Here is a 57,671-nt window from a genome sequence, read left to right on the forward strand (position 1 = left end):
CCGATGCGAAATGCAGCACGCGGTCATTTGCACCGATCGGCAACGAGTCGGCCAGCGCTTCGCCGTGCGCGGCGAGCGGTCCGTGTTCGACAGCCACAGCTTTCGGCGTACCCGTCGAACCCGATGTATAGATCATGTAGGCCGCCGCGCGCGGATGCACCGGCGCTTCTTCTTCATCGCCGTCGAAACGCGGTGCTGCCGCATCTGTCGCAGCAGCGCTTGCGACGTCGAAGCATTGCGCGAAGCGCGCGCGCATCGCCGCATCGGCGGAACCGTCGACGATACCGTGCGTGAGCCCCGCGTCCCGCGCGACCCAATCGAGGCGTGCCGCCGGATGACGCGGATCGAGCGCGACGAATACGCCGCCCGCCTTCAATACAGCGAGCAACGCGACGAACAGATCGCACGACCGCGCGACGCAAACACCCACGCGCACTTCGGTCGTCACACCCGCCGCGCGCAGTTGCGCGGCAAGGCGCGCCGCGCGGCTATCCAGTTCGCCGCGCGTCAGCCGCACGGTGTGCGGCGTAAAGGACGCCAGCGCGCGCGCATCGGGATCGATGCGCGCCAGCGCGCGGATCTGGTGGTGCAACGCAATCGGGAAGCTCGTCATGGGCATGAAATCCGTTAGAACTGACCGTAAAGGCCAAGTCGCAGGCCGCAATGGGCCGCTTCATTGGTGTGACGATCCGCAATCGCAAATCTTTACCGCCTGCGCTGTTTTTATTTGGACTGCATCTTTTTGATGTGGCAGATGAGCGCGCGCGGTAAATGTTTGCTTCGCCCATTCGTCTATCAGGCGAGGGGCGTGTCTTTGCGCCCCGCTGGATGGCCGCATGCCCGCATGCGCCGCCCTTCACCGATCCATTGCGACCCACTGCGACACATTGCCGATGACCGCTGCCAACGAGCGCTACGACGCGCCACCCTCGTCTGCTTCACCTCCCTCCCACTCCGCGGGCAAGCCCGCCATGCGCCTGATCGTGGCGCTGCTCAAACGCTCTCGCGGTGCCTTCGCGATCGCGCTGACCGCCTGCGTGCTGAATGGCATCGCGAGCGTGCTGCTCGTGGCGACCTTGAGCCGCGCACTGTCGCAAACAGGCGCCGCCGATATGTCGCTCGCCATGCGTTTCGCGGTGTGCGCGGTCGTCGCGCTCGTCACGCGCGTGATCACCGGCGTGCTGTTCGCGCGCCTCTCACAAGACACGATGGCGCAGTTGCGTGAGCACGTCGCGCGGCGCGTCGCGGAGGCCGAGCTGCGCGATGTCGAACGGATCGGCGCGGCGCCCGTGCAGTCCGTGCTGACCGACGACGCCACCAACGTGTCGATGCTGTTCTTCGCATTGCCGAATCTGGTGATGCACGGCTCGATCGTGTTCGGCTGCCTCGGTTATCTGGCGTGGCTGTCGTGGCCGGTTTGTCTGCTCGCGGTCGCCGCGATCCTGGTCGGCTCCTTCGGCTATCACGCCGGCGACAAGCGCGCGATCGCTTCGCTCGAAGCCGCGGGCCGCTCGCAGGACAAACTGTTCGGCTATCTCGGCGCGCTCTTCACCGGCGCGAAGGAACTGAAGCTGCATCAGGCGCGTTCGCGTCAATTCGTGGACGGCCAGCTCGGCTCGGCCATCGACGAAGTGCGAGATCACCGGCGTCGCGCGTTCAGCGCGTATGCGGTCGGCGTCGGCTGGATCGTGTTCCTGTTCTATGTGTTCCTGGGTGTCGCGGCATTCTGGCCGGCACTCGGCGTGCACGCCGATGCGCCGTCGGCATCTGGCTACGTGGTGGTGTTCCTGTTCATGCTGCTGCCGCTGGACGGCCTGCTCAACAACGTGCCGACACTGAATGCCGCGCGCGTCTCGCTCGATCGTATCGAGAAGGTGATGGGCGAATTCGGCGCGCTGCGCACCTCGCCACCGCCCGACGAAAATGCTTCGCACGCACCGTATCGCACGCTCACGCTCAGCAACGTCACGCACTCGTACTTTCATGAGCGCGACGAGCGGATGTTCCGGGTCGGGCCGGTCAATCTGACCTTCAGGCCGGGTGAGCTGGTGTTCATCGTCGGCGGCAACGGCAGTGGCAAGACGACGCTCGCGAAAGTGCTGACCGGTCTCTATGAACCAGAAGACGGCACGATCGAACTGGACGGCAAGCGGGTCGGCTTTGCTGAGCGCGCCGCGTATCGTCAGCGCTTTACCGCTGTGTTCAACGATTTCCATCTGTTCGACGCGCTGCTTGGCATCGTCGAACCGAACGATGCCTCACGCGCGCAGGCGGATGCCCGCGCCAATGCGCTGGTCGCGAAGCTCGCGCTCGATCACAAGGTGCAGGTCGTGAACGGCGCGTTCTCCACGCGTGCGCTCTCTACCGGTCAGCGCAAACGCCTCGCGCTGGTGGTCGCGTATCTGGAAGACCGGCCCTTCTATCTGTTCGACGAATGGGCGGCCGATCAGGACCCGCAGTTCAAAGCGGTGTTCTACGAGCAACTGCTGCCGGAGTTGCGCTCGCGCGGCAAGACCGTGCTGGTGATCAGCCACGATGACCGCTACTTCCATCTCGCGGACCGTGTGTTGAAGCTGGAGAACGGCAGTATCGTCAGCGAGACGCATGGTTCGGCACAAGCGGTGCAAAACCCGGCGGTGGCCAACGGTACGATGGGGTGATGATCTGAAGGATGGCTCGTTGGGCGCTGGTGGTCCGGCGCCCAGCGGGCTTACGCATCTCGCGTAACGAATAGGGACGCATCGCCCGCCTTCGCGGCTTGCTCCACGCATTTTTTATATCTTCATTGCATTGGCCTGTCGAATCCTTGCGCATTCGATCGTCGTAGTGTTGAAGTCACCGAATGCATGTCTTCCGACGAAACAGGTGGCCGACCTTTCTGACAGGAGAAACAAAATGCGCGTGATGGTCATGGTCAAGGCAACCCCCGAATCCGAAACGGGTCAACTGCCCAGAAAGGAAGATTTCGCGGCGATGGGCCGATTCAACGATGAACTGGTCAAGGCCGGCATCCTCGTCGATTGCGACGGTCTGAAGCCCAGTTCGAAGGGCGTGCGGGTGAAGTTTTCCGGCAAGGATCGAAGCGTCGTCGACGGTCCGTTCGCCGAAACCAAGGAGTTGGTTGCCGGCTTCTGGATCTGGCAAGTGCGGTCCATGGAAGAAGCAATCGAATGGGTGCGCCGGTGCCCGAACCCGATGCCGAGCGACTCGGAAATCGAAATTCGTCCCTTCTACGAGGCCGCCGACTTTGGAGAAGCGTTCAAGCCCGAACTCCAGGAAAGCGAGGCGCGGCTGCGACAGCAGATCGAATCCAATCAAGGTACACAACGCCGTTGATGATTCGTGTCCGAGCCGATTGGATTGCGGACCGACTACCGGACGGAGTGACAGGATCGTGTTGGAGGCTGGCTGGATTCCCACGCCTGGCCTCTGCACGAACCGGCTCGTCGTCGAATTAGCGCTCCTGCTTCCTGACACCCGGCGCCGGCAACGACAGCAACGTATCTGTCATCGTATCGGCGAGCCGCAGCGCCGACATCGGTCCGCCAAAACCCCAGATATTCCGCTCGACAAGCCCGACGCGTCCCGCGCTGCGAGCCGGCACGAAACGCCAGATCGGCGAATCGAGTTTGGTGGCGAGCGGGACATCCGTTTCAGTCGCACTGACGAACAGCACGGTCAGCTTCGGCTTCTTCAACAGATCTTCCGAACTCACGTACGCGGTGCCTTCGCGCGTCGCCTCAGCGGGCCACAAATTGAGCCCGAGCGCATGCGCGACACCCGCTGCCGTGCTGTTGCCGGTGAACGCCCAGTAGCGGTCCGGCAAGCCCAGCTCCTGCAACCACGCTACCTGTTCGCCGCGACGGCCCGCTTCGGCGAGGCGCTGCGCGTCGCGGGCGAATCCTGCGTCGACCCTGGCTTCGACGGCGCGCGCCGCCTCCTCGCGTCCTGTCAGACAGCCGATGGTGCGCAGAATCTTGCGGCCCCAATCGAGTTGCGTGACGCGGGAGCCGTCTTCGGTAAAGTTCGGACCGTATTTGAACAGCACGGTCGGCGCAATGCGCTCTAACGCAACAAAAATCGGCGCATGACGCAATCCGACGCCGAGGATCAGATCGGGCTTGACCGCCGCAATCGCCTCGAGACTCGGCTCCTGACGCGTGCCGATATCGGGCACCGACGCAAGACGCGCATTGTCGTAACCGATCCACACCGGGTAATACTCGGGATCGGCCATACCGACCGGCGTGATGCCGACGGCTGCGAGGTCTTCGGCGAACATGAATTCGAGGACGACGATGCGCTTCGGCCGTGTGGGCAACGACGGGCTCGCTTGCGAGACGATCGGGTTGTCGGCGAGCGGCTTGCAGGTTTGCTGCTGCGCTTGTGCGGTGTTTGGGTGAGTCGGGCTGCTTGTGCCTGCAGCGGCCGCTGCGCCGCTGCTACCTTGTGCAAATGCATACGCGTTGGAAAACAGCGTGGCCGCCATCACCGCATGCGTGCAAAGCTGCCTGAAACGCCGAGCTTTCTTTTCGCGGCGCGACCGTGGCATTGAGGGCGTCGTTAGCTTAATCACTGTCAATGCGAAGCGGCCTGCAATGCGATTTCCGCATCGCTCATCGTCAATAGCAAGGGGCAGCGTCCACACAATTGCGTCTCTCCAGGAATTTCATAACGTACGCAGCACACGCGCCGTGCGCTGAACGGATTCGGCAAACTCGCGGCGCGCGGTTTTGCCGGGCGCACAGGCAGACGCAGCGGATTGGTCGCGCCATCGGCAGCGATCGGACCGAAGAGCCACGCGATGTCGCCCGTCAGATCGAATTGCGGCGCGCATTGTTCGAACAGGTAGTCCAGCAGATTGCCGGCGTTGCTCCACAACACGCGCGGCGCAATTTTTGTCATTGCGCACAGCGTCTCGATCACCGAATCCAGATGATCGACCAGCGGCGCAAAACGGCGCGCCGGATCGCACTCAACCGGCTGCAATGCGTCGGGCGCGAAAAACGCGGCGATGGGTAGACCGTCGCGCAGCACGACATGCGTTTTGTCAGGCGACATCGCAAGCGGCCGGCGCAGCAACGCTGCCGCAACGAATCCTGCCGTCGCCGTAAAACCGAAGTAGTACTTGGTCCATTGCGACAACAACGCACGAGCATGCGTTTCGCGCTCGCCGCCGTAGAGCGTGACCATTGCATCGAGCAATTCGGCGCGATACCCGGCCAACTCGCTGACGCGAATCACGCTCAGCGACGCGGTTGCGTCGCCGGCGAGTGCGGCTTCCTCGATCGCGTTCGGCGTGCCGAGCCACACATGCTCGAGATAATGCGCGATCGACTCCGGCGCAAACTGCGCGAAGCACTGCGCGCGCTCATCGTCGTCGCGTTGCCGCATCACCGTTTGCCCCGCTTCTCGCGCCTAGCCTCCACAATCAGCAGCGCAAGCAGATAAGGCGCGCCGATCAACGCGGTCAGCAAGCCGGCGGGAATTTCGCGCGGCGCCAGCAGCGTGCGCGCCGCGATATCGGCCACGACCAGCACCAGCGCCCCGCACGCCGCCGCGAGCCACAAGCGCGTGCGATGAGCCCGCGCGCCGAGCATGGACGCCAGATGCGGCGCCATCAAGCCGATAAAGCCCACCGGTCCCACCGCGGCCACGGCGGCGCACGTGGCAAGCATCGCCACGGTCAGCACCAGCGGACGCAGCACGTCGATCGGCAAGCCCAGCGAGGCGGCCTGGTCGTCGCCCAAGGCAAGCAGATCGAGCGGCCGCGCGAGCAGCGCGAACACCGGCACGGCCAGCACGCACCATGGCAGCAACGTCGTCACTTCGCCCCAACTGCGCCCGTACGTGCCGCCCACCAGCCACACGACGAAGCGCGCGGGCTGCACGCTTTGCTGCGTGATGAGCCATTGCGACAGCGTCGTCCACAGCGTGCCGATGACGATGCCCGTCAGCGCGACCGCGAGCGGCGCATAGCGATGCCGGCGATTCAGCAGCAGCGTCAGGGCCAGCGTGACGCCGCCACCCGCGAGCGAAGCGGCGGCCAGCGTCGAATGGGCGGCAAGCGGCCACATCACGAGCGCGGCGAGCGTCGCGAGGCCCGCGCCCTGTGTCACGCCGAGAACCTCCGGTCCGGCAAGCGGATTGCGCACAATGCTTTGCATCAGCACCCCGCTCGCGGCGAGCAGCGCGCCCGCGAGCAATGCGCAGATGAGGCGCGGCAAGCGCAGGTCGAGCAACATCCACGCGAGTTCGTCGCGGTGATCGAACGCTGCGAGCCAGCGCTGCACACCGATCGTCGTGGGACCGAACGATGCGCCCGCACAGACGAGCACGACGCCGAGCAGCACCAACAGGCATGCTGTCAGCGGCCACGGCCACGCATCGATCGCGCGCACGAAGCGTGTGCCCGCTCGCGCGACCGCGCGCTCCTGACCAGCGTGCAACGCGCCCGACCACGCGGCGCCGCTGCGGATCATCGCGAGCATCAACGGTGTGCCGACGAAGGCAATCGCCACACCGGTCGAAAGCGTCGCGTCGAGATCGAGCGCCTGCACGGCGCTATCGGTGACGAGCACCAGCGCGCCGCCGACCAGCGCCGACAAGGGCACGAGCGCGGCCAGCCGCGACGCTTTCGCGCCACGCATTTGACGCAGCAGGTTCGGCGCGATCAGGCCGACATACGACAGCGGTCCGGCAACGCTGACCGCGACGCTCGCGAAGCCCACCGCGACCACCATCGCCGCGAGCCGGGTGGCATCCACGCGAACGCCGGCTGCCGCTGCGGCGTCGTCACCCAGGGCGAGCGGATCGAGTGGACGAATCACGAAGGGCAACGCGATCAGCGGCAGCACGAGCCAGGACGCGGCGATCTTGAGCCCCGCCGCGCCGGGTTGATAAAGACTGCCGCTCGCCCACAACGACACGCCGACGATGCTCTGCTCGAAGAACGCGAGAATCAGCGTAGTCAGTGCGGAGAACAGCAGCATGCAGACGCTGCCGGCGAGCACGAGCCGCAACGGCGTGGCGCGCCAGCCGCCGGCCGCCGCGGCCACGCACGCGGCCGCGCCGAGACCACACACGAACAGCAGCGGCACGGACGCCACGCCCGCGAGCGACGGCACCAGCATCGCGGCAAGCAAGCCGAGTTGCGCGCCGCCGGTGATGCCGAGCAGATCCGGCGAAGCCAAGGGATTGCGCGTGAGCGATTGAAACAAGGTGCCGGCCACCGCGAGGCAGCCGCCCGCCACGAGGGCCGCCAGAATGCGCGGCACGCTCAGGTCGAACAGCAGAATGCCGGCAAGTTGCGCGGCATCGCTGCCCGCGGGCGCGGCCAGCCATGTGCGGAAACCGGGCACAAGCCGCATCACCGCCACGATGACGATCAACGCGACGAGTGCTGCGCCGATTGTCGTGACGCGGCTTTTGACAGGCGCGCGATAGCTGTCCATCGCTGGCGTGCTATGGCGCAGGCGTTTGCGTGCGGCAAGCGTCGTCATGCGGCGACGTCCTTGCTCATCGTTTCCTCGCGGACGGAGGCGGCGTCGGCGTGGTTGTCCATGAAGTCGCCTTCATACGCCGGTACGCACATCGGCGCGCCCGTTTGCGGGTGGGCGATCTTGAGCATCGGCACGCCAAAGGTCTCGTTCAGATGACGCGGGTCGAGCATCGCATCAGGTGAGCCTTGTGCGACGATGCGGCCGGCGCGCATCAACACGATTTCGTCGCTGTAGGCCGCCGCCTGATTCAGGTCGTGCAGCACCCACACGATCGTCAGGCCGCGCTCGCGATTCAGGCGCCGCAGTTCACGCAGAATATCCAGTTGATGATGGATGTCGAGATACGTGGTCGGTTCGTCGAGCAGCACGATCGGCGCCTGTTGCGCGAGCGCCATTGCGATCCACGCGCGTTGCCGTTCGCCGCCCGAGAGCGCGGCGACATCGCGCGCGGCGTCGTCGGCGAGACCGCTGGTCACGAGCGCTTCGTCGATCGCCGCGTGGTCGGTGCGCGAGAATCCGCGCAGCCAGCCGCCGTGCGCGTAACGGCCATACGCGACCAACTCGCGCACGGTGAGGCCGGAGGGGATCTGGTTGAACTGCGCGAGCATGGTGAGCGTGCGCGCCAGCGCGCGGCGCCGGTGCGAAGCGAGCGGCACACCGTTCACTTCGACGCTGCCGGACAGCGCCGGTTGCAAGCCGGCAAGCGTGCGCAGCAGCGTGCTTTTGCCGCAGCCGTTCGGTCCGCACAACGCCGTGACGCGGCCGGCCGCGATGTTCAGATTCAGACCGTGGAGCACGACGTGATCGCGGTAGCCGACCGTCAGCGAATGCGCTGCAAGCGCCGCGCCCTGCGATTTTGTCATTGCGCGGCCGTCCGCTTTTCGCCTTCGGCTTCGCTGTAGCTTCGAGCCATCGCGACCACGACTTTGCGCGGGCCTTCGAACGGATCGCGTGCGTGCGCCGTCAGCATGTTGTCGAGCATCAACACGTCGCCGGTTAGCCACGGGAACACGATCCGTTGCTGATCGAGCACGCCGCGAATTTCCGCGAGCGCCTCGGCTTCGAGCGGTTCGCCGTCGCCGTAATAGACGTTGCGCGGTATGTTTTCGAGGCCGACGGAATCGATCAGCGCCTCCTGCATGTCTTCGTCAAGCGACGAAAGATGGAACAGATTCGCCTGATTGAACCAGACACGCTCGCCGGTGTGCGGATGGCGCGCTACTGCCTGGCAACGCTCGCGCGTTCGCAGCAGCAGTTCGCCGTCTTCGCTGTCGCGCCATTCGCATTCGATGCCGCGCGCGCGGCAAATCTGCTCGACGGTGCGCGGGTCGTCCGAACCGAACGCCTGCTCCCACGGCAGATCGAGCCCTTGCCCGAAGTTGCGCACGTAGAGCAGTTCACGCTTCGCAAAGCGCTCGACCAGCGCCGGGTCGAGTGCACGATAGATCGCGCGGCTATCGGCGATCGGCGTCGCGCCACCGCTGCGCGCGGCGAGCGCGCAATGGAACCAGATACGCAGCGGCCATTCGCGCGTGTACGACTGCTCGTTATGCAAAGGAATCGAGCGATGCGGCGGATACTCCGTCGAGGTATATACCGCGCCTTCCACCTGGCTGCGCGGCGTCGAAGCGAACTCATAACCGATCAGCGGATGCCCGAACGAGCCCGCGAAACTTTGAAACGCGTCGATCGAGGCCACGCGAAAACCCGTGAACAGCACGCCGCCCGCGCGCTCGAGCGTGTCGTCGACGATCGAACGCAGAAGCGGCGCCGCTTCCTCCAAAGACATCTCGGTGCCGGCGCGCGGCGAGACGACAGTCGGCAAGCCCGGCTCGATCGATAAATCGGCGAGCGTGGGCAGCGGCATGGAAAGCATGGTCATACTCTGAATCCTTTTGCTGAAGCGGCGCGGTTGGCACACAGCCGATCCGCTCGATGGCACTGCGCGTGCTTTAGGCCGTCACGTTCTTCAGGCCGTTGCGTCCATGTGTCTGCGCAAGCTGGCTGGACGCATGTCGGTCCACACAGTCTCGATGTGCGCGAGGCATTCGGCTTTCTGGCCACGCACGCCCACTTCGCGCCAGCCGGCCGGCACGTCGCGGAAAGTCGGCCAGATCGAGTACTGCTCTTCGTCGTTGATGACGACGGTGTAGACGAGGTCGTCCGCCTCGCCGGCTGTGGCGCTGGAAGTCTGCTGTGCTTGCGTCATGATGAAAGGCTCAGTCGATGAAAGGTCAGGAAGCGCCCGGACCGCCCACTGGCATGTCCCGGCACCGCGGCGCGGGCATTCGCTCACGCACTGCTTCTAATCAGTTGACGTTTGATGCGCGCGCTTTTTTACCGGCGGCGCGCGCGGCCGCTGCAGAACGCGGGGCCGGCCACGCCGCGATTGCAGGCGTCGAGGCAATCGGCGCAATGCTTCTCGGCGTCCCGCACCATGAAATGCACCAGCGTCTGCGAGACGTCGAGAGCGCGCGCGGTGTTTTGCAGCGTTTCCTCGCGCAGGCGCACCATTTCGAAGGCGGCGCGGCTGCGCGGCGGCAGTTGCTCCAGCGCGTTGTAGACGTGCCGCAGCGTGTCGCGCACGAGCAGCGCCGCCTCCGGCGAAGGTTCCGGCGATGGCACGTGCAGGCCGTCGTCTTCGTCGGCGTGATAGGTGTTTTCGAGGCTCTGGCGGCGGAAGGCGTCGATCGACGCATTGCGCACCATGCGCGTGACGTAGGCGACTGGCTGACGCACGGCGTCCTGGTCGGGAAAGTCGACCAGTTTGATGAAGACGTCGTGCACCACATCTTCCGCGAGACTCGCGCAACCCACGAAGCCGCGCGCCAGATTGACGAGCATCGGCCGGTTGTCGATCAGCACGTCGAGCAGCGTGCCCTTCTTCCAATCGACCGCGCGCGCGTGATTGCGCGGGCGCCGCGAAACCGGTGGACAGGCGCCTGCGGCGTTGAGAACCGATATCGGCATCGCTGTTGAAGGCTCTCGCCGAACGAGCACCTCAGCCATAGATTCGCTCCGCTGTCTCAAGGATGGAGCGCCAATCTAACGTAAACGCGAATCATTCTCAATCAAGATTTAGAATAACCTTACAATTTTCAATAGCTTTGTCTGATGCATTCCAGATGCATAACGGTCATCGGCCGTTTTCTGGCTCGGCTAGCAGGCGTGAAATTATGTAGGCATCCGTATCATTGGCGACGAAGCGCGTGGATCGAGATAGCCGCGCAATAGCGGAAACACGTGGGCTGGTCCCCAGCCATCGCGTGGGGCTCTCTTGCCCTCCCACGCGTGGGACGCCCGGCATGCATCGAAGTCTTCGCGACGGAACGCCCCACATTTGCCCGCAGCGTCGACACACTGGAGCAAGCCGCTCCGAATCTGGTACAACTGATGTCTGCGCCCATGAAGGACGGCGCTGTCGCGGTCTCGACCCCGCGACAGCGAGTAGTGAAATCCGGATCCTGAACGTTGAAAACGTTCATGTACTCAGCCCGTTGGAGTGACTGATGGCCCATGCTTACCTGCAGGTGATCGCGCATTTTTTCGCCAAGCCTGGCAACGGCGACGCGATCGTGAAGCCGCTTGCGGAACTCGCCGCCGCAACCCGGAAAGAGCCCAAGAACCTTTACTACGAATTCTTCCGCTCGCCGCTGGAGCCGGACCACTTCGTGATTCTCGAGAAGTACAGCGACGCCGACGGGCTCGCCGATCATCGCGAAACCGAGCATTTCCAGCGGCTCGGTTTCGGCACCATCATTCCCCTGCTCGACCGGCGCGAAGTCGAGAGCCATTTAGTGTCTGGAGACGCGCCATGATGAACCCGTTCCGGTTTCAAACGGTGCCGACGCTCGTCGTCGAGTTCGGTGCCGCGCGCCGCCTCGGCGCTTTGTTGCGCGCGCAATTTCCGGCGCTGTCGCGTGTGTGCGTCGTCACCGATGGCTTTCTGCACAGGAGCGGGTTGTTGAATCCGGCGCTCGCCGATCTCGCGGCGCACGGCTGGGACGCCACCGTGATCGACGACGTGATCGCCGATCCGCCCGAACACATCGTGCTCGAAGCGACATCGCGGGCCCGGACCGCCGGTGCGGAAATCGTGCTGGGGCTCGGCGGTGGTTCGTCGATGGATGTGGCGAAGCTGATCGCCGTGCTCGCACCGCAGCAACAGCAGGCGCTCAGCGAGATGTACGGCGTCAACAAGATCACGGTCGCGCGTCTGCCGCTTGTGCAGATGCCGACAACCGCAGGCACCGGTTCCGAAGTCACGGCCGTGTCGATCGTGACGGTGGGCGAAGCGAAGAAGATGGGCGTGGTCGCGCCGCAACTGATCGCGGATCTGGCGATTCTCGACGCCGAGCTCACGCTTGGCCTGCCCGTTGCGGCGACTGCGGCGACCGGCGTCGATGCGATGGTGCATGCCATCGAGGCGTACACGTCCGCGCATCTGAAGAATCCGGTTTCCGACCTGCTTGCGGTGAAGGCGCTCGATCTGTTGTCGCGCAACCTGCTGCCAGCTTGCGAGAACGGCGGCAACCGCGACGCGCGTGAGGCGATGCTGCTCGGCGCCACCTTCGCGGGCCAGGCGTTTGCGAATTCGCCGGTCGCCGCGGTCCATGCGCTCGCGTATCCGATCGGCGGCATTTATCACGTGCCGCATGGTCTTTCGAACGCGCTCGTGTTGCCGCATGTGTTGCGGTTCAATGCGCAAGCGGCGGCGCCGTTGTACGCGGAACTCGCAGCGGTAGTCGTGCCCGGCGTCACGGGCAGTGATGAGAGCAAAACGCAGGCGCTGATTGAACGGCTCGAACAGATGATTGCGGCGACGGCGATTCCCGCGCGTCTGCGCGACGTCGGCATTGAGCAAGGCGGGCTGGAGCGGATGGCGAGCGATGCGATGTTGCAGACGCGGTTGCTGGTGAATAATCCGCGACCGGTGACGGAGGCCGATGCGCTGGCGATTTATACGGCCGCGTTTTGATGCGGGTTTGCGGCGTGGGCCGGCCGTCCCGATGCGAAGGTGCTGCTTTGATGGATTGCGGCGTGCTTCGCATCGTTACGGCGGGCGCTCTCGCGTTACGTAGCACGCTCGCGGAACACGGATTTGCGTCGAAACGCAAAATCGTGATTCTGTCGGGATAAATTCTTATTTTGTTTGATTTGTTGGATATACCTTTGCTTTGATCGGATGATCGAGCAATAACCAGCATTTGGCGTGTAACTTGCAGCAGTGTCCCCGTCAATAGTCGTTCAACGGGGACATCATGAAGAAATTTGCTGGTCGGACAGCCATCGCGGTGGCGATGTCTACATTACTCGCGCTGTATGGATGCGGATCGACGCTTAACACGCCAAGTCCCGGGCTTGGCGGGGGCGGTTTGGGCGGCACGTCGGGGGCGGGGACTTCTGGGACTTCGGGGACTTCGGGTACTTCGGGCACTTCGGGCACTTCGGGCACTTCGGGTACTTCGGGGACTTCGGGGACTTCGGGGACTTCGGGGACTTCGGGTACTTCGGGTACTTCGGGTACTTCGGGTACTTCGGGTACTTCGGGTACTTCGGGCACTTCGGGCACTTCGGGCACTTCGGGTACTTCGGGTACTTCGGGTACTTCGGGTACTTCGGGTACTTCGGGTACTTCGGGTACTTCGGGTACTTCGGGTACTTCGGGTACTTCGGGCACTTCGGGCACTTCGGGCACTTCGGGCACTTCGGGCACTTCGGGCACTTCGGGCACTTCGGGCACTTCGGGCACTTCGGGCACTTCGGGCACTTCGGGCACTTCGGGTACTTCGGGTACTTCGGGTACTTCGGGTACTTCGGGTACTTCGGGTACTTCGGGTACTTCGGGTACTTCGGGTACTTCGGGTACTTCGGGTACTTCGGGCACCTCCGGGACTTCGGGCACCTCTTCCACCCCGGTCGGCAACATCATCACTCAGGCCAGCAATCTCATCACCGCCGTCGGCACGACAGCCGCCGATACCGGCACCAAGATCACCGGCACCTCGGTGCCCGGCGTCAACGGCGCAACGACCTCGAACCTCGGCAACGCGATCACCGATGTCGGCAACGGCGTGAAGGTGCTGGGCAACGGCACCGCCGCGGGCCTCGGCACGGTCGGCAGCACCGCCAATCCGCTCGGCCCGACGCTGACTTCGACTTCCGGTGTCGTCGCCGATACCGGTGCCGCCGTGACCGCGCTCGGCGGCGTGGTGAACAGTCTCGGCAGCGGCCCGTTGAAACCGCTTTCCCCGGTGACGTCGACGCTGGGCAGCGTCGTCGGCGGCGTGGGCAGCGGCGTCAACACAGTGGGCTCGGGATTGAATACCGCGCTCACCAGTGCGCCAGTCCAGCAGATCGAAACGCAGTTCAGTTCGGCGATCAACCCGATTACCACCACCGTCTCCAACACGACGCAGACGCTCGGCAACACGACAGGTCTCGGCGCGCCGCTCAACAATCTGCTCGGCACGCTCGGCAACGGACTTAACGTGGCCGGCATCAAAGTGTCGGGCGCCACCGGCGATCAGGTCGGCAAGGACGTCGGCGGCGTCGTGAGCCAGTTGGGCAAAACCGTGATGAGCACGGGCGGACTGTTCACCGGCACGACCACCAATCCGCTCGCGCCGATCACGGGCCTGCTCGGGCCGCTCGGCGGAATTGGCGGCCTGGGCGGCGCAGGTGGCTCGGGCGGCACCTCCATCCCGCCGTTGACCGGACTGATCGGCAACCTTGGATCGCTGGGCGGTGCAGCGGGTGGCACGGGTGGCACGGGTGGCGCCGGCGGCGCGGCCGGCCTGCTGGCGCCGCTTACCGGCCTTCTCGGCAAGCTCGGTTCGCCTGGCGGGACGTCGGGCACGGGTAGTCCGCTGGCGCCTGTCGTCAACGTGGTCGGGTCGTTGACGGCGGGCGTCACAGGCGGTGTCGGCGCCGGGGGTTCGTCGGGCGGCACGGCCGGCAATCCGGTGACGGGCCTTATCAGCGGTTTGACTGGCGGCTCGGCCGGCGCCTCGGGCAGCAACAGCTCCGGTAGCAAGAATCCGCTCGCGCCGGTGACGAACCTGGTCGGCGGACTGCTCGGCGGCGTCGCAGCGGCCGGCAAATAAGCGTTACGCAGGCACGCGGCCGGGCACCAAAAAATCAATAACCCGGCCGCCTTCAATGTCATGACGACGAGGGATGACATGAACTCCACTTTCCATACCGTCGCGCGCGTGCACGACCCGCGGCCGCGCTCGGCGACACCTTTTTCGATCGGCCTGCTCGGGATCGCCGTCGGACTGCTCACGCTCTGGTTGCTGCGCGACAGCAGTTCGCTCGATGGCGCGACGCGAAGCACCGTTGCCTGTCTGGCAATCATCGCGACCATTGCCGCTCACGAGCTATTCGTCGCGCGCGTCTATTTGCGCCCGAGCGCCGGCCTCGCGAGACATGCGTTGCGGCCGCTGAGCATCGTGCGCGTGGAATTGCGCCTCGCGGCGCTCGCCTCGGTGTACGCGGGCATCGGCGCACTCTACTGGCTGCTGCCCGAGTATCACGGCGCCTTCTATAACCCGTACTGGTCGCTGCTCGGTACGCTCGCGCCATATGTCCTTATCGCGGCGCCTTTCTACTTCGCGTGGATGGACCGGCATCAGCGCGAAGCCGACGACGCGTACCTGCTATGGGCACGCTTCCTAATTCGCGGCGAGCGTCCGGCGAACTGGCGCCCAGTGCGCGAAATGCTGGCGGGATGGATGGTGAAGGCATTCTTCCTTCCCCTGATGATCGTCTACCTGTCCACCAATGCGGATCACCTCAACGCGTCGTTGACGGCCGCGCTGAATGCGCCGTTTTCGCTCGCGACATTCCGGTTTATGTATGACCTGTCGTTCGCGATGGACCTGATGTTCGGCACTGTGGGTTACCTGTGCACATTGCGCACACTCGACAGTCACGTGCGCAGCGCAGAGCCGACGACGTTGGGTTGGCTCGTCGCGCTGGTCTGCTATCAGCCGTTCTGGTCGCTCATCTCGAACCAGTACATTCGCTACGAAGGTTCGGTGTTCTGGGACAACTGGCTTATTTCGATGCCGGTTGTGCGAGTCGTGTGGGGTACGGTCATCGTTGCATTGCTGCTGTGCTATGCGCTGGCGACCATCTCGTTCGGTTTGCGGTTTTCGAATCTGACCAATCGCGGGATCATTACTTCGGGACCTTATCGGTTCACCAGGCATCCCGCTTATATCGCGAAGAATCTGTCTTACTGGATGGTCACAGTGCCGTTTATCGAGCCGCTGGGATGGCGAGCAGCGGTGACGCATTGCGCGGCGCTATTGGTGGTGAACATGCTTTATTTCTTGCGGGCCAAGACGGAAGAAAAGCATTTGATGAATGATCCGGAGTACCGGGAATACGCGGAGTGGATTGCAAGGAATGGCGTCTTTGCCCGGTTATCGCGAGTGTTTGATTGAGCAGCGAAGTCTGAGAAAAGCCTGCGCTCCAATACCCACAACCAGCTCAATCAGGAGTTGCTCATGGCTAACGCCAATTGAGCAAGCAGCGTCATCGGACACATTGCAAGAAAACCGTAAGCGAGTCGCCTTTCCATGGATGCACATCACCGACACCATGCTCGAATTCGCCGGCTTTCAACCCGGCTAGCGTGTCTTTCTCAGCATTGGTCATCGTTGCAGCCGGATCACCATCGGCATCGATCGAGACTACACGATTGCCGGGGAACCGATGACGAAACAGCAGATCATGCAGCGCAGCAAGCCCATGTCGGATTGAACAGACCACGTGACGGCCCGTTTGGGTCGGGCCGTTCTTGCGTCATCGGGAATTGGAAACCTTGACCGGGGGATTCCGGCTTTGTAGGATGATGGCCGCCGCAATCGGACACGCACAACCTGATAGATTCAGTCCACCCGCAACATACGAATAGGGCCACTACTAAATGAACAGTGAGGTCATCGGGGTTATGGCATGACAATGGATGAAGACATCGCGCACGTGGCGCGTGTGATGGTGCCGTCGCTGAGCGCGTTTCGCGGTGAGCCCGTGTTGCAGCCGGCTTACTGGCGGAGGCGGCTTCAGCGGATACAGAGCGAATTCCGGTTGACTGAAATGCAAGCTTCGCAGATCCAGCATTTGCTGGGGGATCTGGATAGGTTTGAGGCGGAAAAGGGCGCGAAGAAAATGGGGGTTGGTGGTCAGATTCGAGCGCCATGGAGCCCGCGGTGACGCGGCACATCTACGTGTTTCTTTGAGTGGAGTGACAATGCGCGGCAGGCTGACAGGGGTCACGTCTTCCTCGCCCTCAGATGCGATAGCCACACAACCAACCATTCCCGTTGACTGCGAATCAGCGGCGTCCGCGGCATTGTCCATATCTGCAATACGCTCATCTAAGCGCGATGCAGTACATCAGTATCATACCGCAGTAACTGCGATACGCGCACGCACAACTCTGTGCATCTAGCGGTGAACCGTCCTCGCGAAAACGGACATGTCACCAAAATAGAGTTCCAGTGCATCGACGTCTGAAAGCTGCTTTAACCAACCGGGTTTGTATATTCCGAACTTCAGATATGCGCGTCGGTCGCCAAGATATGCATTCGCCATGCCGTTTCCGTCGAGCACAAGCTTCCCGCTTTTCCAGAGGCGCGTCACCGCCTCCCGCCCGCTGGCGTCTGGCGCATACTGTAACGTCCAATTAACCCACCTGCCGAGATCGCTGCGCGCACAACAAACGCGGCCACCTGACCCGTGCTCTGTATTTAACCCCCCGCGCACGGAAAACGTATAGTCCTCACCGAGCACCGTCAGCATGAACGGCGGCGGCCCGCTTGATTCACTCTGATGGATCTGCGTGATGATTTCCATTTGCTGCCGATCAAATGCGAAATCACGCGGGAGATATGTCTGCCAGCGGATCAGATATTCTTGGCCCGGGCTCATGTAAACATTTCGGGGCAACGTGAACTCACTGCGCGGTGCGCCGTTGGCCACCTTCAAAAAATCGTTGTTCTTGTGGATTTGTACGCGAATGACATGCCGGCCCGGGGAAGCGGGGTCGTTAGCCAACGCCACGTCGGTCGCTTGGCCTGCTTGAATTAGCAAACCTCCAAATCCAATTCCTGAAACAATTGAGTAAGCCGCAAGATAAGTACTGCTGCTTGGGACTGCCTGGCCTGACGGACCGGCTGCCTCTGCCGGCGAAAGCGTAAAGATTAGTCCAAGCATCGACACCAACGCTCTGAACAAGGACGGCTTCCTATTCATATATCTCTTTTTCGCTGAGACATAACCGCAACCAACGCGAGGTATGGAGCGACGACAGCCGACACGAAGACGTGACCTGCCGACGACGCCATTGCAACAACGATCCAGAAAAATATCCGGCCAAACCGACTAGCTTTGCGGTCTGAACCGCCGCAAGCAAAGGTCCGTGCCAACGCGACAAAATAGATTATAAAAATGGGAAAGCCAAAGGCGAGTATCAGATCTGGAATGTCGATCTCCACCATGTATCGAACGACGGGATGCCCGCCAGTTAATAACGCAATGAAGTTATCCTTCTGAACCTCGGCCCAAACGTTGGCGAACTTTAAGTTTCGTCCCGACAGCAGAAGCGTCACAATCTTATCGTCGCCGATTCGCCCACCCTGGTGCTGAAAATAACGCAAACTTAGATCAACAGCCGCATTGACCTTCGGTATGAAGAGGTAAGCAGACGCAGCCATTGTTGTCAGAGCCAGCAGAATCAGGCTCGTGTAAAACGTTGCCTTGATTGCGTTGTGGCGTGAGTAGAAATACGCGCACGTCCCAGCAAGCGCCCCGAGGATTGCACCCTTCGTGCCGGTCAGCGCGGCCGCGGCCAGGATGCATCCGATCAGCAGGACAGAGCGCCACGACCAACCGCGCAGCAGCGCGTGAAGGTAGCCGAACCCAATGGCCACAACGACGAGAGCCGCCGCTTCGTTTTGCGCGTAAATAATGCCTTTGTATCCGGATCGAATGTGAGTGTCTGCCTGGTAGCTGAGAAACATGTCAATTGACAGCGCAGCGCCCATCACTATCGAAACGCCGTAAACCATTAGCGATATGAATGCAACCGACTCAATTTGCTTCAGGCGTCGATCGCTTAGCATGCTCATCGCAGCAGGATAGACAAAAAAACTGAACACCTTCAGTACAAATATCACCTGTTCCTGAAGCTCGTGCCTTGTTAACACTCCGAACACATAGGAACCGAGCGTCGCACATAGCACAAATGCAAATGCGATCGCTCGCCACAGTCCAGTTTGAGTTAATCGAAACCCATACGTCAGCGAAGCAATAAGACCGACAATTGTCACGCCTCTCAACAATAGCGATACTCGCGCATCAGCGGCGTGAGACGGCACGCCCTTTGCTGCATAGACAGACAGAAAATCCCCAATCGGAGAAAGCCCTAAACCAATGACCAGGACTGTCCACGCGAGCGTCGTGGCGACCCGCGTGTTCGACTCCGGAAAACCTGCGGCCGGAGCCGCCCCGTATGGCAAATAGCGGCTATTCATGGTGCGGATACATCTTCTCGCGGGAAGCCGTTGCCATAAGCAACGCCACTACTAGCCATCGACCACCCGTACGTATGACTCTTAGAGGCTTAAGCGCCATCTCATAGGCGAAAGACCGGCGCTTTGATAGCACATCCCGACTTGATGAAATTGAGCTCGGCATCGTCTCGAATGCTTCCCAAACGACGTACGGCCGCAACTCGGCAATGCGCAAACCGCCATGGTCGCGATGCCATGGCCAGTCGTCGAGAAGTCTCCCAATTCGTCCGCATGCATGATCAAGCGCCTTGCGAGCACCACTGGCACTGATCCAGTAGCCGACCGAACCGCTCGTCCATTGTTTGAACGGTACGCCAATCCATAACCTGCCGACACGGCTCGCGCGCATCAGCGGCTCGTACACATAGGTTGTCTTCGCGTGCCGACGCGCGAGCTTGGAGCGTCCGAGCAGAACAACGTCGGCATTTGCCGATAAAGCACTCTCCGATGTGTGCAACACTGATTCAAAAAAAGCGTCGTCCAGCATCGCATCATCTTCCAATATGATTGCTGCACGCCCGGATCGCGCGATCTTCGGCCACAGCGATCGATGGCTGTAGAAACATCCCACTTCGCCGCGACTGAGTGGACGCCCGTAGCGCATCGTTGCTTCCATCGGATCGCAAAGCTCAGCAAACGCATCACCGTCAAGGCTCCGCGCATCGAACGCGTTTTCGAATTGACATTCCAACCCACGATCTGCCAGTACTTTCTCAATCGAAGCGCGGCGCGGTGATCCCGGAAGTGAAATTACGTAAATATCAAACATGGTCAGTCTCAGGATGTCTTTAGCTGCATAAAGTGAGCGCGCATTTCCGTGGAGCGGACAATCCACATCACATATACGCCAAGCAATGCGACCTCCGCCGTCAGATACGCCACCGCTGCGCCGTACGCGCCGAATCGTGGTGTAAGAAGGAACGCCAACAGAACATTGAACCCGCCTGCTCCGAGCATCGCGCGCGCGCGCCGTGCAGATCCATTGAATGGCACAAGCACTTGCAAACCAAGAAAATAGGCCAGATTGCCGAAGATCGTCGACAAGCAAAGCAAGTCGACGATCGGCGCCGCCCCCACGAAATTTTGGCCGAGTGCAATACGGGTGAGAACGTCTGACAGCGACAAGCACACGATCAAACCAATACACGTTGTCGCCGCGGTCGCGAGAAGGCCCACGGCCGTCAGCATTGCAGCCATCCTCACCCCTTCCACTGTTTGCTGGGAAAAAAACGCAGCGACACGGGGGTAGAGCACAGTATTGATCTGAGCCGGCACCATGTTTCCCACGGTCTTCAGCTTGTCAGCCGCCGCGTATAGACCGACCTGATACGGCCCAGAAATACCGCCAAGAATGACCGCATTGGTTGCGCTGAACAAGCTGACCGACGCCGCCGAAATAAACATATCCGTACTTTCAACCAGCTGCGTGCGAATGGTGCGCCAGGAAAATAGCGGAGCCGCGAGTAGGCCTTGCTGGTAAGCGACAGACATTGAACCCACTGCGACGATCAAGGATGCCGCCGACTGGACGGCTACGGCTGCGTTGACGTCACTCGGCGAAGTGACCACACAGAAGGTCAATGGAAGCGTCGCAAACCGCCCAACGAGCGCGATCGTTGCGAACAGCGAAAAGCGTTCGAGACCTTGAAGGAGCCAGTTAAGAGTAAATACGTTTGCCAGGACGCTCAGCCAGCCGATCCAGACCGCGGCTCCCAACCCCTGTATGTGGTGATCAAAACGAACAACCGCGAACAGAGCGGTGGACGAAATGACACACAGGCTCGCCTTAGCTCCGATGATCGACCAGACCAGTTCGTTCAGCCTGGCCCGGTCCTGACGGCACTGCGAGACCATGCGGGGCCCGCTTAGATTGAATCCCCACTCAGTGCACACCGTGCCATACACCGTTATCGCGATCACATAGCTCACAACGCCGAACTGCGACGGCCCGAGAATGCGTGTCAGATATGGAAACGTGGCAAGAGGCACGAGGTAATTTCCGACCTGCCACGCCAGCATCGCCGCAAAGTTCCGGCCGAGTCCGGCCGCTGCGCGTACCGATCCGCGACCGCGAGGGATGCGATCGTGCTCAGACTCCTGCGCCGGCGGTAATGTCGCCTTTTCCATTATCACCGTCACTCGTGCTTGAGGCGCTTTGCGGTATCCGCGCCTTCATATGCGTAAGCACCGTAATTGCCGTACTGAGCGGATCTCAATCCAGGACTGAAACAGTTGAAAACGACGCCCGAGACCTTTGCTCCGACCCGACCAATACGCTTGGCCGACTCTCGAATCTCCCCGAGACTCGTGACACCAGAACGCGCCACCAGCAAAATCGTCCCTGCAAATGTCGCAAACACTGTCGCATCGGTCACGGGCAAAAGAGGAGGCGCATCGATCAGCACCAGATCGTACTGGTGCGAAACATCCGACAGCAAGCTCGACAGGTTGTTCGATTGGAACAGTTCAACCGGCTGCCCGACCCGCGGACCAGCGGGAAGAAAATCGACGTGCGCAGAAACATCCCGAACGATGGCGTCTTTCACCTGAATCTCGCCACGAAGCACGTTCGCAAGGCCATTTTGCGAGCGAACGCCAAATTCTTTAGCCAGATGACCGCGCCGCAAGTCACCGTCGATCAACAGCACGCGCTTATTCAGTTGGCCGAGAAGTGTCGCAACGTTAGCCGAGGTGAAGGATTTCCCGATATCGCTAGACGGCCCAGTGATAAGTACGAGATTGTTCTTCGGCTTATCAAGTAGGAGGAACTGCATTGCGGTACACAGACTGCGCAGCGCCTCAACCGCAGGCTCGTGCGGGCGTGAAAGAGAAAGAATGGAGCGCGTCTGAGCGGCTCCCACGACCGCCAATTTCTTCTGGGCCGGACTCCTCGGGATCGTTGCAATCACCTCGAGATCGGTGTCCCGCTCGATCTCCGACGGATCCGTGACCGCACCGTGCAGCACGGCTCTGGCAATTGCCACGCATATCCCGACCAGCAACCCGATGATCGTTGCCAGCACCACGACCAAGGCAACCTTTGGCCGCACGGGCTCGTCCGGAACAACCGCGTGGTCGATCACGCGCACGTTGCCGATCTTACTGGCCGTTGCGAGACGCAGTTGCTGAATGCTGTTCAGCAGTCCAACATAGATCGCCGTTTGAACGGTGACGTCGCGTCGAAGTCTCACGACATTCTGTTGCGCATCCGGCAAGCGCGAGATCGCGCTCTCGAATGAAGAGATATTGAGTCTCGCGGCAGCGATTTGCTGATCCAGCGAAGCAAGTTGGGGATGCTCGGTGGTCAATACCGATCCAAGTGCTTTTCGCTTCTGTTCCAATTCGAAGAGTGCAGTCTGCGCGCCCACTGCCTGGCCAAGCATTGCATTTGCCTGTTCGCTCAAATCGACGATCTGGTGCTTGTTCTGATATCCATTCAGACGATCCTCCACAACCCTCAATTGCCCTTCGACTTGTGGCAATTGAGCGGTCAGAAATTGCAGAGATTTTTCTGCTGTGGCGGCTTTTCTATCGGCGTTCTGACGCACATAATTATCAGCTATTTCGTTGATCACCCCTGCGCCAAGAACGGGGTCGATACTCTCGTATTTCACGCCGATCACTCCCGACTGGTCTTTACCCTTCTCAGTAACCACCAGATCTTTCTGAAGCTGCGTGAGCATCTTTTGCGTGGAGAAACGCCTGACAATGAACTGTGCATTTGGACGCCCCTCGATGTGATCGACAACCAGATTTACGTTGCCTGACGCAGTTTGCACGCGCAACGGCACGCCGACTTGTCCGGTAGCATCGTTATCGATGTCATCTCCTGACAACCGATAGCGTCCATCTGCAAGGGTCGTGATAACGAACCGGTCTTCCCAGAAGTCTCGCGGCACGTCGAATGAGGATACTGTGATCCTTTCACGTCCCCAAACAAAACCACCGATGCCGAGCACTCCAGGGGTCGACAGCTTCTTGTTGTGACGAGCAATTACGCTCCCGATAAGCGGGAAATACCTAGGATGTGCATCAATAAAAAGACGCTTGTCTTTGACGACAGACTCTGTGACAAGGCGTGATTGAAGAATCTCCATTTCACCGTCATCGGTCGACTTCACGTCGAACAGAGTGCTCAGGCCGCCCACCAGACCTCCTTCTGCCCCTCCCATCATATCGGCGCCGCTGCTTTCAACCTGGACGACGACGTCTACGCCATAAACAGGTGCCGCAATGATCGCGTACAACGTGCCAAGCACGCAGAAGACGCCCGTCACCACGACGATGAGCCTGACGTTCTTGACGATCATGTCAACGATTCCGCGAACATCGATTTCATCCGATTCGCGAAAGTTTTGAGAATTCGATTTCGAAGAGTTCATGTCGACTTCAGATATCCTTTTGAAGCGAGACGCGCTCGCTTAGCGCTGGTTGCTCTCGGCTAATTGGCAGATGCGTTCGACCCAATCATTGACACCATGCTCAATCAGCGTCATTGCGTAGTCGTAATTGCGCTGCGAACGCAGGTACGGATCCTTGACATCAGACGGAAATACCTCCGCGACGCGATAGATACGTCCTCGTGCGACCGGATAAAAGCGTTCAATAGCCCTGCGCTGCTCAAGCTCCATGACAAGGATTAAGTCGGCCGAGCGACAAACACCTTCATCGAGCCGCACGGCGCGGTGTGACGACATGTCGATCCCACGTAACTCAAGCATGCGCCCGGCCACCGGATCGATCGTCATGCCTTGTCTGGCAGCTAAGCCCGCCGATGAAACCGAGATATCAGGCAATAGCCGCTGAAACAAACCCTGCGCCATCGGACTCCGGCATAAATTGCCCTGACAAACCACGAGAAGGCGCCGGATCATTTCGTCACGACCGCCGCGGTAAGGCTGGCATTGATCGCAGGTAGCAGAAGGTTCAATACGCGGCTGAAACGAACGAGGCCGTTACCGTCCACGTAGACGACATCCTTAGGCAACAATTCAAATTGATTGGCCAGTACCATCGACACTGGAGAACGTGCATCCATATGGAATACTCTGGGTTCGCTACTTTGCGCGCCACGGATCACGTAAAGCTGCGCGGCATCCGCACTGCCGCTATTGAGGCTACCGGCTTGTGAAAGCGCGTCGCTCAAACTCAATTTGCCGGTACGCAGCGGTAACGCCGTCATCGGCTTGTTGACCTCACCCATCACGTAGACGCCGCTCTCCTCACGCGACACAACGCGCAGCAGGTCACCGTCCTGGAGCAAGATGCTAGCGGGATTGACATTGCGCGCCAGCATGCCTGGAACATCAAGCGAATACGACACGCCTTTTCGTACAAGAACCAGATGACTCTGATCCGCGGTCGGCGCAAATCCGCCGGCGCGGTTAACTGCTTCGAACAGCGTCATCGGAATGTCATTGATGGGCACAGTGCCAGGGGCACGGACCTCGCCATCAACAAAAATCTCCTTGGCGCGAAATGACGTTACCCGTACGGAGACCTTCGGCTTGATAAAGAATCGAGACAATGCACTGGTTACAACCGAGCGCGCTTCATCCATAGTCAACCCGGCAACATGTGCGTCGCCCGCATACGGAATCTGGATGTTGCCGTTATGATCGATCACAAAGCCTTGCGGCGGATCGTAGGGGCGGCCATTTGACTGCTGCTGCGGACCTTGCGCCTCCGCAAGCTCAGGATGATCCCAAACAACAATCTGCAGTACGTCGCCTGTGCCGAACGTGTACGGCGACGGCTTGTCCGATAGCCTTTTGATCTCCTCTGAGTTAATCGCCGCAGAAGACATCTTTAGTTGTTGAATCAGCGTCGCATTGATCTCCGCAATCGGCACCTGCATCGACGTGTTATCCGATGTCGCGAGGGTTGCTGGCTCGCTCATTCGCATCCCCGGCGCGACTGTGCATCCGGACAGGACTACACCGATCCCAAGGACAAATGCAATTACTCGACTGCCGCGTAGGCCTGACGCGACGGAATCGGGAAGAAAGGTTTTTGAATTTCTCATTATTTTTGATTACATGTGAACATCAAGCAAATGTCCGCCACAGTGCCGCTTTTCTTCTTATAGCGATCTTCGATTTGGCGGACGCCACTCATCTACTTCGATCTGCATACGTGCACGCCAGGAATCCAACGCGTGCAAGTGAGCCAAGTTCGACAACTGGCCCCACTGGTTCAATAGGCATTCGGATGAACGAAACTTTTGACGACGGTCGCGGCAACGATCCGCATGTCGAGCCAGAACGACCAGTTTCGCAAGTAGAAGAGATCGTGCTGCACCCGTCCGATCATCTTGTCGATATGATCTGTTTCGCCACGAAAGCCATTGATTTGCGCCCAGCCAGTAATTCCTGGTTTGATGCGGTATCGGTGGATATACCCGTCGACAAGCGGCTTATAGTGATTGTCGTGCTCGATTGCGTGCGGTCGAGGGCCGACGACGGACATGTCGCCTCTCAGGACATTAAAGAACTGCGGCAACTCGTCGAGGCTCATGCGTCGCAGGAACAGACCCACCCGTGTGATGCGAGCGTCACCGCGCGTAGCCTGGCGTAGCGCACCTGCCTGCTCGTCGTGTAGCCGCATAGTCCTGAATTTGTAGATGCGGAAGACGCGCCCGTCCGCGCCTTTTCGGAGCTGGGTGAAGATTACGGGGCCTGGCGATGATAGTTTCACCATGATGGCAATGACGAGTAGTACCGGCGCAAGCACGGTGAGGACGAACGCAGAAAATAGCCGATCGAATAGCGCCTTCTTCAGCATTGCTGCATTCGACAAAGGCGACGCCATCAGATTGATGGTCGGCATGCCGATAAGATCTGTTACGGCGCCGCCGATGAGCCCGATACTTCCCATGTCCGGCATCAAGCGGATATTGACGAGATCGTCACCAAACGTTTTGAGGACAGCCTGAATCGTGAGCGCTTCCGCTAACGGCAACGCTAGCCAAAGCTCGGAGATGTCTTCGGCTCGAACAAACGTAGCGAATGCATCAACGTCCGCGAACGTCGACACGGCAGATGACAGAACACATTGCTCGGGCGTGTAAAGCGCGACGGCCCGGAATCCGCTCGCTGGCGACTGGGCGAGTTGCTCGATGACATAGCGGGCATGCTCGCCATTGCCAACCACAGCGACCTTGCGCAGATTAAGCCCTGCGTGACGAACACGCCCAAGCAACAGGTAAGCGATCGTACGAATGCCGATCAAGCCGATGCCGGTGAGGCTGGTCCAGTATGCGAACCACAACCGCGACACGTGGTCTGTCCGATGCATCATGAACAACAACACGAGGCTTGCGGCTTGAACGGAAATCCATGCAAAGCACACTTGGCTGATCATCGCGATCGACGACCGCCCGCGCCACGACACGTAAATCTGGAATGCTGGAAATGCTACAAGCGTAAACATGGTGACAAACGACACGAGCATGAAATCGGGCCGCTCGAGCGCGGTGCTGTCAAGGCGGACGTCCGACGCGACGATCGCACCGATAACCACTACTAGTCCGTCCAGAATACGTGCAACAATTGATCGGATTCCGATCATGATGACCCCGGCATCGCTGGATCTGCGATCGTTCTCAGACCTGCGATCCATTTTATTAACATGGCTTGAAGCCGGAAATATCGAATTCGGCGCCATTCACGCGCGAATCAAATTTCCGCAACGCCCGACGATCCGAACATTCCGGAAACGGGCTGAAGCCTCCTTTAACCTAACACCGTGCGAGCTGGCCCAACCCGCACGCGCTTCATTCGAAAATCGAACTGAAAATCCAACCGAATCACCTTCGCCGAGACACCCGCTCAGTATGTGAAGAAGACTATGTGGTAGCCGCTTCCCGAGACCGCGAAGACGAGATACTTTGGTCTTCCCGACCATTAGTGAAATTCGTGTCAGCGACCCTTTATAAGCAGCTATCATGCCAATCATAAAAAGAGTCGTTTTCTATAGTCGTTAAAGAGGGTTCACCGCTCCGGCAGCGCCATTTCCCGCGCGTACGGCACATTTCGGCGTAAAAAACGAACTGCGCGGCGCTGTGTGGAAGAGCGTTACGTCGAGAGTCACGTAACACGGCAACGACGTTACGTCGTGACGGCACGGGAGGCGCGTTGTCTAGAACGGCTGCGACAGGCCAAACGACTCAACGTCTGGCTGGAAAGAGAATCGACTTTCAAGCCATCAGGAATCTCATCGTTGCGTCACCGCAAGTGTCTGTAGGCTCCATCCAACCAGATTTCAAGTTGGCTGGGGGCGACGTCGACTGAGACATTAAAGAGAGGATGCGGGGGTTGGGCAATACCGAAGAGCGTTGACCGTCTACGGAAGCTTTGTATAGCTTCAAAGGTCGCTGACACGGCGGCAGCGAGCGGCCGCGCCTCGGACGACCCAAGTTCGGCCAACACCGTCGCCGCGAAAGGCCTGCACGTTTGTCGAACAGAGTTCGCCGGTGACCCACTATCTATCACCCGCGGCGCAGGTCTATTCGTTCGGCTGGCCTGCTGCACCTTGAATCGCCGATGCAATACGTGCTCGTAGCAGCATGACGGCGAACCGGTTATTCGTAATTAAATATCGCTTCCACATGCGTCTTGGTTCCTGCGCGACCCGAAAGGCCCATTCCAGCCCGTTGCGCTGCATCCACTGCGGGGCTCGACGTACTTTTCCAGCGACGACGTCGAAAGTCCCGCCGACTCCCATTACAAAGTCGACACCGAGACGATCCTGCCAGCGATTAATAAAGCTTTCCTTCTTCGGCGAAGTAATGGCGACAAAAAGAAGTCTTGCGCCGGATCGTCGAATTTGCTCAACCACCTTCTCCTCGTCGTCCCAGAAGTATCCGTGATGAAAACCAACGACCTGCAGGCCGGGGTACCGTGCCGTTGTCAATGATGCCGTCCTTGCCACGATCGCTTCCATCGCGCCCAGGAAGAACACGGGCAGACCGCGCGCCACGGCCATCTGCAAAAGTCGTTCAAAGAGATCCACTCCCGCAACTCGCTCCGGCACAGAATGGCCTAATAATCGCGCGCCCCAAACTACGCCCATCCCGTCAATGTTGATGATGTCACAAGCCCGGACCGACGCGTCGAGTACTGGGTCGGTCTGCATGCCAACAAGTTTCGCGACGTTAACCACCACATGTTGAGTAAATTGTTTGCGTTCAATTCGATCGCCAATCATGTTGACGGTCTCATGCATGGTGGCAACATCCATCGGACATCCAAAAAGCTCGATCCGTTTCATTGTGTCATCCCCGGTAGGTACTCAAACCCTCGTTGTCTTTGCTCTTGAAGTTCACCTTTCAAACGAATGCGATTAGCGTATGCCCCGATCGCGTAAAACGCCCAAGCTTGCGTCCAGCGAAGATAGTTGATTCGGTTTGTCGTCAGTTTCCCTTTCTGGTACATGAAACGACGTTCGCGTGGCATATAGAGCGTGTCTACTGCACGCTCAAAGATCCTGGTTGCCAGGAGGTGGTCATCATCGCCGGAATCAACGCTTTGCAACGTAAGCAACGCTTGAGCAACCGAATGCGTATCAAGCGGCCAGACTGAGTTGTCGTAGTATTTGACTGTGCCGTCCGGGAGAAAAAAATTGTCCCGGTAGTAAGCCATTCCTCGGCGTATCGCTTCATCGAATTCATCGAACTTCACAGTGCGTTGCAGGGCTGATAGCGCTTCCAGGTTGTAACCCGTATGGAACCCATCCACAAACGAGTGGTGGTCCCGCGTACCATATTGCCATGCACCGTCCGCGCGTTGCATCGTCACTGTGCGGCGCGCGGCGCTGATCGCCCGATGCATCATCGCGTCGTCCCCTAAGCGATTTGCAGCTTCTCCAGCGACCGCAGCGGCCCAAAGGTTCGCGTTGTGCACGAACGCGGATTCGCCGGGGATATAGGCGTAATATCCTCCGTCCGCCCGGAAAAGCGAATCTACGAAGAGACCTGCGTCCGTGGCGGCCTCCAGCAATCGCGGCTCGCCCGTCTCAAGTCCGAGCGCGGCAAGCGCGCGCGCTACATAGCAGGTAGTAATTGCATTGGGCGTACCAGAGCGGACAAAGAAAGCGCGTGCGGCCCAGTCAAAGTGATATCCCCAGGCACTGTGCTTCCACTTCTCGCGGTCACAACGTTGCTCCAATAACCATTCCGCTAGTCGGGTGGCCTCCTTAATACTCCATCCGTCGCACAATCGTCGTTCACGCTCGATAAGTCCCAGAATGATCAGCGCAATTCCTTTCGGATTGCGGCGGCGCGGCACACCGACAAACGGCCTCAGGTTCCAGAGGCTGCGCTTATGAAGCTGCAGCCACGCAATCTTTGCGAAAGGCAGAGCGCCAAGCTTTAGCTGTTTGAAGAACGAGCTGTTGAGGCCATCAAACGGGTCGTATCCGGCATAATCGCTCGCGCGACATTGTGCAATCAGTATGTCAGCCAGCGAGTCGGCATCGAGGCGGTCCGTCATTTGCTTTGCTCCAAGTGCTTAGCCGTTGATACTAGTTCTCCGGCGCCAAACACATGAGCGTTGCGATAGCATTGAACATACCGCTGCACAATCGACGTCGAACGATAAAGGGCACATGCACGCGCTAAGCCGGCGACACCCATCTTGCGCGCATGCCCAGGATCATCGAGTAGCTTCGATATCGCATCCGCCAGTGCTCGGGAATCACGCACATCGACCAGATATCCGCTGACTCCTTCCACGACCAGGTCGAGGAACCCGCCTAATCGCGTTCCGACAACTGGCAAACTGCAAAACATCGCCTCCAGTGTCGCAATGCCGAAAGACTCGAAATGACTCGGCATGCAGAACAGACTCGCTCCGCGATAAAACGCAAGTTTCGCGTCGCCCTCCAGCCAGCCTTCGAAGATCACGCGGTCAGCAATGCCGTGCTTAAATGCTATACGCCTCCAGCACTCAACGTCACCCATTCCGGCCACTCGTACCTGGATATCCCGGCCCTTTCCCGTTAGCTCGGCGACTGCGCGAAACAGATCTTCCAGTCCTTTCGCTTCGCTCAGTCGTCCGGCAAAAGCAATGTATGGCCGCTCGCATGCCTGCGATCGATGTGTGAAAACTCGCTGTTCGGCGCCGAGGGCCATATTTCCGACCACGTGGACCGCATCGGTACCTCGCTGACTTTGCAGCCAATTAGCCAAAGGTGTCGAAACGGCGATTACACAATCGACCCTCTGTAGAAACGACCTGCATAGGAAGCGCGTGAGAGGATCGGCGTTCTCAACGAAGCGCTCGAAATTCCCAGAATGCAAATGAAAAACCGTACGTTTCCTTAACACCGCCGCGACGAGAAAAAGGACAAATTTCCGGTACAGCGAGCCTCGCTCGGATACATGGAAATGCACGACATCAGTTTTTTTGGCAGCGAATACGAAACTTGGAACGTCGATGAAGGCAAACGCCAATATCCCGCCAACGGTTCGGAACCCGCGCGTTTCAAAGAACGAAGTGGACACGCCGGCTTGTTCGAACGTGCTTCGTAGCATTGCCAACTGCGAGAGGACCGACGCAATGCCGCCTCTTTGCCCGCGACCGGGCCCGACATGAAGGATGCGAATGCTCATCACGAATTTCCCGGTAAGCTCACCCGGCCGTTCTCCCCCAGACCGCAGACTCTCATTGCAACAACGCAGCGATAGGTGTAAGTGTGTCGCGTATCAATGACTGCCTGCATACCCTCAGCCGATCTTGCGTCGTCTAGACCATCGGTCCCGACATGTCGAATACCCAAGCTCGTGGATTTTCGCCGTGTCACGAGAAGATCCCTCGCGTATCGACGAGAAGCTTCGACTGCAATCGGCGTCTGTTGATATCCTTGAACTCGCGGTGATCGACCAACAGCAAAACTATATCGGCCGCTTCGATCGCGCTAGTGAGGCTAGTTAGCTCAACCTTCCCACGCAGCGCCTCTGGTAGGACCGCCACGTTTGGCTCAACCACCACAATGTCTGCCACGCGCTCGTCGGCTAGTTGATTGACAATGTCTATGGCCGGACTCTCACGCAAATCGTCGATATTGGCCTTGAATGCAAGACCGAGACAGGCAATCACTGGAGCCTTGAAACGTGCCGCCAGCTGTTTCGTCTGCTCGATTACGTAGTGAGACTTGCCGTCGTTCACTCCGCGCGCGGTTCGAATCAGTTTCGCCTCGTCAGGTGCGGAATCGACGATGAACCAGGGATCGACTGCAATGCAATGTCCGCCGACACCTGGACCAGGCTGAAGAATGCTCACACGCGGATGGCGATTGGCGAGACGAATGAGTTCCCACACGTTGATGTCGAGTCGATCGCAGATCATCGACAGTTCATTTGCATAGGCAATGTTGACGTCACGAAACGCGTTTTCGGACAGCTTGCACATCTCCGCAGTACGAGCGTCTGTCAAGATGCAATCCCCTTGAACAAAGATCTGGTATAGATCGCGAGCCAACTCGCCACAGCGGCGCGTCATGCCGCCGATCACGCGGTCGTTCTGCACGAGTTCTCGAATCACGTGTCCCGGCAGAACGCGCTCCGGACAGTGGGCGATTCGTATGTCGGACTGCTCGCCAGCATGTTGTGGAAACGTCAGATCGGGGCGGCAATCAGCGAGCCATGCCGACATCTTTTCAGTCGCGCCCACCGGCGAGGTCGACTCGAGGACGACGATATCTCCCTTCTTAAGTACCGGGGCAATCGAACGGCTTGCCGCCTCTATGTAACTCAGGTCTGGCTTATTGCCGTCGCAAAACGGTGTCGGGACGGCAATGAGAAACGCGTCAGCTGGTTCAGGGATCAGTGTCGCGCGCAAATGGCCTTGGGTAACGGCCGCATGAACCAGCATGTCCAGTTCAGGTTCGACGATATGTATCTCGCCTTTGTTGATGGTATCGACCGCGCTTTGCGATACGTCGACGCCGACAACCTTCTTCCGGCGTGCGGCAAATGCTGCAGCAGTGGGCAAGCCGATATACCCAAGTCCAATAATGGAGATGACATCGAATGACATAGCGTTGGTCTCGTCGCTTAATAAGTCTTTTTTCTGGGAAGCTTCAACTGCTTGCCGCCGAACTACGTGCTCGAAAGCGCAATGGTGGTGCTCGCGAGCAACCAGCGTCGTCGATGCCGACATGATTCGGCTCAGGTCGGCCACAACCCAACCGAACGGTCCTTATCTCTATTGCGTGGGCCGCTTGGTCGTGTCTCGCATAGCTAGCCCCCGGCGCTATTTCGTGGTCGTGCCGGTGCCGCCGGTTCCCCCCGTAGCACCGGTATTGCGGGGCCAAACCCTGCGACATGACGCCATACTTCGAGCGGAAGTAATGTGTTCGACCGTCAATGTCAGTTGCACCGAAAGCATAACCCCCGGTCAGGCGATCGTTTGAAACAGAATTCGCTGCAACTTATGTCTCTACTTCCTGCGCTATTCGGGCAGCGCGCAACCTATAAAGCACCATGCGTGCCAATTGCATTTATATTCTTGTAATTGTCAGCGGCTACTCCTTGAAGAGCGCGTCCACGCTTGATCTGTTGAGATAAGATCATCACGATGGACTGTCCGCCCGCTTCGGTTAAATTGCGATGCACCGCGCGACGTTACGTAACGTCGCGAGCGCTTGTCACCCTTTCTGCCGTAGCGCCAACACACTTCCCAACCCAGCCTGCGGACGCGCGAACCAGAACCCCTGCACCAATGCGTCGGGCCACCGGCTCACCCACTGAAACTGTTCTTGAGTATCCACACCGCTCACCACCACTCGCACATCGAGCGCATGCAGCAGGTCCATGATCGCGGTCATCACCGCCGCGCCACGCTTATCGCCCGGCACTTTCGCCATTAACTCGCGCGCGACAACGACGGTGTCTACATCGAGTGACCCGAGCAATGCGAGCGACGATGCGCCATTACCCCACTTGCCTATCGAAAGACCGACACCTGCTTCCCGAAGACCCTCAGTCAGCGTACGCAAGGACAATAACTTTGCTGCTTCCGCGCTATCGGTAACTTCAATTTCAAGCAGAGAAGCCGGCACGCCATACGAATCGGCGACTCGCATGAGTTCCTCTGCGAAAGAATCGAGCAGCGCCACTTGAGCAGGCACCGTGATCGCGACCGGCTGCACCGGCAGCTTCGCGACGAGAGCGCCGCGTAATTCACGGCACACGTCGTCCACGACGAAAGAGAACATCTCGCGCGCAACGTTCGGATGTTCGAGCGGCATCATGAAAATGCCCGGCAGCAGTAAGCCGTAGTCCGGATGCGTCCATCGAACTTGCGCTTCACAGCGTGCCAATACGCCACTCGCGGCGCGATAAGCGCCTTGAAACACGAGATGGAATTCGCCTGCGCGCAGTCCGTCGCCGACGCGCCTTTCGAATTCGCTCAGGCCCAAGGAAGCATCGCCGGAAGTAGCCGCGTCATTCTGCGCAACATGGTCGATGCGTGAGTCCAATGTGTTTGCAGACGATTCGGGTTGTGCATAGTCGAGCGTGTGCATGGCGGAAATGTGTTATCCAACCCCGTCCACGTATGCACATGTCGTGCCAAGTACCCGGCTCAATGCGTAAAGAGAAGTGGAAGAAGAACAGAGAACCATGCCGCACAAGCGTTCTCGAGGAAAAGAACAAATTCCGCAGTGGGGCGAATCCACTTCGCCAAACGTTTGCGTGAATCTGCGCGTAACGTAGCATTCCGCGTGACGTTACGCTGCTTCGCTCGCTACGTGATTGTGTGCGAAGACATCCAACAAGACAATTTGACCGAGTGAAATAGATTGACTAGTATCACTGTCAACAGCAGCATGTAAAACTAATAACATCCACAGTACTCAGACGAGTCCGATGCTAGAAATTCCCCTTTCAGACGCCAATTGGGCCCGCGTCCAGAGTCTCTTCCCAGTGCTTTCATCAACACGTGGACGGCCTCGCCGCAGCGATCGCGATATCCTCAACGCGATACTCTGGCTGCAACAACGAAAAGAAAAATGGCACAGACTTCCTGCGACTTTCCCGCCGCAACAGACTTGCTATCTCAGGTACATGGCATGGAAAAAGACCGGTGTGCTGGAACAGGTGAACGAACGCCTTCCTCTGCACGATCCGGATATTTCGAACGTTTGATTAATACGTTTTCATTTGCCCAAATCCCGCAACGACGGGGAAGTGAGGCGCGATCTAGCTCGTCACGCCGATGACAAAACCCATCCCAGCGCACCGGTTGCGAGATCGCCAGCCGGCGTGCCCAGCGCGAACGTGACCAGCACCGCAGCCCAATAAAAAAGCTCTCGGCGTCGGTGAAAACACTAAACGCAAGGCATCCACAATGTACAGTTACGCGATTCAATTCGCCCTTGAACCGCTACAACGCAACAGCAAACGCTTCGCGCGGTTCTTCTTCACGCAGAATGTAGCCAAGCCCGCGTAAAGTCATGATGTTCGCGCTCGACGCTGCGAGATGCTTGCGCAAACGGTGGATATAGATATCGATCGCATCGGCGCTCGGTTCGTCGTCGAGTGTGAAGACTTTGTCCATTAGCGTCGCTTTGGAGACTGTCTTGCCCTGTTTCAGCATCAACGTCTCGAGAATGGCATGTTCACGCCGACGCAACGGCAAAGGCTCGCTTTGCAGCATGAATTCACGCGAGTCGAACAGATAGCGCAAGTCGCCGCACTCGATCGACTGGCCCTTGTCGCCAGCCGCCTGACGGCGGATCAACGCCTTGATACGCGCCAGCAGTTCGCGTGCGTCGAAGGGTTTGACGACATAGTCGTCGGCGCCGGCGGAAAAGCAGGCGACCTTGTCGTCGGTCGAGCCATTCGCGGTCAGCATGAGCACCGGCACGTTGTCGCGTTTGCGACGCAGCCACGCGAGCACATCCTTGCCGCCAATGCCGGGCAAACGCAAATCGAGCAACACAGCGTCGTAGCATTGCAGGCCAAGCAGCGTCTCGGCCTGTTCGCCGTTCTCTGCCCAGTCGATCACAAACTGCTCGACCTGCATCAGGTTCATCACCCAGCGCGCAAGTTCCGCATCGTCTTCTACAAGCAGCAGTTTCATTGTTCTTCCCTCATGTAGTCGCGCGTCATGTGGCGGCAGTCCATATTTGCATTCCCACCGTGGCGACAAGGCCAATACCATCCGCTCCGGATTCGAGCGTGACGGTACCACCCTGGCGATGGGCAATCTCCCGCACGATCGGCAGGCCGAGGCCCGTGCCGTCTGCGTGACCCGACGCGCGATAGAAGCGTTCGAACACTCGCGCCCGCGCCTCGGCCTTGATACCCGGTCCGTTGTCGATCACACGCACGATAGCCATGTCGTCACGGCGCTCGGTCTGCACGGTGACGCGGCCGCCCGGCTGGGTATAACGCAGCGCGTTGTCGACGAGATTGGTGACGAGCGCCGCGGTCAATGCCTCGTCGCCGGTGACGATCATTCCGTCTTCCAGTTCGGCGCCCAGATCGATTTCACGAGACTGCGCAAATGCAATCAACTCCTCCAGAACACCGGCGATCAACGCACTGAGATCGACGCGTTCGCACGCACTCACAGGCGCGGCGGACTCGGCCTGTGCGAGCAGCAGAAGTTTGTTTGTTAACGTGGTCAGCTTGCGGCTGCTCTTATGCATGCCCGCCAGCGCTTCGGCAAGTGGCGCGTCGTGGTTTTCACGCTGGCGCGCGAACTGGATTTGCGCCACCAGCAGCGTGAGCGGCGTGCGCATCTGGTGCGCGGCATCGGAAATGAATTGCCGCTGAGTCGCGGCCTGCTGACCCATGCGCGCGATGCACTGGTTGATTGCATCGACAATCGGTCTTAGTTCGACATGCAAGCGCGCAACACGTATTGGCTGTAGCTGCGACGGATTACGATCGGCGACGTCGTCTTTCACTTTCATCAGAGGACGCAACTCGAAAGTCAATCCGAGGTACACGAACACCATCGCGAGCACGAGCGTGAGCACCTCGCCGAATAGCTGCGGGCGCAGCAGCCGCCATACCATCGCGTCTCGCGAGCCCTCGGTTTTTGCAACCGCGACGATGACTTCCTCCGTACGCCCCGTGTCGTAAAGTTGCCGGACGTAGGCACCGGCGCGCACGGTGCGGCCATCTTCAAGACGGGTGACATAGAGCGTTGGGTTGTCACCGGTGTGCGGCGGCAGTGGCAACTCCAGGCTACCGGCTACCAGGCGGTGGCTGCTCGCCTCGATACGATAGAACACGCTGTCCTGTTCCGGTGACTCGAACAGCTCCAGCGCAGCCGGCGGAATCTGGATCGAGACATTGCCGTTGTCCCAATCGATATCCTCGCCGATGATGCGCATGGACGAGAGCAACGCATTGTCCTGCACGAGATCCGCAGTGGTCTGCGCATTGCGGAAAGAGATCACACCGGAAATGGAAACGAACGCCGCCAGTGGCAGCAGTAGCCACCACAGCAAGCGTCCGCGCAAGCTGCCTGAAAACACGATGCGTCGCCCCTCTCTAAAGGATGCCGGCGCGCCTTGTCGAGAGAGGCGCGCCCAGCTTCCGCCTTACGGCTTTACTTCATTGACGAACTGATTAGTGAACGTCCTCGACAGATCGATATGACGACCCTTCACCGATGGGTTGAAACCCGCCAGCACCTTGAGCACCGTTTCCGGCCCGTCGGCGGGCATCTTGCCGTCGGCGGTGTACATGGGCAGCGTGGCCTTCAACGCGCCCACGTAGAGCGCCTTGTCATTGCCGATGTAGTCTTTCGGCATTTGCGCCGCGATCTCGTCTGCGCTATGTGTATTCAGATATCGCAACGTCTTCACGAACGCGCGTGCGAGTTTGGCGGCCTCTTGCGGATGCCTGTCGAGCCACTCGCTCTGCACATACAGGCTCGATGCCGGATACGTTCCGCCGAGCGCGGCGCGCGTGCCTTCGACATTGCGCATGTCCACCAGTACCTTGGCGTCACCAGATTTGAGCAACTGCGAAACGGTCGGCTCGGTGGTCATGCCGGCGTCGATCCGCCCTTGCCGGATCGCGGCGATAAAGCTGTTGTCCGCGCCCACTGGCAGCACCGTGTATTGTGAACGCGGCACACCTTTGAGGCTGGCCAGGTACTGCGTGAGAAAGTTGGTCGACGAGCCGAGCCCCGTCACGCCGAGCGTTTTACCCTTCACGTCGGCCATGCTTTTGATCGAACCGGCCGCCCTGGTCGCGACCATCTCCACTTCGCCGGGAACCTGGCCGAACACGACGATCGCCTTGACTTCCTTACCCTTGGCTTGCAGATCGATCGCGTGATCGTAGAAACCGACCACGGCCTGCACACCGCCCGCGAGCAATTCGTTTTCCGCATCGACGCCCGCCGGCTGCGATTGCAGTTCGACGTCGAGCCCCTCTGCCTGAAAGTAGCCTAGCTGTTCGGTGAGGCGTGCGGGTAGATAGATGAGCTTGGTAATGCCGCCCACCATGATGACGGTTTTTTCGGGTGAGTCCGCGTGCGCGTGCGCCGCCGGCTGGGCGAGCAGCAAGATCGTGAGCGACGCCGCGACGGCGGCGTGGACGGCGTGCGCAACGCGCGTCACAGCATGAGGCATGGTGGATGTCTCCGTTGTTTTCCGCATCCGCGGTGGGCGCCAGGGGGACCGCCTGCAAAAATTCTAGGCACGCGAAGCCTTCTCAAAGCTTTCGCCAATGGCTTTGCCGCCCTAACTGCGGGTTTGTCCTGAGTCGTGCTGGAGTAACGGCTCTAACCTGCTTTAAAACGCTCTGCCGCGGCTCGCGGAAACGTCACGCTGATGTGCACGCCTTTGCCAGCCTCGCCCGGCTTGAGCGCGATCTCGCCGTGATGGGCGTCCGCGATTTCACGCACGATAGCGAGTCCCAGGCCGGTGCCCTCCGTATCCGCCGACGCCCGGAAGAACGGCTCAAACACGCGGCTGCGCGACTCGGCCGGAATACCGGGACCGTCGTCCAGCACGCTTACAGTGACCGTATCGGCGTCGGCGCTCACGCCCACGGTGACATGGCCGCCGCTGCCCGTATAACGGATCGCGTTCTCCGCGAGATTGGCAATCAACGCCTGCAGTAGCCCGCGGTGCCCCACCACCGGCGCGGCACCGTTCAGCTCTGCGCCTAGATCGATGTCTCTGGCCTGCGCGAGCAACGCGAGGTCCTCCACGACTTCCAATGCGAGCGGCACCAGGTCCACCGTTTCCACCGCGAGCTGCGTGTTGTCGGCGGCCTCGGCCTGCGCGAGCAGAAGCAGCTTGTTCGTGAGGCCTACCATCGAACGATTACTGCGATGCATGGCGGCCAGTGCTTCGTCGAGCGCGGGGTTCAAGTCGTCCTGGTGCCGCGCGAACTGCAATTGCGTGCCGAGCAACGTTAGCGGCGTACGCAACTGATGTGCGGCGTCGGCGATAAAGCGGCGTTGCGCGGCCACCTGCACGCCGAGCCGCGCGATGCATTGATTGATCGCTTCCACGATCGGCCGCAACTCGGTGTGCAGACGCTCGACGCGAATCGGCTCCAGCTGCATCGGGTCGCGATCCGCCACCTCCTCTTTCACTTTCATCAGAGGCCGTAACTCGAAAGTGAGACCAATGCAAACCAGCGCGACCGCCAGCACGATCATTTCGATTTGCCGCACGAGTTGCGGTTGCCACAATTGCTGAGCCATGGCGTCACGCGAGCGCACGGTTTTGCCGACCGTCACGCGCACGCGGCGCGTCGCGCCGTTGTCGTACATGAGACGCACGAGCCCGGCCGCGCGCACATTGTGGCCTTGCAGATGGGTGTCGTAGTGATCCGGCGTATCGGCTGCCTGCGCCGGACGCGCGGGGAAATCGGGGATTCCGGCGAGCAGGCGTCCGTCGTCGACCTGCACGCTGTAGAACACCTGGTCGCGGTAGGGAGAGACGAATACTTCGAGTGCGGCGGGCGGCACATCCACACGCAGAAAGCCGTCCACCCATTCCACTTCGCCCGCGATCATGCGCGCCGACGAAATCAACTGATTGTCCTGCACCAGATCCGCCGTGCGCCGCGCATTGTCGTATTCAGCCTTGCCGGTCACGAACACGTACAACGCGAGTGGCACCAGCAGCCACCACAGCAGACGCATGCGCAGACTATTGGTCATCTTCTTTCTTGCGCAGCAAATAACCGAGCCCGCGCAACGTGACGATCGCCGCCGAACTGCCGTCGAGTTTCTTGCGCAGACGCGAGATGTAAATTTCGACGGCATCTTCACTCGGCTCGTCGGCGAGCGTGAAGATAGCGTCGACCAGCGCCGGCTTCGTGACGGTTTTGCCCAGACGCAGGATCAACGTTTCGAGTACCGAACGCTCGCGTGGCGTGACGTTCAGCGGCGCGCCCTTCAGCGTGAACTGCCGCGTGTCGATGTCGAACGCGAGATCGCCGCACACCACTTCGCTCGCCTTGGAAGGTGACTGCCTGCGGATCGCCACCTTGATCCGCGCGATCAACTCGCGCACTTCGAACGGCTTGACGAGGTAATCGTCCGCGCCGGCGCCGAGCAGTTCCACCTTTTCGTCGATCGAACCGCTCGCCGTCAGAATCAGCACCGGCGTCGCGTCGCCGCGCTGACGCAGACGCCGCAGCACGTTCTTGCCCGACAGCTTGGGCAGATTCAGGTCGAGCAGGATCACGTCGTAGTGATTGGTGCGCAGAAGCTGGTCGGCGGCGTCGCCGTCCTGCACGGCGTCGAGCGCGAACGCCTCCTGCTCCAGCATCTTCGCGAGCCAGTGCGCCAGCGTGGGGTTGTCTTCGATGAGCAGCAGCTTCATGGCGGGAACGGCAAAAGTCAGGCCGTCGATTGTGCCGTAAAAAAAGGGGTTTGCGCGCGTGCTGTGTGTTGTGCGGGAACCGTCGCGACGTTTTAGGCAGGGTCGGCGGAACGTTGCGGGTTAACACCCATGATTTGGCCACACCTCCGAAAGCTGCCAGAAGGTTTCCAATTTCTATAATCGCCGTCATTCACCCAGAAAGCGCCGCATGCAGCACCCAGCGGCGACCAACCTAAGGAGACTGCTTCATGCGTACCTTGCGCCAGATTGCCGCTGTATCAGGTGTTGCGTTCACCCTTGCCGCCGCTTCGGCCGCCGCTCGCGCGGAAAAGCTCACGATCATGGTCGGTGGCGCCACCAAGATCATCTATCTGCCCGCCAAGCTGACGGAGCAACTCGGCTACTTCAAGGACGAAGGCCTCGACGTCGAAATCCTCTCTCAGCCGGCCGGCGTCGATGCGGAAAACGAACTGCTCGCGGGCGCGGTGCAAGGCGTGGTGGGCTTCTACGACCACACCATCGACCTGCAAAGCAAGGGCAAGGAAGTCCAGGCGCTGGTGATCTTCGGCCAGGTGCCGGGCGAAGTGGAAATGGTGTCCACCAAGGCTGCGGACAGTTTCAAGAGCATGGCCGACGCGAAGGGCAAAACGCTCGGCGTGACGGGGCTCGGTTCGTCGACCAGCTTCCTCACGCAATACCTCGCACAACGTGCGGGCGTGCCGTCCACGCAATACACGCTGCTGCCTGTTGGCGCGGACAACAGCTTTATCGCGGCAATCAAGCAGAGCCGTATCGACGCGGGCATGACGACCGAGCCGACCGTCTCGCAGTTGCTGAAGACCGGCGACGCCAAGGTGCTGGTCGACATGCGCACGCTGGAAGGCACGCGTGCCGCGCTCGGCGGCACCTATCCGGCTTCGAGCTTCTACGTTCAGCGCGCGTGGGCTGAATCGCACAAGGACGACGCCGCGAAGCTCTCGCACGCTTTCGCAAAGACGCTGAACTTCATCGCGACGCATAGCGCCGAAGAGATCGCCGCGAAGATGCCGAAAGACTACTACGGCAACAACAAAGACCTGTATGTCGGCGCGCTGAAGGCGTCGCTGCCAATGTTCACGAAAGACGGCAAGATGCCCGCCGACGGTCCGGATACCGTGCTGAAAGTGCTGTCGGCGTTCAATCCTTCAGTGAAGGGTAAGCATATCGACCTCGCCAAGACTTACACCAACGACTACGTGTCGGCACCGGTCAAGACGGCGGCGAAATAGCGCCTTTTTCAACATCACGCGAACAACGAGGCACCAGCCGATGAACCAACCTTTGTCACGCGACACGCCAGCCATCGAGATGCGCAATGTGTCGTGCCGTTTCATTTCCCCTGATGGCAAGGCGACGATCGCGTTGCGCGACTTCAGCATGTCGGTGGCGCGCGGCGAATTCGTCGCCGTGGTCGGACCCACGGGTTGCGGCAAGTCCACCACGCTCAGCATGATTACCGGCCTGCTGAAGCCCACCACGGGCGAAGTTCGCGTGATGGGCGCGCCGGTGGACGGCATCGATCCGCGTATCGGTTTCGTCTTTCAGGCCGACGCCGTATTCCCGTGGCGTTCGGTGCTCGACAACGTCGCCGCGGGTCCGCTGTATCGCGGCCGTTCGAAATCCGCCGCGTACGACGAAGCCAACGAATGGCTGCGTCGGGTGGGCCTCGACAAGTTCGGCAAACACTATCCGCATCAACTGTCCGGTGGTATGAGAAAGCGCGTGGCGCTCGCGCAGACCTTTATCAACAAGCCGGAAATCCTGCTGATGGACGAGCCGTTCTCCGCGCTCGACATGCAGACCCGCACGCTGATGCAGGACGAACTGCTGCAACTGTGGGGCGGCGCCGGCTCAGTGGTGTTCGTCACACACGATCTGGAAGAAGCGATTGCACTCGCCGACCGCGTATTCGTGCTGACCGCGCGCCCGGCGACGTTGAAGAAGGTGTATGAAATCGATCTGCCGCGTCCGCGGGTCACCTCGGAAATTCGCTACGAGCCGCGTTTTATCGAAATCTCGCGCGACATCTGGCATGACTTGCGCGAAGAAGTGCAGATCGGTTAATCAAGGAACGGCAAACATGTCTACTACCCCTCAACAGATGATGCCTTCGGGCATCGACGCCGCCTCGCTCGCTCATGTCGAACGTGTGGCGCAAAAACGCATCCGGCAACGTCAGGCGCTGGTAATCACGCTGCGTATCGTCGTGCTGGTCGTCGTGCTCGGCGGCTGGGAACTGTCCGCGCGCCTGAAGTGGATCGATCCGTTCTTCTTCTCGATGCCGAGCGCCATTTTCGAACAGATCGTCGACTGGTTCGTGAACGGCACTTCGCAAGGTCCGCTGCTGACGCAAGTGTGGGTCACTCTCGAAGAAACCGGGCTCGGCTTCATTATCGGTTCGGTGGCCGGTGTGTTCTGCGGCATCGTGCTGGGCCGCAACAAGCTGCTCTCCGACGTTTTCAGTCTTTACATCAAGATCGCCAACTCCATTCCGCGCGTGGTGCTCGGGTCGGTGTTCGTGATTGCACTGGGACTGGGCATGGCGTCGAAGGTGGCGCTGGCGGTGGTGATGGTGTTCTTCGTCGTGTTCGCCAACGCTTTCCAGGGCGTGCGTGAAGCGGATCGCTACATGATCGCGAATGCGCAGATTCTCGGCGCGTCGCGCCGTCAGGTGACGACCTCGGTGGTGATCCCGTCGGCATTGAGCTGGATTCTCGCGAGCTTGCACGTGAGCTTCGGGTTCGCACTGGTCGGTGCGGTGGTCGGCGAATTCCTCGGCTCGAAGCAAGGTATCGGACTCTTGATCTCGACTGCGCAAGGCGCGTTCAACGCAAGCGGGGTGTTCGCCGCGATGATTGTGTTGGCCGTGGTCGCACTGGCAGCGGACTATCTGTTGACTGCGGTCGAACAGCGGCTGTTGAAGTGGCGGCCGGCCGCGGTTTGAGCGAGCGGCATTAGCCGAGTAGAAGCTCACGTTTAAAAAACGCCGTTCAGTCACAGGCTGAACGGCGTTTTTTTTGTGCGAATGAAAGATTAAAGTAAGGCCCAATTAACCTGGCTGGATTTTTTCAAGCAAAGCGCCATCCGCGCATTCAGGATGGCTGATTAATACTTGAAATTGAATGCAACCCATCCGTCTCCTTCACATGGTGGAGGCAAGTCCGACTCTCTGAACCGTCGCCGAACGACAAATCCCCAGCGTGCACCTTTCCTTGCAATACGAAGCTTTTCGATAACGCACATCTCTGGTGCGCTGCGCAGAATTCGACAAGGAAGCCGGTGATCGTCTCCGCCCTGTGTCTCGCCAGATTGTCCGGCAAGTGTCGCGTTCAAGCCTGGCGGAACTTCCGCAATGAGGTGCCGCAAGGGCGGCGCCAAGGGTTTGAAGGAGAGGGACATGAAGAAGGCTCTGATCATCGCAGGCGGACTGCTTTGCGGGTTCGCATGGCAAGCGTACGCTCAGGACGCCAGCACGGAGAGTACCGCGCAAGCTCAACCGACAGCGGCCGACGCAATGGGCGGGCAGCCCTCCACCACTTCGATGTCCGGCGGGCCGGCAAAAGCACAGGGACTCACGCGTGCGGACGTCTACCAGCAGCTCATTCAAGCGCAAAAAAGCGGCGAAGCAGCGCGCTTGCAAGATCTGTTCAAGGGAGGCAACTAAACTGTGCTGTGGCATGGGGCCGGCCGCCTGGTTGAATAATTTGCCGCCGGCTCCGCTGCATGCATGACGCGTATTTGTCCTGTCGCCCGACAGGACAAATACGGCGTCTGATCGAAACACCTCATTTTCCCGCCCCTCTCCCGCAGCCTGTCTCCCGCCGGCAAACTCACGCTCGTCATTCGTTGGCCGCCACGCAACACATTCCCGCGCCCACACCTGTCGCGATTGCCTACACGCCCGTTGCATAAGGCACTGTGCGCAATGGCACGGTCGATGCGTAATAACCACCACCCAGTCGTGCACTTACCAACATCGGTTGAATCGAGGTGCGTCATGTCGAGTGTGCAGAGCCAACGTCGGCCAGTGAATTGGCGAAGCCGGCCTTTTTCCACGGACGGCCGTTCAAAGCGTCATCCGGCAAGCCGCAACTTCTCAGCGGGATTGGTGCCGTTCGGCTTGCGGACCGCCGGCTTCATCGGGCGAGGTCCGAAACAATTGTGGCCGTATGTTTTACCGTGGGTGTTCGCGGTGCTCACCATCGGTTTTTTCTGCCTCGTCGTACGCGGCGTACTTACTCGGCAATTGCTGGTGCCACCCGTCGAGACGCCGCAGTCGCTGGTGGAACGCGGCTATACATCGAACTTCCTCGCGGAACGCATCATGTCTTCGATGCGGGCGATCGGACAGGACGCCGAGTCGATTCCGCACGACACCATGACGGACAACGACGCACAACCGGACATCCAGATCCCCGGTCAGGAGATGTCGTATGCGACCACCGTGCGCTTCATTAAAGGCGTCATCAAACGCACAGACGTTGTCGTTCATGTCGGCATCACGAAGGTCAACGACAGCGCGGATTCCTACGTGGCGCATGTGCAGATCGAAGGCGGTCCGTTTGATTCCCGCGAAAGCACGGTGTCATTCGAAGGTCGCGATCTGGAGAAGTTCGTGCACGACATTGCGGTCAAAGCCATGCGCCTGGCGGAGCCGAATATTCTCGCCAGTCATCTCTATTCGCAAGTGCAGAGAACCAAGTGTTCGCTCGCGCAATGCGACTACGGCGAGATCGTCACGATCTACAACGAAGTGCTCGCACTGCCAGCCTCCGAGCAAGGCGAATGGGCGCTCGCCGGCAAAGCGTGGCTGCTTGCCAATCAGGGGCTGTCCAAAGAGGCCGAACAGCAAACCCGCGAGGCACTGACCGTGTACCAGCATTCAGCGGTGCTGCACGCAAGCCTTGGCATTGCACTCGAACAGCAGCATCGCATCGACGAGGCACTCGAAGCCCTGCGAACCGGCGCGAGCGAGAAGTCGAAGACGGCGGAAAATCTGCGTCTTCTCGGCGACGTGCTGTTGCATGCGAATCGCTATTCCGAAGCACTCGATGCATTCAAGCAGGCCGACAGAATGAAGCCGGACTCTGTCGACAATCTGCACGATTGGGGCGAAGCGCTCGTCACTGCCGGCCGCTACGACGAAGCAATCGAAAAGCTCTCTCGCGCCGTCGCACTGCGCCCCGACCTGGCGCCCTCTTACGCGGAATGGGGCCGGGCACTGGATCGCAAAGGCGATCTGTCCGGCGCCTCGCGCAAATACGCGCAAGCGTTGCAACTCGACGCGGGCACTTTGTCAACTCGGGAAACTCATCTGGCGCGGCTTGCCAGAGCGGCGCAGGGAGGCAACCGCCCAGATGCGTCAACACCAGACGGGGGAGTCAGACCCGTTTCGAATCCACCCGCCTCGCTTGCATTGCAAACCGCGTAACGCACACCCGGCCATGCAGAAAGTTTAGCCCCGCAGCACCCAACCGTTGCAGTAATACACCCAGTTGACGAGGAGATGTTCGATGGACAGTTTCGAAGATGCGTTCAAGGCTCTGATCGGCAGTGAAGGCGGTTACTCCTTCAATCCTCACGACCCTGGCGGTGAAACGATGTGGGGCGTCACGGCGCGCGTGGCACGAAGCGCGGGCTATGCCGGCGCCATGAAAGACCTGCCGCTGGATACCGCCAGACAGATCGCCAAACAGAAATACTGGGACCCGCTGCACCTCGACGAACTGGACCCGCGCGTCGCCTTCCAGATCTTCGACGCCAACTACAACGGCGGCCTCGTGGTGCTGTGGATGCAAAAAGCTTCCGGTGCGAAAGAGGACGGCAAGTTCGGCCCCGACACACTCGATGCAATCAAGAGCGCCGACCCTTTGAAGTTTGTCATGCGCTTCGCCGCTTATCGCTTGCGTTACCTGCGCAACCTGCACGCATGGCCCAATTTCAGCCGTGGATGGACCGAAAGAATGGCCGCTAATCTTCTCCTGGGAGCAGCATGATGGACTGGTCTAAAGTAGCGTCGAACATCGGCAGTAGCGCGCCGCTTCTCGCCGGCCTCGTGGGTGGTCCGATCGGCGTAGGCGTGAGCGCCGCCGCCGCGATCATTTCGCATGCGCTCGGCACGCCGAGCGACCCGGGCGTGGTGGAACTCGCGTTGAACGATCCCGGCGCACTCGAAAAGGTCCGGCAAGCCGAGAGCGCGAACTCGTTGCAGTTGCAACAGTTGATGGTCACGGCCGCCCAGGCGAGCCTCGCGCATGAAAGCGACATGGCGCGCATCCAGGCCGCCGACCGGGCTGACGCGCGTGCAATGGGTATCAGCAATAAGGACTGGGTGCCCAAAGTCCTTGCGATGGCGGTCACCGCCGGCTTCTTCGGCATTCTGCTGCTCATGGCCTTTCAGCCACTGCCGGGCGCCAACAAGGATCTCGTCAACGTGATCGTCGGCGCATTGGGTACGGCGTGGATCAGCATCATCGGCTACTACTTCGGCACGTCGGTGGGATCGATGCGAAAGACCGAACTGCTCGCGAAGCCCAGCGTGCCCATCACCCCGGACAGCGCGCTCACGCTGCGCGAACCCGCCACGGCTTCAACGGCGCGGCCACAAGCGGCGCCGGCTTCGTCGCACAGCGAGGCATTCCAGCAATTCACGCCGGGTGGACAGGGCCCGATTTTCTCGGGCAGTTGATGGCAATTCGTTCACGGACCAGATGCGGCACGCAACGAGACAACGGCTCGATGCGTGCTGCGTCGCCCGTATCCCCCTCCCGCATCCGCGTGCTTTGTCTCAAATCCAGCAACAAACATTACCTGAAACGATGATTACTCTCTCCAGTTCGCAAAACTACAATGTAATCACTGAATACGAACAACACCGTTCGTAGCAAGATAAAAACCGAATTGGAGGTAGTTCATCATGAAATCACTCATTCAAGCTGTTGTTATCGCTGCCGTGCTGGCCGCTCCGGTTGCTTCGTTTGCGCAGTCCAATCAGCCCGTGACCCGCGCCCAAGTGCGCGCCGAACTGGTTCAACTCGAAAAAGCAGGCTATCAACCCGGCGCCGCCGATCCGTACTATCCGGCCGACATTCAGGCCGCCCAAGCTCGCGTCGCTCGTGAAAACGGCACGGCACAGGCAGCGGAAAGTGGCTACGGTGGTACGGTGAGCGGCGCTTCTCAAGCAGGCCGCCCGGTTCCCGCAAATGGTCCGCAGTCGGTTTATTTCGGTCACTAAGCAGTAGCTGCGCGGTAATCAGGCAGTAACCCGACCGTAACCAGCTATCCGGCGAGTTGAACGGCACAGGCACGAAGCCTTCTTGTGCGACGATCAACCGCCTGGCGCACCAGTAACCGGTGCGCGATGATTCAAAAACAAACTGGCCCGCGACCGGTATCTCCGATCGCGGGCCAGTTGTCTATTGGTTACCTCCGTCATCGGCCTCCCGATGGCTTCGCCTGGACCCTTTACGGTCCGGGCGCTTTTTATTGGCGCTGCCGTTCCGCCGCGCCTTTGTCAGTATCGAAACGAAGCCCGCATTGGCGGACAAAGGCCGGTTTCAGATAATGGGCACGCGACTCGCGTCAGTCCCGTGCGATGAGATCGCCCACTTGACCGCGCCCGGTGACGAGACAGCTCGAGAGAAAATTCTCGCCCTGGCTGCTGGCCCCGATGTCTCCAAAGCCTTTTTTCAGCGCGTTCGATTTGACCATTTCCGCGCCCTGGTGACACGTTATTGTCCCCATCTCGCCCGCTTGCGCGCGCATCAGCGCTCTATCCGCCATCAGATAGCCGAGCAGCAGCACTACGGCAATATTGAACGCTTGTCTCATGGTTCGCCTCCTCTTTAGAAGAGACTAACGCGAACCATGCATACACGGTCCTAGGGGTTTCCCGATTGATGGCTATTCCATGATGCAGATTAAATCAGCTCTGCTTGTCTCGTCACCTTCAAAGCCGGGCTTCGATTTGCCTGATTCGCTGTTCAATAGCGTTGCGCACCAGTCCATTCGAAGGCACCAGCAACAGTGACGACGCGATGATCTGATACACCTTGTTCCGCCGCACTTTGGACACTCTCCGCGGATCGAGCCAGGCATCGTTCTCCGCGAGCAGAAGCAGTGTCTCAAGGCCGATCAGGATCGGCCACAAACAGGCGAGCCGCAAACGCACGGAAAATGCGGGAATCGCCAGTGTGTAATCGAGGGCTTCGCGGAAATGATCGAGTGTCTTGCGCAAAAGCTCCACCATCAACGGCCGGGCACGCACCGAATTGGCCGGCACCAGCAAATCCTGCGCGCTTAGACCATATCGGTTGAGCAAGGTCTGCGGCAGATAACAGCGGCCGATCCGTAAATCCTTGCCGCAGTCGCGCAGCACATTGGTCATCTGCAGCGCCTTGCCGAAGCGCACGCCGCGCCGTGCCATCGTCTCGGGCCGCTCCTTCAGCGTGCCGGGCATGTGCGCGTAGGTCATCGTGGTCCAGAATTCGCCGACACAACCCGCCACCAGATACGTGTAGCGGTCGAGTTCGTCGTATTCGCGCAGCGCCGCGATCTGACCGGAACGTTCGTCGGGGAAAGTGCGAAGATCGAACTCCATGCCTTCGGTCAGCGTCGAAACGATCTCGCGCACGGCCTTGCGATCCGATTCGCTCAGTTGCGACAACACAGCGAGCGCGGGTCCGAGCGATTCGAGCAGCACTTTCTCGTCCGACTGGTCCTGCTGCCCCGCTACTTCCGCGGCCATGCGTTGGAATAGCGCGCCGTCGTCCGTTGCGCCGTTCACCTGAGCACGCAGCGACAACAGCAAGGTGAGGCGTTGTTCCGGCGAGATCAGCGAGGTGTCCGCAATCGTGTCGGCCGCGCGCGCCAGCAGATAAGCGAGTCCGATCGGATCGCGCATCCCGACGGGCAGCACGCGCAGGGTGAGATAGAAGGAGCGTGAAACGCCTTTCAGGAGCGGGCCGAGAAGGAAGGCCCGGGTCGGATTCGGCATGGATGGGATCAGGTCGGAGTTGTGCAAGAAGCAGGCAAAAAAACGGGCAAAAGTCGGGCGCTGCCGAATTGTATACGGCGAAGCGCCTCTGCCGTGCGCGGTAGACCTGTCCTGCCCCATCAGCCCTCTTATTGTTTCCTCGCCGCTCAGGCGTCTTGCTGAAGTCCCAGCACGCCGATTGCGTTCTGTTTGAGAATCAACGGCTGCACCTCTTCCCTGAACCCGACCTGCTTGAAATCCTCCAGCCAGCGGTCCGGTTGAATCAGCGGAAAATCCGAACCGAAAAGCATCTTGCGCTTCAGCACCGTATTGGCGTGGCGGATCAACTCGGGCGAGAAATACTTCGGCGACCAGCCGGACAAGTCGATATAGACATTGGGCTTATGCAAGGCGATCGATAACGCCTGCTCCTGCCACGGCCACGACGGATGCGCGATCACGATGTTCATGTCGGGGAAATCCGCCGCGACGTCGTCGAGATAAATCGGCTCCGAATACTTCAGACGCAGCCCGCCGCCGCCTCGCATGCCCGACCCCATGCCGGAATGGCCGCTGTGAAAAACCGCCGTGAGCCGATGTTCGGCAATCAGTTCGTACAGCGGATAAGCCAGCCGGTCGTTGGCAAAAAAAGCCTGCATCGTGGGATGAAACTTGAAACCACGCACGCCGTGTTCCTCGATCAGCTTGCGCGCTTCGCGCACTCCCATCTTGCCCTTGTGCGGATCGATGCTGGCAAAGGCGATCATGATGTCGCTGTTTTTCTGCGCGAATTCGGCGATCTCCTCATTCGGTATTCGACGCCGCCCGAGGTTCGCTTCGCAGTCCACGGTGAACATCACGAAGCCGATCTTGCGCTCCCGATAGTGTTCGATGGTTTCGGGAATCGTCGGCCGCCGCCCGAGTTTCAGCACGGTGCCGAAGTACCTGTCGGCGGCATCGTCGAATTCCTTGCCGAACAGATCCGGCGGCTGGCAGCACGAAACCTCCGCGTGCACGTGCGTGTCGATTGCGACGAGTTGATCGAGATTCATCCACCTTTCCCTGTGTGATTCCGCGGCGAGCACATCACGTCACGTCACGTCGCGCCGCATGCGCTCGCGACAATCACCGCGGGATCGCGCCGCCCCGCGTCATACATCGCCTCGACGAGCGCCGCACGATGCGTCAACACCGCACGCTGATTGATCGAGCCTTTGTCGGTTATCTCGCCGAGATCGAGCGACGGCGCGACATCCATGAGCCGCAAACGCGCGATGGTCGTCGCGCCGCCCGTGGCGCCGCGATTGAGCGTGTCGAGCAGCGCGGCGAAGTGCGCACGCACGGCGGGTGCTTCGACCACCTCTTGCGCGCTCGCCGAAGCGGGCAAGCGAGCCAGCCGCTTGCAATCGTCGACGCGCGGAAAGACCAGCAGGCCCACATCGTCGCGATTCATGCCGGTGACCACCACGTCCTGCACATAAGGTGCGCCTTCGGAGATCACGCGTGCCCGCATCGGACCCACGCTCACGAAGGTGCCCGAACTCAGCTTGAAGTCTTCCGCGATGCGCCCGTCGAACAGCAATCCGAGTTCGGGTCGCGTCACGTCGACAAAGCGCAAGGCGTCGCCGCTGCGGAAATAGCCTTCTTCGTCGAACGCGTTTTCCAACTCCGCCGCGTCGGCGCGCCAATATCCGGCCATGACGTGCGGCCCGCGATAACGCGCCTCGAGCTTGTCGCCCACCGGCGCGAGTTTGACTTCGCAGCCGTGCGCCGGCAGTCCCACGTAACCCGCGCGCATGATCGGACCCGTGGTGAACAGACACGAAGGCGAGGTTTCCGTCATGCCGAGTCCGGCCATGATGCGTATGCGCTCGCCGCAATATGTTTCAGTGACGCGTTCGAGCCTGTCCCACGCTGCTTGCGACAGGCCGGCACCTGAGAAGAAATAGACCTTCACGCGTGAGAAGAATGTCTCGCGCAATTGCTCGTCGCGTTCCAATGCGATCGCCAGTTCCTCCCAACCCTTCGGCACGTTGAAGTAGATGGTCGGCGCGATTTCACGCAGATTGCGCAGTGTTTCCTCGAATTTTCCGTTGACCGGTTTGCCGTCGTCGATATAGAGGGTGCCGCCGTTGTAGAGCGCGATACCTGCGTTATGGCTGCCGCCGAACGTATGGTTCCAGGGCAGCCAGTCGACCAGCACCGGCGGCTCCTTCGCGAACTCGGGAAACGTTTCGAGCAGCATCTGCTGATTGCTGCACAGCATGCGGTGCGTGGTCGGCACCGCCTTCGGCAGCTTGGTCGAACCGGAGGTGAACAGAAATTTGGCGATGGCGTCCGGGCACACCGCGGCGTGAACGGAGTCGACCGTGGTGGGCGTTGTGTTCAGCAGGTCGTCGAACGAGGTCACGTTGCGTGCCGCCGGCTGTTCTCGCGGCAATTTCGCGGCCATCACTTCGACATCGGAAGACACGGTTGCGTCGATTGCCTTGGCGAACGTATCGTAGGCGCTTACAAACACGAGACCAGGTGTCAGCAAATCGATCGTATGGCGCAGCTTGCCGAAGTCGCCGGAAGCCAGCGCATAGGCGGGCGAAATCGCGGCGTAGGGAATGCCCGCCCACATCGCACCGAGCGCGAGTTGCAGATGTTCGAGATCGTTGCCCGACAGAATCACGACGGGCCGCTCAGCGGACAGATCGCGTGCGAGCAGCGCCTGGCCGATTGCGCGTGCGCTTTGCAAAGCCTTCGCGTAGCTCAGGCCGATCCATTGACCATCGCTGCCGCGACGCGCCGCCAGCCATCGCTCGGGATGCGCCTGCGCGCCGCTCACGAGCCGTTCGGTCATACGTTGCGGATGCGCGCCGAGCGGTTCGGCCGCGCGCAAATACCACGTGTCGCCCTGCCGCTGCGTGTGCAACGACGAAGCGCCGATCGTCGTCGCCCGGTAGCGCTTCGGCGCATCGGGGGTGTTCGGTTGTATCGGCTCGGAATGCAAAGCCTGTCTCCTCTGTGAAAAGCCCGATCGCAACGATCAGACCGGATAGTGCCGAGGTCCGGTTTGAATCGTGATCCAACGCAGATCCGTGAACTCTGCAATCGACGCCTTGCTGCCGAATCGCCCGTAACCGCTTTTCTTCACACCGCCGAACGGCATCTGCGCTTCATCGTGCACCGTCGGACCGTTGATATGGCAGATGCCAGATTCGATACGCTTCGCCACGTTCAACGCGCGCGACACATCGCGACTGAATACCGCTGCCGAGAGTCCATATTCGCTGTCGTTGGCGATTCGAATCGCTTCCTCGTCGCCGTCCACGCGCTGCACCGTCACTACCGGCCCGAACGATTCTTCCGCATACAGTTTCATGGCAGGCGTGATGCCATCTACGATCACCGGCTGCATCGCGGCGCCTTCGACCGTGCAGCCAACTGGCAACTTGGCGCCCTTCTCGTGCGCATCCTCGATCAACGTCTTGATGCGTTGCGCGGCGGCTGCGCTCTCGATCAAGCCGAGCACGGAATCCGCAGCGGCCGGATCGCCCGCTTTCAATGTCAGCGCTTTCGCCGCGAGTTTCTCCACCAACGCATCCGCAATCTTCCCGTCGACGATCACGCGCTCCGTCGACATGCAAATCTGCCCCTGGTTGAAAAACGCGCCGAACGCGATGCCGGCCACTGCCGCGTCCAGATCGGCGTCGTCGAGCACGACCACCGGCGCCTTGCCGCCGAGTTCGAGCAACGCAGGCTTCAGATGCGACGCCGCATGTTGCGCGACAATGCGCCCCACTCGCGTCGAACCCGTGAAATTCACGCGACGTACCGCCGGATGCGCGATCAGCCGCTCGACGATCGCCGGCGCATCTTCAGCGGAATGCGTGATCACGTTGACGACGCCGTCGCCGAGACCGGCTTCCTGCAGCACGCTGCCGATCAGTCGATGCACGCCGGGACAGCCTTCGGATGCCTTGAGCACGACCGTGTTGCCGCACGCGAGCGGCATGGCAATGGCGCGCGTGCCCAGAATCACCGGCGCGTTCCACGGCGCCATGCCCAGCACCACGCCGCATGGCTGGCGCACCGCCATCGCGAGATTCCCAGGTACGTCGGAGGGAATCACGTCGCCGTCGATCTGCGTGGTCATGGCCGCGGCTTCGCGCAGCATGTTGGCGGCGAGCATGACGTTGAAGCCGTACCAGTTCGGCATCGCGCCGGTTTCGGCGACACCGGTTTCGATGAACTGCGCGGTGCGGGCATCCATCAGATCGGCCGCTGCCAGCAGCCGCTTGCGGCGCTCGGTCGGCGCCAGCGCCGACCAGGCCGGAAAGGCCCGCGACGCCGCTTCGACCGCGGCGTCGGCATCGGCCAGCGTGGCCGCCGCCGCGCGCGACGCAGCCTGGCCGCTCGCGGGATTGATCCGCTCGAAGGTCTTGCCGTCCGCTGCGCCACGGCTTTCGCCGTCAATCAACAAAGTCACTTCATGCATGTCTGTCGTCTCCTCGCTGTCTGTCTTGCTGCATCTCTCGCCGTAGTCTGCGTGAATTGAAATCCACGCCGATGCGACCGATCAGCGCTTGTACGTTTGCAGACCCGGCTTGATCGCCTTGTCGTCGAGGAACTGCTTGAGGCCCTGCTCGCGGCCGCCTTCCGGATCGCGCAGCTGCGCCTGATCGAGCTTGGCGTACAGGTAGTCTTCGTTCTGATCCCACGTCAATTCGCGGCAACGCTTGAATCCATGCTTGGCGGCGCGCAACACCACCGGATTCTTTTCGAGCAGTTTGCCGGCGAGCGCACGCGTCACCTCGCGCAACTCGGCACGCGGCACGCTCTTGTTGACGAGGCCCATCTGCGCCGCTTCCTGACCGGTGAAGGTCTCGCCCGTCATGATGTAATACAGCGCCTGACGATGCCCGACGGTATCGGCCATTGCTTTGCTCACCAGATTGCCCGGCGGAATGCCCCAGTTGATTTCGGAGAGACCGAACGTGGCTTCGTCGGCGGCGATCGCCAGGTCGCATGCCACCAGCGGCGAGAAGCCGCCGCCGAAGCACCAGCCGTTGACCATCGCAATGGTCGGCTTCGCGTACATGCGCAGCAGTTGCCATTGCCAGCGGCACGCGTCGCGGCGAATCTTTTCCTGCAGGATCTCGGGGCCGGCGTCGACTTCGCGGAAGTATTCCTTCAGGTCCATGCCGGCTGTCCATGCGTCGCCTTCGCCCGTGAGCACCAGAACCTGCGCTTCGGCGTCGAGTTCAACGGCTTCGAGCACCTCGATCATTTCCTTGTTCAGCGTCGGGCTCATGGCGTTGCGCTTCTCGGGCCGATTGAACGAAACCCATGCGATTCCTTCCGCGACATCCACCTTGACGGTTTTCCAACGGCCTGCATAACTCATCTGTTTTCTCCGTGAACGTTGGCCGCGACCGCGGCCTGATGAACGCATTTAATATCAGGCTGCCTGATATGTAAAGTGGAAATTCGTAAGCTCGGTGCAAACCCCTAGCAGCGAAATTCGGGTCGAGGCACGCTAAGATGCCGGATAGACCGAACCTCCTGCCCACGATGAGCAAAAATCAAAATACGCCTGCCGAGCCTGCCGCCACACGCACTCGCCGTTCCAGCCTGCGCCTGACCTATGTGATCGGCAGTCTCGACCGCATCCTGCGGCGCCGCATGACGGAAGCGCTCGCGCCGCTCGGCCTGACGCTCGCGCAATTCACCGCGCTTTCCGTGCTCGAAGCCAAAGGGCAGGCGTCCAATGCGCAGGTCGCCGAGCGTTCGTTCATCACGCCGCAATCGGCCAATGAAGTGATGAACGCGATGGCCGCCCGCAACTGGGTAAGCCGCGAACCGGACCCGACGCACGGCCGCATCGTGCTGCTGCAACTCACGGACGAAGGGCGCGCCGTATTGCGCGAATGCGAGCAGGCCGTGAAAACCATCGAAAAGCAGATGATGGAAGGCATCGAACTCGACGCCGCCGGCGCGGTTCAAACTCACCTCGAAACTTTCGTTCGTAATCTGCGCGGCTAGATCCGCGCACGCTACGCCGCCGAGTCGCTAGGTGTTTTCACCGAACGATTTGCGCTTGTGTTATCAGCCTACCTGATATTAAATCCAGTCCACGATGCAGCGTGTGGAGACGCGCCGCCTCGCCTCGAAGCAAATGCACCGTCGTCTGGCCATCGAAACGATGCGCCGCGCGCGGCGGTGTTCGCTGCGCTGCTGCCGGACATTCCATCTCGGCCTCGCCGATGATCTGACGCCCGCTTGCCGAACCTGTCTGTCGTGCGGACAGCGACTTGGCATCTGCTGTCTTTTAGCGAAACCGGAAAACCACGCCATTTAATAAGGATCACTAACGTGAAAAGAGCCGGAACATTGAATTCGACCGAAGCCACCGCGGTCCCGGCAGCGTCGAGCCGGACAGGCGCCTTCGTCACCCTCGGATTGTGCTTTGCCATTGCCATGCTCGAAGGACTCGACCTGCAGTCGGTCGGCGTCGCAGCGCCGCGCATGGCGCGCGAGTTTGGTCTTTCGGTCGCGCAAATGGGACTCGCGTTCAGCGCCGGCACTTTCGGCTTGCTGCCCGGCGCGATGTTCGGCGGACGGCTCGCCGACCGCATCGGCCGCAAGCGCGTGCTGGTGATTTCCGCGTGCCTGTTCGGCCTTCTGTCGATCATGACCGCGCTGGTGAGCGACTTTCACACGCTCGTGATCGTGCGAGTGCTGACAGGTATCGGACTCGGCGGTGCATTGCCGAATCTGATCGCGTTGTCGTCGGAAGCGGTCGAACCGCGCTCGCGTAGCACAGCCGTGAGCGTGATGTATTGCGGCATTCCGTTCGGTGGCGTGATCGCTTCGGTGATCGGCGTGATGAGTGCGGGCGACGCCGAGTGGCGTCATATTTTCTATGTCGGCGGTGCGGGCCCGCTCGTGCTGGTGCCGCTGCTGCTCGCATTCCTCGCGGATTCGAAGGCATTCACCAAGGCATCGCGCGACGGACAAGCCAGGCCCGCGCCGGTCGGCGAAATCCTGTTCGGCGGCACGCGCGGGCTCTCCACCGTGCAGATCTGGATCAGCTACTTCTGCACGCTGATCGTCCTCTACTTTCTGCTTAACTGGCTGCCTTCGTTGATGGCCGCGAGCGGTCTGACGCGCGCGCAAGTCGGCTACGTGCAGATCTTTTTCAACATCGGCGGCGGGATCGGCGCGCTGTGCATCGGCATGTTGATGGATCGCATGCGCTCGGGCGTGGTAGTGGCCGGCATGTATGTCGGGATCATCGCTTCGCTCGCGACGCTTTCGACGGCGCACGGCTTCGGCGCGCTCGCGGCCTCTGCATTCTTCGCCGGGATGTTCGTGATCGGCGGCCAATCGGTGCTGTATGCGCTTTCCGCCGCGTTCTATCCGACGGCCATGCGCGGCACCGGCGTGGGCGCGGCGGTGGCGGTGGGCCGCATCGGCTCCGTGGTCGGGCCGCTCGCGGCGGGTCAATTGCTGGCGATGGGCCGCAGTTCGTCGACCGTGATTGGCGCGAGCATTCCTGTCACGCTGATCGCGGCAGCCGCCGCGCTGCTCCTGCTGCGCCGCCCACGAGCCGACGACTGACCATCGGCACAAGAAGACCCAACAACAACACACATTCATTCAACGGTTCGGAGACACCCTTCATGCAAGCATCCGCACGTCTTTTACTCTGCGGCGCACTGTGCACCGTCAGCGGCGCCGCAGCGGCTCAATCGAGCGTGACGCTCTACGGCATTATCGATACCGGCATCGAATACGTCTCGCACGCGAACGCCGCGGGCAAGAGCGTGTTCCGCATGCCGTCGGTCACGGGCGAATTGCCTTCGCGCTGGGGTCTGCGCGGCAATGAAGATCTGGGCGGCGGCTATAGCGCGGTCTTCACGTTGGAAAGCGGCTTCAACGTGCGCGCCGGCGATCTCGGTCAGGGCGGACGGCTGTTCGGGCGTCAGGCGTTCGTCGGCATCAAGAGTCCGTACGGCACGGTCTCGTTTGGTCGTCAGTACACCATGACGTACCTCGCGCTGATGGGCGCGGACCTGATCGGCCCTGACATCTACGGATTGGGTTCGCTCGACGCCTACGTGCCGAATGCGCGCGCCGACAACTCGGTGGTGTACCTCGGCAACTATGCGGGCGTGACGTTCGGTGCGAACTACTCTTTCGGCCGCGACTCGGCCGGCACCGGCAACTCGCCGGGCCAGGGCACGTGTACGGGGTCGGTCGCCGGACAGGCGACTCAATGCCGCGAATGGTCCGTGATGCTGAAGTACGACGCGCCGCTGTTCGGCGTCGCGGCGTCGTATGAAGAGCAGCGCGGCGGCAGCACCGCGGCGGCGAACTTCTTCGACGGCATCGCGCCGACTCCGCTCACCAGCGCCGCCGACAAGGACATCCGCACGCATGTGAGCGCCTACGCGAACCTCGGCAAAGGAAAGCTCGGCGTGGGATGGCTCAACCGCCGCGTCGAACCGGGGGCGGAAACGATTGCCAGCGTGCGCTCGAATCTGTTCTTCGTCGCCGCATCGTACAACGTGACGCCCGCTTTCATCGTCGACGGCGAGGTTTATCACATCACCAATAGCGTGCACGACACGCGCGCCACGATGGGCACGCTGCGCACCACCTATCTGCTTTCGAAGCGCACCGCTGTGTACGCCCAGGGCTCGTATCTCGCCAACAGCGCGAAGGCGCGCTACTCGGTCAGCGCCGGCGGCGGCGGCACGACGC

Annotated in this window: 51 protein-coding genes and 1 pseudogene (2 of these 52 cut by a window edge); 20 read left to right on the top strand and 32 right to left on the bottom strand. The window is 60.4% G+C overall.

Annotated features, from left to right (window positions below):
- Positions 1–613 carry the 5' portion of a non-ribosomal peptide synthetase gene (locus B0G82_RS24810; protein ID WP_121310827.1) on the bottom strand. It extends 9,077 nt beyond the left edge of the window, so 613 of the gene's 9,690 nt are visible here — the first part of the coding sequence; it begins with the start codon at positions 611–613; its stop codon lies off the left edge, out of view.
- Positions 614–893: 280 nt separating this feature from the next.
- Between B0G82_RS24810 and B0G82_RS24815 the strand changes: the two genes are divergently transcribed.
- Both B0G82_RS24815 and B0G82_RS24820 read left to right on the top strand, forming a co-directional pair.
- Entirely contained in the window at positions 894–2,660 is a 1,767-nt protein-coding gene (locus tag B0G82_RS24815) for a cyclic peptide export ABC transporter (protein WP_121309369.1), read from the top strand.
- A gap of 235 nt (positions 2,661–2,895) precedes the next feature.
- Positions 2,896–3,336: a YciI family protein gene (locus tag B0G82_RS24820; protein WP_121309370.1), complete on the top strand. Its 441-nt coding sequence runs from the start codon at positions 2,896–2,898 to the stop codon at positions 3,334–3,336.
- A 118-nt stretch (positions 3,337–3,454) separates the two neighbouring features.
- Here B0G82_RS24820 and B0G82_RS24825 read toward each other — a convergent pair whose 3' ends face one another.
- From B0G82_RS24825 to B0G82_RS24855, 7 genes are all read right to left on the bottom strand, one after another.
- The gene (locus tag B0G82_RS24825; RefSeq protein WP_121309371.1) at positions 3,455–4,552 is read right to left on the bottom strand and encodes an iron-siderophore ABC transporter substrate-binding protein; all 1,098 of its coding nucleotides are present in this window, start codon (positions 4,550–4,552) and stop codon (positions 3,455–3,457) included.
- 26 nt (positions 4,553–4,578) lie between these two features.
- Positions 4,579–5,394 (bottom strand): siderophore-iron reductase FhuF, encoded by an 816-nt coding sequence (gene fhuF / locus B0G82_RS24830; RefSeq protein ID WP_121309372.1) that lies wholly within the window; start codon positions 5,392–5,394, stop codon positions 4,579–4,581.
- Entirely contained in the window at positions 5,394–7,502 is a 2,109-nt protein-coding gene (gene fhuB, locus B0G82_RS24835; RefSeq protein ID WP_121309373.1) for a Fe(3+)-hydroxamate ABC transporter permease FhuB, read from the bottom strand. The genes fhuF and fhuB overlap by 1 nt, the downstream gene beginning before the upstream one ends.
- Positions 7,499–8,365 (bottom strand): ABC transporter ATP-binding protein, encoded by an 867-nt coding sequence (locus B0G82_RS24840; RefSeq protein WP_121309374.1) that lies wholly within the window; start codon positions 8,363–8,365, stop codon positions 7,499–7,501. The genes fhuB and B0G82_RS24840 overlap by 4 nt, the downstream gene beginning before the upstream one ends.
- A complete protein-coding gene (locus B0G82_RS24845; protein WP_121309375.1) occupies positions 8,362–9,384 on the bottom strand; it encodes a TauD/TfdA family dioxygenase in 1,023 nt (340 codons plus the stop codon). The genes B0G82_RS24840 and B0G82_RS24845 overlap by 4 nt, the downstream gene beginning before the upstream one ends.
- An 87-nt stretch (positions 9,385–9,471) precedes the next feature.
- Entirely contained in the window at positions 9,472–9,711 is a 240-nt protein-coding gene (locus tag B0G82_RS24850) for an MbtH family NRPS accessory protein (RefSeq protein WP_121309376.1), read from the bottom strand.
- Positions 9,712–9,839: 128 nt separating this feature from the next.
- Positions 9,840–10,511: an RNA polymerase factor sigma-70 gene (locus tag B0G82_RS24855; RefSeq protein ID WP_116122989.1), complete on the bottom strand. Its 672-nt coding sequence runs from the start codon at positions 10,509–10,511 to the stop codon at positions 9,840–9,842.
- Between the two features lie 303 nt (positions 10,512–10,814).
- Here B0G82_RS24855 and B0G82_RS40625 point away from each other — a divergent pair.
- From B0G82_RS40625 to B0G82_RS24880, 6 genes and pseudogenes are all read left to right on the top strand, one after another.
- A pseudogene (locus tag B0G82_RS40625) lies at positions 10,815–10,910 on the top strand (glycerol-3-phosphate responsive antiterminator); the annotation flags it as partial.
- A 101-nt stretch (positions 10,911–11,011) separates the two neighbouring features.
- The gene (locus tag B0G82_RS24860) at positions 11,012–11,320 is read left to right on the top strand and encodes a putative quinol monooxygenase (protein WP_121309377.1); all 309 of its coding nucleotides are present in this window, start codon (positions 11,012–11,014) and stop codon (positions 11,318–11,320) included.
- Positions 11,320–12,480: an iron-containing alcohol dehydrogenase gene (locus B0G82_RS24865; RefSeq protein WP_121310829.1), complete on the top strand. Its 1,161-nt coding sequence runs from the start codon at positions 11,320–11,322 to the stop codon at positions 12,478–12,480. The genes B0G82_RS24860 and B0G82_RS24865 overlap by 1 nt, the downstream gene beginning before the upstream one ends.
- A 283-nt stretch (positions 12,481–12,763) precedes the next feature.
- Positions 12,764–14,608, top strand: a complete 1,845-nt coding sequence (locus B0G82_RS24870) for a collagen-like triple helix repeat-containing protein (protein WP_121309378.1) — start codon at positions 12,764–12,766, stop codon at positions 14,606–14,608.
- A 78-nt stretch (positions 14,609–14,686) separates the two neighbouring features.
- Positions 14,687–15,955 (top strand): isoprenylcysteine carboxylmethyltransferase family protein, encoded by a 1,269-nt coding sequence (locus tag B0G82_RS24875; RefSeq protein WP_121309379.1) that lies wholly within the window; start codon positions 14,687–14,689, stop codon positions 15,953–15,955.
- A 520-nt stretch (positions 15,956–16,475) separates the two neighbouring features.
- The gene (locus tag B0G82_RS24880; RefSeq protein WP_241974827.1) at positions 16,476–16,727 is read left to right on the top strand and encodes a hypothetical protein; all 252 of its coding nucleotides are present in this window, start codon (positions 16,476–16,478) and stop codon (positions 16,725–16,727) included.
- 234 nt (positions 16,728–16,961) lie between these two features.
- Here the strand turns inward: B0G82_RS24880 and B0G82_RS24885 are convergent, their stop codons facing one another.
- The 13 genes from B0G82_RS24885 to B0G82_RS24945 all read right to left on the bottom strand — a co-directional run bounded on the left by B0G82_RS24885 (position 16,962) and on the right by B0G82_RS24945 (position 33,508).
- Positions 16,962–17,750 carry a heparin lyase I family protein gene (locus tag B0G82_RS24885; protein WP_241974829.1) on the bottom strand — a complete coding sequence of 263 codons (789 nt, stop codon included), beginning with the start codon at positions 17,748–17,750 and terminating at the stop codon, positions 16,962–16,964.
- A gap of 14 nt (positions 17,751–17,764) precedes the next feature.
- On the bottom strand, positions 17,765–19,048 hold the full coding sequence (locus tag B0G82_RS24890; RefSeq protein ID WP_121309382.1) for a hypothetical protein: 1,284 nt from the start codon (positions 19,046–19,048) through the stop codon (positions 17,765–17,767).
- The gene (locus B0G82_RS24895) at positions 19,041–19,856 is read right to left on the bottom strand and encodes a glycosyltransferase family 25 protein (RefSeq protein WP_121309383.1); all 816 of its coding nucleotides are present in this window, start codon (positions 19,854–19,856) and stop codon (positions 19,041–19,043) included. The genes B0G82_RS24890 and B0G82_RS24895 overlap by 8 nt, the downstream gene beginning before the upstream one ends.
- Before the next feature lie 8 nt (positions 19,857–19,864).
- Positions 19,865–21,214 (bottom strand): flippase, encoded by a 1,350-nt coding sequence (locus B0G82_RS24900; RefSeq protein ID WP_121310831.1) that lies wholly within the window; start codon positions 21,212–21,214, stop codon positions 19,865–19,867.
- 8 nt (positions 21,215–21,222) lie between these two features.
- Positions 21,223–23,469 carry a polysaccharide biosynthesis tyrosine autokinase gene (locus B0G82_RS24905; protein ID WP_121309384.1) on the bottom strand — a complete coding sequence of 749 codons (2,247 nt, stop codon included), beginning with the start codon at positions 23,467–23,469 and terminating at the stop codon, positions 21,223–21,225.
- Positions 23,470–23,508: 39 nt separating this feature from the next.
- Entirely contained in the window at positions 23,509–23,961 is a 453-nt protein-coding gene (locus B0G82_RS24910) for a low molecular weight protein-tyrosine-phosphatase (RefSeq protein ID WP_121309385.1), read from the bottom strand.
- A complete protein-coding gene (locus B0G82_RS24915; protein ID WP_121309386.1) occupies positions 23,958–24,986 on the bottom strand; it encodes a polysaccharide biosynthesis/export family protein in 1,029 nt (342 codons plus the stop codon). Before B0G82_RS24915 ends, B0G82_RS24910 begins: the two co-directional genes overlap by 4 nt.
- Positions 24,987–25,282: 296 nt before the next feature.
- A complete protein-coding gene (locus B0G82_RS24920; RefSeq protein ID WP_121309387.1) occupies positions 25,283–26,656 on the bottom strand; it encodes an undecaprenyl-phosphate glucose phosphotransferase in 1,374 nt (457 codons plus the stop codon).
- A gap of 936 nt (positions 26,657–27,592) precedes the next feature.
- On the bottom strand, positions 27,593–28,357 hold the full coding sequence (locus B0G82_RS24925) for a WecB/TagA/CpsF family glycosyltransferase (protein ID WP_121309388.1): 765 nt from the start codon (positions 28,355–28,357) through the stop codon (positions 27,593–27,595).
- Positions 28,354–29,577 (bottom strand): aspartate-semialdehyde dehydrogenase, encoded by a 1,224-nt coding sequence (locus B0G82_RS24930; protein ID WP_121309389.1) that lies wholly within the window; start codon positions 29,575–29,577, stop codon positions 28,354–28,356. Before B0G82_RS24930 ends, B0G82_RS24925 begins: the two co-directional genes overlap by 4 nt.
- Positions 29,574–30,698 (bottom strand): glycosyltransferase family 4 protein, encoded by a 1,125-nt coding sequence (locus B0G82_RS24935; protein WP_121309390.1) that lies wholly within the window; start codon positions 30,696–30,698, stop codon positions 29,574–29,576. The genes B0G82_RS24930 and B0G82_RS24935 overlap by 4 nt, the downstream gene beginning before the upstream one ends.
- 187 nt (positions 30,699–30,885) lie before the next feature.
- A complete protein-coding gene (gene wecC / locus B0G82_RS24940; protein ID WP_116149000.1) occupies positions 30,886–32,124 on the bottom strand; it encodes a UDP-N-acetyl-D-mannosamine dehydrogenase in 1,239 nt (412 codons plus the stop codon).
- A gap of 610 nt (positions 32,125–32,734) precedes the next feature.
- Positions 32,735–33,508 (bottom strand): EAL domain-containing protein, encoded by a 774-nt coding sequence (locus tag B0G82_RS24945; RefSeq protein ID WP_241974831.1) that lies wholly within the window; start codon positions 33,506–33,508, stop codon positions 32,735–32,737.
- A gap of 448 nt (positions 33,509–33,956) precedes the next feature.
- Between B0G82_RS24945 and B0G82_RS24950 the strand changes: the two genes are divergently transcribed.
- Positions 33,957–34,235: a transposase gene (locus tag B0G82_RS24950; protein ID WP_106278699.1), complete on the top strand. Its 279-nt coding sequence runs from the start codon at positions 33,957–33,959 to the stop codon at positions 34,233–34,235.
- A gap of 238 nt (positions 34,236–34,473) precedes the next feature.
- On the opposite strand, the gene B0G82_RS24955 is transcribed toward B0G82_RS24950, so the two are convergent.
- The 5 genes from B0G82_RS24955 to B0G82_RS24975 form a co-directional block, all read right to left on the bottom strand.
- Positions 34,474–35,172: a response regulator transcription factor gene (locus tag B0G82_RS24955; protein WP_121309391.1), complete on the bottom strand. Its 699-nt coding sequence runs from the start codon at positions 35,170–35,172 to the stop codon at positions 34,474–34,476.
- A 25-nt stretch (positions 35,173–35,197) separates the two neighbouring features.
- Positions 35,198–36,580 (bottom strand): sensor histidine kinase, encoded by a 1,383-nt coding sequence (locus B0G82_RS24960; protein WP_121309392.1) that lies wholly within the window; start codon positions 36,578–36,580, stop codon positions 35,198–35,200.
- Positions 36,581–36,646: 66 nt separating this feature from the next.
- Complete coding sequence (locus B0G82_RS24965) at positions 36,647–37,687, bottom strand: ABC transporter substrate-binding protein (protein ID WP_121309393.1); 1,041 nt, start codon at positions 37,685–37,687, stop codon at positions 36,647–36,649.
- 152 nt (positions 37,688–37,839) lie between these two features.
- Entirely contained in the window at positions 37,840–39,234 is a 1,395-nt protein-coding gene (locus B0G82_RS24970) for a sensor histidine kinase (protein WP_121309394.1), read from the bottom strand.
- Positions 39,224–39,901, bottom strand: coding sequence for a response regulator (locus B0G82_RS24975; RefSeq protein WP_011492737.1), 678 nt, complete (start codon positions 39,899–39,901; stop codon positions 39,224–39,226). The genes B0G82_RS24970 and B0G82_RS24975 overlap by 11 nt, the downstream gene beginning before the upstream one ends.
- 248 nt (positions 39,902–40,149) lie before the next feature.
- Here B0G82_RS24975 and B0G82_RS24980 point away from each other — a divergent pair, with 248 nt between their 5' ends.
- The 8 genes from B0G82_RS24980 to B0G82_RS25015 all read left to right on the top strand — a co-directional run bounded on the left by B0G82_RS24980 (position 40,150) and on the right by B0G82_RS25015 (position 47,174).
- Positions 40,150–41,169, top strand: a complete 1,020-nt coding sequence (locus B0G82_RS24980; protein WP_121309395.1) for an ABC transporter substrate-binding protein — start codon at positions 40,150–40,152, stop codon at positions 41,167–41,169.
- Positions 41,170–41,209: 40 nt separating this feature from the next.
- Positions 41,210–42,004, top strand: coding sequence for an ABC transporter ATP-binding protein (locus B0G82_RS24985; RefSeq protein ID WP_012425936.1), 795 nt, complete (start codon positions 41,210–41,212; stop codon positions 42,002–42,004).
- 16 nt (positions 42,005–42,020) lie between these two features.
- A complete protein-coding gene (locus tag B0G82_RS24990; RefSeq protein ID WP_116122971.1) occupies positions 42,021–42,884 on the top strand; it encodes an ABC transporter permease in 864 nt (287 codons plus the stop codon).
- A 453-nt stretch (positions 42,885–43,337) separates the two neighbouring features.
- The gene (locus B0G82_RS24995; RefSeq protein WP_116146303.1) at positions 43,338–43,604 is read left to right on the top strand and encodes a hypothetical protein; all 267 of its coding nucleotides are present in this window, start codon (positions 43,338–43,340) and stop codon (positions 43,602–43,604) included.
- Between the two features lie 333 nt (positions 43,605–43,937).
- Positions 43,938–45,371, top strand: coding sequence for a tetratricopeptide repeat protein (locus tag B0G82_RS25000; protein WP_121309396.1), 1,434 nt, complete (start codon positions 43,938–43,940; stop codon positions 45,369–45,371).
- Between the two features lie 82 nt (positions 45,372–45,453).
- Positions 45,454–45,936, top strand: coding sequence for a glycosyl hydrolase 108 family protein (locus B0G82_RS25005; RefSeq protein WP_106278723.1), 483 nt, complete (start codon positions 45,454–45,456; stop codon positions 45,934–45,936).
- Entirely contained in the window at positions 45,936–46,628 is a 693-nt protein-coding gene (locus tag B0G82_RS25010; RefSeq protein ID WP_116146306.1) for a hypothetical protein, read from the top strand. The genes B0G82_RS25005 and B0G82_RS25010 overlap by 1 nt, the downstream gene beginning before the upstream one ends.
- Positions 46,629–46,856: 228 nt before the next feature.
- Positions 46,857–47,174 carry a DUF4148 domain-containing protein gene (locus B0G82_RS25015; protein ID WP_116146308.1) on the top strand — a complete coding sequence of 106 codons (318 nt, stop codon included), beginning with the start codon at positions 46,857–46,859 and terminating at the stop codon, positions 47,172–47,174.
- Between the two features lie 347 nt (positions 47,175–47,521).
- Here B0G82_RS25015 and B0G82_RS25020 read toward each other — a convergent pair whose 3' ends face one another.
- The 6 genes from B0G82_RS25020 to B0G82_RS25045 form a co-directional block, all read right to left on the bottom strand.
- Positions 47,522–47,770 (bottom strand): hypothetical protein, encoded by a 249-nt coding sequence (locus B0G82_RS25020; protein WP_012425929.1) that lies wholly within the window; start codon positions 47,768–47,770, stop codon positions 47,522–47,524.
- Between the two features lie 118 nt (positions 47,771–47,888).
- Entirely contained in the window at positions 47,889–48,935 is a 1,047-nt protein-coding gene (locus tag B0G82_RS25025; protein ID WP_116146309.1) for a phytoene/squalene synthase family protein, read from the bottom strand.
- A gap of 146 nt (positions 48,936–49,081) precedes the next feature.
- Positions 49,082–49,966, bottom strand: coding sequence for an amidohydrolase family protein (locus B0G82_RS25030; RefSeq protein WP_121309397.1), 885 nt, complete (start codon positions 49,964–49,966; stop codon positions 49,082–49,084).
- A 44-nt stretch (positions 49,967–50,010) separates the two neighbouring features.
- On the bottom strand, positions 50,011–51,912 hold the full coding sequence (locus B0G82_RS25035; protein WP_121309398.1) for a feruloyl-CoA synthase: 1,902 nt from the start codon (positions 51,910–51,912) through the stop codon (positions 50,011–50,013).
- 36 nt (positions 51,913–51,948) lie between these two features.
- A complete protein-coding gene (locus tag B0G82_RS25040; RefSeq protein WP_116146314.1) occupies positions 51,949–53,400 on the bottom strand; it encodes an aldehyde dehydrogenase in 1,452 nt (483 codons plus the stop codon).
- An 81-nt stretch (positions 53,401–53,481) separates the two neighbouring features.
- Positions 53,482–54,309 (bottom strand): p-hydroxycinnamoyl CoA hydratase/lyase, encoded by an 828-nt coding sequence (locus B0G82_RS25045; RefSeq protein ID WP_121309399.1) that lies wholly within the window; start codon positions 54,307–54,309, stop codon positions 53,482–53,484.
- Between the two features lie 137 nt (positions 54,310–54,446).
- On the opposite strand from B0G82_RS25045, the gene B0G82_RS25050 reads away from it, so the two are divergent.
- From B0G82_RS25050 to B0G82_RS25060, 3 genes are all read left to right on the top strand, one after another.
- Positions 54,447–54,947 carry a MarR family transcriptional regulator gene (locus tag B0G82_RS25050; protein ID WP_116122962.1) on the top strand — a complete coding sequence of 167 codons (501 nt, stop codon included), beginning with the start codon at positions 54,447–54,449 and terminating at the stop codon, positions 54,945–54,947.
- Positions 54,948–55,295: 348 nt separating this feature from the next.
- Positions 55,296–56,525, top strand: a complete 1,230-nt coding sequence (gene mhpT / locus B0G82_RS25055) for a 3-(3-hydroxy-phenyl)propionate transporter MhpT (protein WP_121309400.1) — start codon at positions 55,296–55,298, stop codon at positions 56,523–56,525.
- A gap of 62 nt (positions 56,526–56,587) precedes the next feature.
- A protein-coding gene (locus B0G82_RS25060) for a porin (protein WP_121309401.1) crosses the window boundary here: on the top strand, positions 56,588–57,671 show its 5' portion. Its footprint extends 56 nt past the window's final position; only the first 1,084 of its 1,140 coding nucleotides appear in the window; the start codon lies at positions 56,588–56,590; its stop codon lies off the right edge, out of view.

Source organism: Paraburkholderia sp. BL17N1 (genome assembly GCF_003634175.1).
GTDB lineage: Bacteria > Pseudomonadota > Gammaproteobacteria > Burkholderiales > Burkholderiaceae > Paraburkholderia.

What these genes read in the sequence shown, in the direction of transcription:
- B0G82_RS24815 (WP_121309369.1), top strand. Translation starts at nt 894, where the DNA reads ATGACCGCTGCCAACGAGCGCTACGACGCGCCACCCTCGTCTGCTTCA.
- B0G82_RS24820 (WP_121309370.1), top strand. Translation starts at nt 2,896, where the DNA reads ATGCGCGTGATGGTCATGGTCAAGGCAACCCCCGAATCCGAAACGGGT.
- B0G82_RS24825 (WP_121309371.1), bottom strand. Translation starts at nt 4,552, where the DNA reads ATGCCACGGTCGCGCCGCGAAAAGAAAGCTCGGCGTTTCAGGCAGCTT.
- fhuF (WP_121309372.1), bottom strand. Translation starts at nt 5,394, where the DNA reads ATGCGGCAACGCGACGACGATGAGCGCGCGCAGTGCTTCGCGCAGTTT.
- fhuB (WP_121309373.1), bottom strand. Translation starts at nt 7,502, where the DNA reads ATGACGACGCTTGCCGCACGCAAACGCCTGCGCCATAGCACGCCAGCG.
- B0G82_RS24840 (WP_121309374.1), bottom strand. Translation starts at nt 8,365, where the DNA reads ATGACAAAATCGCAGGGCGCGGCGCTTGCAGCGCATTCGCTGACGGTC.
- B0G82_RS24845 (WP_121309375.1), bottom strand. Translation starts at nt 9,384, where the DNA reads ATGACCATGCTTTCCATGCCGCTGCCCACGCTCGCCGATTTATCGATC.
- B0G82_RS24850 (WP_121309376.1), bottom strand. Translation starts at nt 9,711, where the DNA reads ATGACGCAAGCACAGCAGACTTCCAGCGCCACAGCCGGCGAGGCGGAC.
- B0G82_RS24855 (WP_116122989.1), bottom strand. Translation starts at nt 10,511, where the DNA reads ATGGCTGAGGTGCTCGTTCGGCGAGAGCCTTCAACAGCGATGCCGATA.
- B0G82_RS24860 (WP_121309377.1), top strand. Translation starts at nt 11,012, where the DNA reads ATGGCCCATGCTTACCTGCAGGTGATCGCGCATTTTTTCGCCAAGCCT.
- B0G82_RS24865 (WP_121310829.1), top strand. Translation starts at nt 11,320, where the DNA reads ATGAACCCGTTCCGGTTTCAAACGGTGCCGACGCTCGTCGTCGAGTTC.
- B0G82_RS24870 (WP_121309378.1), top strand. Translation starts at nt 12,764, where the DNA reads ATGAAGAAATTTGCTGGTCGGACAGCCATCGCGGTGGCGATGTCTACA.
- B0G82_RS24875 (WP_121309379.1), top strand. Translation starts at nt 14,687, where the DNA reads ATGAACTCCACTTTCCATACCGTCGCGCGCGTGCACGACCCGCGGCCG.
- B0G82_RS24880 (WP_241974827.1), top strand. Translation starts at nt 16,476, where the DNA reads ATGGATGAAGACATCGCGCACGTGGCGCGTGTGATGGTGCCGTCGCTG.
- B0G82_RS24890 (WP_121309382.1), bottom strand. Translation starts at nt 19,048, where the DNA reads ATGAATAGCCGCTATTTGCCATACGGGGCGGCTCCGGCCGCAGGTTTT.
- B0G82_RS24895 (WP_121309383.1), bottom strand. Translation starts at nt 19,856, where the DNA reads ATGTTTGATATTTACGTAATTTCACTTCCGGGATCACCGCGCCGCGCT.
- B0G82_RS24900 (WP_121310831.1), bottom strand. Translation starts at nt 21,214, where the DNA reads ATGGAAAAGGCGACATTACCGCCGGCGCAGGAGTCTGAGCACGATCGC.
- B0G82_RS24905 (WP_121309384.1), bottom strand. Translation starts at nt 23,469, where the DNA reads ATGAACTCTTCGAAATCGAATTCTCAAAACTTTCGCGAATCGGATGAA.
- B0G82_RS24910 (WP_121309385.1), bottom strand. Translation starts at nt 23,961, where the DNA reads ATGATCCGGCGCCTTCTCGTGGTTTGTCAGGGCAATTTATGCCGGAGT.
- B0G82_RS24915 (WP_121309386.1), bottom strand. Translation starts at nt 24,986, where the DNA reads ATGAGCGAGCCAGCAACCCTCGCGACATCGGATAACACGTCGATGCAG.
- B0G82_RS24920 (WP_121309387.1), bottom strand. Translation starts at nt 26,656, where the DNA reads ATGATCGGAATCCGATCAATTGTTGCACGTATTCTGGACGGACTAGTA.
- B0G82_RS24925 (WP_121309388.1), bottom strand. Translation starts at nt 28,357, where the DNA reads ATGAAACGGATCGAGCTTTTTGGATGTCCGATGGATGTTGCCACCATG.
- B0G82_RS24930 (WP_121309389.1), bottom strand. Translation starts at nt 29,577, where the DNA reads ATGACGGACCGCCTCGATGCCGACTCGCTGGCTGACATACTGATTGCA.
- B0G82_RS24935 (WP_121309390.1), bottom strand. Translation starts at nt 30,698, where the DNA reads ATGAGCATTCGCATCCTTCATGTCGGGCCCGGTCGCGGGCAAAGAGGC.
- wecC (WP_116149000.1), bottom strand. Translation starts at nt 32,124, where the DNA reads ATGTCATTCGATGTCATCTCCATTATTGGACTTGGGTATATCGGCTTG.
- B0G82_RS24950 (WP_106278699.1), top strand. Translation starts at nt 33,957, where the DNA reads ATGCTAGAAATTCCCCTTTCAGACGCCAATTGGGCCCGCGTCCAGAGT.
- B0G82_RS24955 (WP_121309391.1), bottom strand. Translation starts at nt 35,172, where the DNA reads ATGAAACTGCTGCTTGTAGAAGACGATGCGGAACTTGCGCGCTGGGTG.
- B0G82_RS24965 (WP_121309393.1), bottom strand. Translation starts at nt 37,687, where the DNA reads ATGCCTCATGCTGTGACGCGCGTTGCGCACGCCGTCCACGCCGCCGTC.
- B0G82_RS24970 (WP_121309394.1), bottom strand. Translation starts at nt 39,234, where the DNA reads ATGACCAATAGTCTGCGCATGCGTCTGCTGTGGTGGCTGCTGGTGCCA.
- B0G82_RS24975 (WP_011492737.1), bottom strand. Translation starts at nt 39,901, where the DNA reads ATGAAGCTGCTGCTCATCGAAGACAACCCCACGCTGGCGCACTGGCTC.
- B0G82_RS24980 (WP_121309395.1), top strand. Translation starts at nt 40,150, where the DNA reads ATGCGTACCTTGCGCCAGATTGCCGCTGTATCAGGTGTTGCGTTCACC.
- B0G82_RS24985 (WP_012425936.1), top strand. Translation starts at nt 41,210, where the DNA reads ATGAACCAACCTTTGTCACGCGACACGCCAGCCATCGAGATGCGCAAT.
- B0G82_RS24990 (WP_116122971.1), top strand. Translation starts at nt 42,021, where the DNA reads ATGTCTACTACCCCTCAACAGATGATGCCTTCGGGCATCGACGCCGCC.
- B0G82_RS24995 (WP_116146303.1), top strand. Translation starts at nt 43,338, where the DNA reads ATGAAGAAGGCTCTGATCATCGCAGGCGGACTGCTTTGCGGGTTCGCA.
- B0G82_RS25000 (WP_121309396.1), top strand. Translation starts at nt 43,938, where the DNA reads ATGTCGAGTGTGCAGAGCCAACGTCGGCCAGTGAATTGGCGAAGCCGG.
- B0G82_RS25005 (WP_106278723.1), top strand. Translation starts at nt 45,454, where the DNA reads ATGGACAGTTTCGAAGATGCGTTCAAGGCTCTGATCGGCAGTGAAGGC.
- B0G82_RS25010 (WP_116146306.1), top strand. Translation starts at nt 45,936, where the DNA reads ATGGACTGGTCTAAAGTAGCGTCGAACATCGGCAGTAGCGCGCCGCTT.
- B0G82_RS25015 (WP_116146308.1), top strand. Translation starts at nt 46,857, where the DNA reads ATGAAATCACTCATTCAAGCTGTTGTTATCGCTGCCGTGCTGGCCGCT.
- B0G82_RS25020 (WP_012425929.1), bottom strand. Translation starts at nt 47,770, where the DNA reads ATGAGACAAGCGTTCAATATTGCCGTAGTGCTGCTGCTCGGCTATCTG.
- B0G82_RS25025 (WP_116146309.1), bottom strand. Translation starts at nt 48,935, where the DNA reads ATGCCGAATCCGACCCGGGCCTTCCTTCTCGGCCCGCTCCTGAAAGGC.
- B0G82_RS25030 (WP_121309397.1), bottom strand. Translation starts at nt 49,966, where the DNA reads ATGAATCTCGATCAACTCGTCGCAATCGACACGCACGTGCACGCGGAG.
- B0G82_RS25040 (WP_116146314.1), bottom strand. Translation starts at nt 53,400, where the DNA reads ATGCATGAAGTGACTTTGTTGATTGACGGCGAAAGCCGTGGCGCAGCG.
- B0G82_RS25045 (WP_121309399.1), bottom strand. Translation starts at nt 54,309, where the DNA reads ATGAGTTATGCAGGCCGTTGGAAAACCGTCAAGGTGGATGTCGCGGAA.
- B0G82_RS25050 (WP_116122962.1), top strand. Translation starts at nt 54,447, where the DNA reads ATGCCGGATAGACCGAACCTCCTGCCCACGATGAGCAAAAATCAAAAT.